Source organism: Gallalistipes aquisgranensis, from assembly GCF_014982715.1.
Classification (GTDB): Bacteria; Bacteroidota; Bacteroidia; order Bacteroidales; family Rikenellaceae; genus Gallalistipes; species Gallalistipes aquisgranensis.
Window position 1 is genome coordinate 1,383,345 of record NZ_JADCJY010000001.1, and the last position, 57,671, is coordinate 1,441,015.

Here is a 57,671-nt window from a genome sequence, read left to right on the forward strand (position 1 = left end):
ACGCAGTATTTCGTCGCACTGTTCGACACATTCGGCATATTTGCTCATGTAGAGGTACACCCGGCTGAGCAGCAGGCGGGCCGCCGTCTGATTGGGGCGGTAGATGGACTCCTGCGTCACGCCATCGAGCAGGCGCACAGCCTCTTTCAGATCGGTCACGATCGTCTCGTAAACACTCGCCACCGAATTTCTCGAATAGTTCTTGTCCTCGACCATCTCGGACAGTTTGATCGGAACGCCCGGATCGGTCGATGCCGAAGAGACACGGTAAGGTACGGCATACACGTTGACCAGATAGTAGTAATACAGTGCTCGCAGGAAAAGGGCCTCCCCTTTCAGCGCCGGATAGCGTCTCTCGCCCGCATAATTTTCATCCAGTTCGAAAATGATCACATTCATCGAATTGATGAAATCGTAGAGACGTGACCAACACCGGTCATCGTAAGGCACAAAAGGAGGAGTGGAACCTATAAACGGGTCCATCTGCCAGCCGTGAAAAGGCCCCAGTCCGGATATCCAATAATTATACGATAGCCGGGCCGACATCCAGCCGTTTTCCTTCGAATCGTCATCCATCACGTGAATCCAGCCGCCGATGGCGATTCCCTGGACATGGGTGGCACTCAAAGTCGCGCTCCGGCTGGGACGTGTGGCATCCATGTACCCTTCTCCCAGAATCAGTTCATTCACGTCCTCGATCGAGGTGACGAACACCTGGTTCGTGGCATTCTTCGAAAGGAAGTCGCCGCAGGAAGAGAAAACCAGCAACGCGACCCCCGCAATCCAATATTTCTTATGATTCGTTTTCATGTGTCTCGGTTTAGAAAGTTACGTTCAGACTGAAGGAATAGGTGGGACGGTTCGACATGTTGATCGTCTCGGAACTTCCGGACTGGGTGGTCGGGTCCTGTCCCTTCAGGTCCTTGCTGCAAATCGTAAACAGGTTCGTGGCATAGAAGGAAACGTAGGCGGATTTCATCGCCACTTTCTTCGTGATCTTCGATGGCAGGTTGTAGCGCAGCGACAGCGACTGCAGGCGGACGTAATTACCGCTCACCACCCGCAGGTCGGAGTTGTCGTACATCTGCCAGATATTGGCCGCGAAGGGATAGTCCTTCATCCACCACGTCGTCAGCGAGGAGAGCGTATTGGTGAACTCCGATCCCGAGAGGGTACCCGGGATATTGGTGTACTTCTCGTCGCCGGGATTCCTCCAGCGGTTGATGAACTCCTTGCGGGCGTTCTTATCGGGCTGGGGTGCGATCGTACCGTAACCGGAAGCCACGTTCGGATACATCTTGAGCAGGCGCACCTTCGATCCGAAACTGCAGGTCAGGTTGAGCCCGAGCGTAAACCGTTTGTAGGAGAACGTATTCATGAAACCGCCCTGGAAGACGGGAACGCGGTTACCGGAGTAGTCCATCACCGTAAAATAGATCTCTTCCATGCTCATGTTCTTGTATTTTTCGAGGAATTCGTCCTCGTCCAGCCCGTAGAAGGTCGGCCGGCCGTCTTCGTGGCTCAGTCCCGTGAACTTGTAGGAATAGAACGAGTTCAGGGCCTTGCCGGGAATCTCCACGCTGCCGTTCAGGAAATCGCTGTACGTATAGGCGTCTTTCAGCGTCTTGCTCGACGCCTTGCTCAGCAGACGGTTCAGCGTCTGCCCCAGATTCGGGGTCATCGTCCAGCGGAAACCCTCCGGATTACCCTTCGTCTGACGATTGATAATCACGAAGTTAAGACCCAGTTCAATGCCCTGATTCTCGACGGTTCCCTTGTTCACCACATAGCTGCTCACGCCATTGACCGTGGATACCTTTTTCGACAGGAAAGCGTCTTTCGTCTTCTTGTAATAATAGGAGAGCGAACCGGTGATCTTGTTGTCCAGCAGACCGAAATCCACCGTGACATTGGTCGAGGTAGTCTTCTCCCAGCGCAGATCGGGATTCGGATAGCTGTAAACGTGGGCGACATACTGGTTGTTGGCGTTCACCTCCCCGTCGCGGGTGATGATCAGTTTCGAACTCTGGTTCGAGAGCATGTTGCCCTGCAGCCCGAGCGAAGCCCTCACGGAGAGCGAGTTGACCACTTTGGAGTGGGGCATCAGGTCGCGCTTGATATTCCACCGGCCGGAAATCGACCAGATCGGCAGAATCTTCTCGTTGGCACGGGAACCGAACTGATTCGAGGCGTCGGCCCGGGCATTGACGTTGAACATGTAGCGCCCGTCATAATCGTAGGAGACCGTCGCATATCCCGAAACCAGATTGGTCAGCTCCAGCGACCGCACGCCCCGGGCCGCCGGCGTGGTGTAGTACCAGTCGTAATATCCTGTGTACCGTGCCGGATCGAGTTTGCTCATTCCCATGCCCCGGTCCGGCATATATCCGCGGTAAATCTGGTTCAGATTGTTGTACTCGGTCGAGGAAATCTCCCCTCCCAGCGCAGCGGAGATATTGTGCTTGCCGGATTTGTCGAGGTCCTTGTCGAAGGAAAACTGTCCGCGGATCACATAGCTGTGCTTGTCGGTCTTGGTCTGCGTCAGCTCCCCTCCGTAAGGCATCAGATTTTCGCTGTCTCCGTTCTTGGTGTAGCGGAGACACTGGGCGTAATAGGTATTGTCCCCGTAATATTTCTGCTGGTCGGCATTGCTCATCGAATAGGAGAGTGTCAGTCCGAATTTCAGCGGGTCGATGATCCGGTAGTCCAGACTGGCCGTAATGGTCGCCGTATAGATTTTGGATTTGTTGTAGCTGTTCTCCATCTCGTTCATGATGTTGAACGGGATATCCCACGTACTGAGGGAACTGTTGCGGCTGTAATACTTGAAATAGGAGTAAGGCTCCCCGTTCTCGTCATAGGCGGGAATGGCGCGGCTGGTCCCGTAGGCGTAGTTGAGCACGTCGATTTCGGTGGGGTTGTACTTGCGGTCCTGCACGCTGGCATTGGCCCCGAAGCGCATCGACATGCGTTTGTAGTTGGCCGTCAGGTTGATATTGGCCGTATAGGTCTTGTTGAACTCGTGCTTCACGTTGCCCTGGGCATTGTTCAGACCCAGCGAAGCGTAATAACGCATGGTGGAAGAGCCGCCCGAAAGGCTGATCGTATGCTTCTGGGTGAAGGAGTTCTGGGTAAGTATATCGAACCAGTCGGTATTCAGCCCTTCGTAATAGCTGATCCGGCGGGAGAGCTCGGCATAGTCGATGTTGCCGTCGTAGTAATCCTTCATCGCCCCTTCATACCCCACCCACGAGTTGATCAGTCCGTAGGGCTGGTGATTCTCCATGAGTTCCCGGGAGTAGTCGATCCGCTCCTTGGAGTTCATCATGTTCACGTACTTGTCGGAGTAGTGGGGACGGCGGCTGAAACTTCCGGTAAAGGAGTAGCTGACCGAAGGCGGTCCGGGATTTCCCTTTTTGGTCGTGATGACGATCACGCCGTTGGCCGCCCGGGCACCGTAGATCGCGGTGGCCGACGCATCCTTGAGGATGTCGATCTGCTCGATATCTTCGGGATTGACACCGGAAATGGCATTGCCCAGCAGATTCACGAAGTCCAGGTCGTTCAGCTGGTTGGGATCGACATTGACGGGATCGGTCTGCACGATGCCGTCCACCACCCACAGGGGCTCCTGGTTTCCCAGGATGGTGGAGGTACCCCGGATACGCAACCGGGGAGCCGCCCCGATCGTGGCCGAGTTCTGCATAAAGACCATACCGGGGACATGCCCTTCCAGCATCAGGTCGACCGTCGCCAGGCTGGGCACATTGATATCCTTCATTTTCAAGGTCGTGACGGCACTCGTGATCTTCCGCTTGTCGAGCGTCTGGTAGCCGGTCTGCACCACCACCTCGTCCATCATGCTCTCGTTCTCCTTGAGAATCACGTTGATTTTGGCCTGTCCGGTGTATTTGACAGACTTCGTCTCCATCCCCACGAACGAGAACATCAGGGTAATGTCGGTATTCTCCGGTACATCGAGCGCCAGACGGTAGGAACCGTTGGCATCGGTCGAAACGCCTTTGGTCGTTCCCCGCATCCGCACGGTCACTCCGGCCAGGGGTTCGCGGCCGATGTCGGTCACCTGGCCTTCGATCACGATCTTCTTCGTGGCGGCCGGAGCCTCCGTCACCTTTCCGTCACGGCGGCTGATGACCACATGTTTATCGGTGATTTCGTATTTCAGCGGCGTCCCTCCCAGACAGCGGTCGAGAATCGGACGCAACTCCACGTTCTGACAATTGAAATTCTTCTTTCCGAGCGCCTGAATATCGGCCACGTTGTAGATAAACGAATAGTCGCTGACCTTCTCGATCTGCAGGAACAGCTCGCTCAGATAAGCATTCCGGATGGTAAGCGTAAACCGCTGGGGACGCCGCTGTCCCGATACGGTTTCCTGGGCTGCCAGCAACAGCAGCACCAGCGACACTTTCACCAGCAGGCCGGCACACACACTCTTTCTACCTGGTGAAATGTTCAGTGTAGAATTTTTTTTCATACATTTGCTGAATTAATTAAACAAAAATTTAACATCCCGGCGGGGAGACGGGTGGAGCCGTCCCCTCGCCATTTTTATTTTTTCACTACCGTAATCGTACGTCCGTCCCGCTCGAATGCGATGCGGTCCATGCCTCCGAGCAGTTCCAGGACGGGGTCTATGCTTTCGTATTTTTTCAGACGGGCGGAGATTTCGATCCGCTCCAGTTCCGGCACACTGAAAATATAGTCGAAATCGTACCACTCGGAGAGTTCCTCCATGATCTCCCGGAGAGAATTCTCCCGGAACATGAAATAGCCATCCTTCCAGGAAGTGTAATAGAAAGTCTCCACATCCGTCACCTGGCTTCCCTGCGCCGTGATACACGCCTGTTGGCCGGGCATCAGCAACAGATCGGAGCCATGCATGTCCCGGACGGCGACCCGCCCGCTGACCAAAGTGATCCGGCTCACGGCCCCGTTCTGGTCGGACACGCAGAACTCCGTCCCCAGTACGCGGACCGAGGAACGAGAGGTGCGGACGATGAAGGGATGCCGTTCGTCCCGGGCCACCTTGAAATAGGCCAGCCCCTTCAGGGTGACTTCCCGGACGGAATCGGAAAAAATATCCGGATATTCGATTTCGGAATCGGCTCCCAGCCAGACCACGGTTCCGTCCGAGAGTTCGAGACTGTAATCGGACCCTCGCGGCACGATCAGCCGGTTGACGACGGGCTTTTTCTCGGGAAGCCCCGGTTCGCCCTCCGGTTCCTGTCTGTAAGAGAGCACGGCACTCTCCTCGTCCACCTTCAGGGCCGTGCCTTCCGGCAGATAGCCGGTCGTATCGGAAAGCGAGTAGGAACGCCCGTCGCTCAGGACCAGCATGGCAGTCGAAGAGCGGTGCAGAATCGGTTCTTCATCCCCACCGGACGGACGACCCGGCCGGGAAACGAGGGTCAGCAACAGGGCCAGCGGCAACACGACCGCCGCAGCCACTCCCACCCGCTTTCGCAGGCGAAGCAACCGGTTGGTACGGCGGATACCGGTACGCCGTGCAAAATCCTCGAAATCGGAGAGACGAGAAGCCGCCCGGAACTCATCCAGCACACGGCCGAAATCGGACTCTTCGGTAAGCTGCCGGTAAAAATCGGCGTTATGGGGATCGGCATCCAGCCACCGTTCGATCTCCGTCCGTTCGTGCAGGGAGATCGTTCCGTCCAGCTCCTTACGGATCAGATCGGCTATATGCAAATACTCGGATACCATTGTTCGGGCTTTTAGCAGTATAGATTATTGCTATTTTATAATCTATATTCACTAAAAAGAACAACTCAATCCCCCGATCGGTCTACCGGACAGATGAAATTTTTCAGGAAATTTTGCAAAAACGCGATTTAAGCAGCTTGACGGCCCGGATACGATGATTGCGCACGGTGCTGACCGCAATATCGAGAATTTCGCCGATCTCCCGGTAACTTTTCCCTTCGATCGACATTTTCAGCACGTTCCGGCATTCGCGGGGAAGCTGTTCCATCGAATCGACAAGCTGGCGCTCCACTTCGGCCGAGATGATCCGCCGGGCCTGGCCGGCCTCCATCATCTCGCGCCCCATGATCCCGAGCCGGCGGCTCTTCACATGCTCATGCTTGATGTGGTTGAGCGAAAGGTTCCGTGCCGTCACGTAGAGGAACGACCGGACAGCGGCCTCCGAAGGAAAGTTACGCCGCATCCGCCACAGGGCCACGAATGCATCCTGCGCGATGTCCGCAGAGACGGGTTCGCTCTCGACGAATCCCCGGGCATAGAGGCACAAGGCCGCGAAGTACCGTTCGTAGATACCCTTAAAACATACTTCGTCCCCTTCGTGCAGCAGTTTAACAAATCCGGTTTCTTCCATTTTCCGCCCTCCTTCATCCTTACACACAGGCCCCGGACGGGGCCTCTCTCTCAACAAAACTAAAAAATTTATCGGAAAGAAGATTCCAAAAAAACCGAAGAAATCGCAGAAAGTAACAAAAACGAAGCGCAGGAAGCCGATCCGTAAACAATAATACGAAAAAAGGAAAAATCCGCTCCGATTTGTCAACGGGCCGGAAGGCCTACCGCTCCTTCTGGCGCACCCAGATCAGTTTCGAAGTGTCGTATCCGCGCCTGCGCGCCTGTTCCAGCAGATATTCCAGCGTCACCGGATCGAGTTTCGGAGTGCGCGAAAGTATCCACAGATATTTGTCGGAGCTGCTGCCCACGAGCGCATAGGCATACTCCAGCGAATCGAGTGCCAGCACGTAATAGTCGGAATAGAACCAGAGGAAAAACGACACTTTCAGCTTGCCCGGATCGGCCGGGTCGGGCTGTTTGGCCTTCGCATGGGCCACCCGGAACTTTCCCTTTTTGTAACCGCTGTTGGTAACGGCGATCATCCCGTCGGGACGCATGGCATATTCGGCCGTCACGCACTCCATTCCCCGCTCGAAACGGTGATCGAAACGGGCGATCTCATACCAGCGGCCCAGAAAACGGTTCAGGTCGAGCGTCTCCACCGTCTTCACCCGCTCCGCTCCGGCCGGATCGGCGGGTGCACTCATCGCATGGGGAGCGGAAAGTCCGACGAGCGCTGCCGAAAGGAAATACATACTTTTCATGACGAACATCTTTTCCGGAAATTCTCCGCACAAAACGTACCGAAATCCGCCGCTACCGGCCGGAATTTCCGTACACGCGGGCGTACCACGCCGTCCCGGCATACAACGCATTCAGATCGGCATAGTCCGCATACGGCACATAAACGCTCATACCGCAGAAAGTTTCGACCGTCACGGCCGACATCACTTTCTCCGTGCTCCTTTTGTAGAGGACCACCGAATCGAGACACGTCCCGAACTCCGCCAGCAACGGGTCGGAGGCGGGCACCAGCTGAGAAACGACGTCTTCCAGATCGAACATCGTGTGCCGGGAGTAACGGTCGAAATGCTGGATAGCCCCCCGGTCGAGCAGGGGAATCTGCGAGCGGTACCGCTCCGTGATGCGGCCCATCGCCTCCGCGAGCCGCTCCATTTTCCCCAGGTCGTACAGGGCCGTGGTCGCCGTCCGGAATGGCCCCGACCGGGCATCGTAGTATTCGAAGAATTTGCGGCACACCTCGCTCAGCCGTGGCTGCGGAGCCAGCAGGTCGGAGACGATGCGGTCGTAAGGCAGGCCGTTCGCCAGCACCTCGGCCGCCGATGCGACCATATAATCCGCCTTGTTCCGCAGGGCGTAGGCCACCTCGGCCTCTCCCATGAAGCAGGCGTCGATCACGATGTAGTCGAACATGCCGTCGGGCAGTGCGGCGGCCAGGTCGGAAAGTTCCATCTCGAACGAACCGTCCTGTCCGAAAGTCCGCGTAAGGGGCATATCTTCCCCTCCCGAAGCGGCATTTTTCCGCAGGAGAGACGAACGGGTATACCCGCTTCCCTGCGGAAGCCAACCCGTGGCGTGGGACCAGAGAATCAGCCCGTAACTGACCCCGGGCGCCAGCGTGCGCACATCGCCGAGCACGACACGCATGACGGAGGGATCGAGCGAATTCTGATCCCCGTATCCCTTCAGCGTCCGCAACTCGCCCACCCCCGAGCTATTGCGCACCACCTCCAGCAGACGGGGCGCCTCCCCCGCCGGATCGCGGTATATGACGATCCGGCCCGGTGCAGGATCGCTGTCGCCGACCGCCTGCAAGAGCATGTCGATATTTTCCGTATCGTACTGACTGTATCCCAGCGAATTGTCCGCCACCATATAGACGAGCAGGGTCCGTTCGGCCGACGGTACGACCGTAGCGCCTTCCCGCTCGCAGGCAGGAAAAAGCAACAGGCATATACCCCCGAAAACCGTCAGCAACATCCGGGTCATGGCCTGCCGAATCCCTTTTTCTTATAGAGGGGAATGCCGTTGAATTCGAGCCCCTGCACCCGCTTTTCGCGCAACTTGTCGGGTTTGCGCCAGTAGACCCGGCCGAAATCGAAGTAATACCCCTTCACCTTTCCGTGGCGTTGCAACAGGGGAATATACTCCACCGTGCTGGTCACCACCATCCGCTTCATCGGCTGCAGGTCCATCATGGCCAACACGTCCGTCGAATGGGAGAAGAAAAGCACATGCCACGGAGAGTCCTGCCTCAACCCCGTGCCGGAAGATTTGATCGTGGCGACGATCTTGTCCAGCCGGTCGCGGTTGATCTCGGCCTGCCTGCGGTCGCCCAGCTTCTCGTAGGCATAGATCAGGAAGTTGACGTTCCGCGGGCTGAAGGGATCGGCCTTCATCGACTCGCCCACATACTCGATGATCCGGGCGCATTGGGCCGAATCGGGCTCGTTGTTCTGCGCGAAGACCGTCATCACCTTGTCGTCGGCAGGGTTCGCCTCCAGCGGCTTGTACTCCTCCTGATAGGGAAATCCGTAGTACAGATAGTAATAGTCGTCCTCCGTCAGGGTCGTATCCCCGGCCATGTACCGGGAAAAAAGAGGCGGATAATAGTAGGGCGACGCATGGTCGATCACCGCCCGCAGAACGGCGTCGTTGTCAGGCACCCGCTGGCCCAGCAGCCACAGAGGCATCGAAAGGAGCACGAGTGCGAATATTTTTTTCATAAGATTCCGTTTTCCTGTATAACGGCAAATATAATCAAAAAATCGGCCGGATTCAGTGAATCCGGCCGGAATATGTCTCTCTCCGGAAAGGAAGGGTTTACAGGCCGTACCGATCCATCAGCATCCGGAGACGTTCCAGCAACGCATCGGAGCCCGGCACCAGCGGAAGCCTCAACCGGTTTTCCGCCATTCCCCGCACGGCCAGAGCCGCCTTGACTCCCGTGGGATTTCCCTCCGCGAAAAGCACCTCGACCGCCTCGAACAGGCGGAGCTGAAGCGACGAAGCCGTGGTCCGGTCGCCGGCGAAAGCCGCCCTCACCATGCGGATGAACACTGCCGGAAAGACATTGGCCGCCACGGAAATCACTCCGTCGCCCCCGAGAGCGATCAGCGGCAGGGCCATGTTGTCGTCGCCCGAAAAGACCCGGAATCCCTCGGGCCGGTCGCGGAGCAGGTAGCTCATCTGCGAGAGCGAACCGCAAGCCTCCTTGACCCCCAGCAGGTTTTTCACCTCGGATGCCAGCCGAAGCGTCGTTTCCGCCTTCAGATTGACACCCGTGCGGGAGGGTACGTTATAGAGCAGGATCGGCACGGGCGATTCGCCGGCGATCGCCCTGTAATGCTCGAAAAGACCCTGCTGCGAGGGCTTGTTATAATAAGGAGTGACACTCAGCACGGCATCCACGCCCGAAAGGTCGGTCTCTCCGATCTGCCGGATCACCCCGGCCGTATCGTAACCGCCGATTCCCACGATCAGAGGCAGCCCCTTCCGGTTGCGCTCCCGGACAAAGGCGAGGATATCGCTCTTCTCCCCGGCGGAAAGCGTGGGGGTCTCCGCCGTCGTACCCAGCGCCACCAGGAAATCGGCGCCGTTCTCCGTCACATAATCCACGAGCCGGCCGAGCGAAACGTAGTCCACACCGCCCCTCTCATCGAAAGGGGTTACCAATGCCACGCCGACTCCCTGAATGTTATTTTTCATACATTTTGTGTAAATTCATGGCAAAGGTAATAAAATTTCTAAAACAACGAACCCTGAACGGGATTATTTTCTTTCTCCGGCGAAGAGGCCGCTCCGGCGCCGTCGCCCTCTCCGATCATCGCCAGGAAACGCTCCTCGTCGATGATTTCGACACCCAGTTTCTGAGCCTTGGCGAGCTTGGCCGGTCCCATGTTCGCTCCGGCCAGCAGGAAGTCGGTGTTCGAGGAGACGGCGGCCAGGTTCTTTCCCCCGTGCAGCTCGATAAGCTCCTTGAGCTGGTCGCGGCTATGCGCGGCGAAAGTGCCCGAAATGACGAAAGTCCGGCCCCCGAGCGAATCGGAAAGCCCCTCCCGTTTTCCGCCGCTGAACTGTACCCCTGCTTTCCGGAGGCGGGCGATGATCTTCAGGTTATCTTCGTCGGAGAGATACTGGATGACGCTGTCGGCGATCTTCTCCCCCACTTCGTCCGCCTCCAGCAACTGCTCGCGGGTCGCGGCGGCGATGGCATCCAGGCTGCCGAAACGGGCAGCCAGATTTTTGGCCGTCGTCTCGCCCACGAACCGGATACCCAATGCGAAAAGCACCCGGGGAAAGGGCACTTCGGCGGAACGGCGGATACTCGTTACGATATTCTCCGCCGATTTCTCCCCGAGCCGGGGCAGCGGGGCCAACTCGCCGGCCGTGAGGTCGTAGAGGTCGGCGATGTTCCGGATAAGCCCCTGTTCGTAAAGAAGCGCGACGGTCTCCTCTCCCAGCCCCTCGATGTCCATCGCACGACGGGCGATGAAGTGGATGATACGTCCCACGATCTGCGGGGGACAGTGGCTCTGGTTCGGACAATAGTGCTTGGCCTCCCCCTCGTATCGGACCAGCAGGGTACCGCACTCGGGGCAATGCGTAATGTACTCGAACGGGGTGCTGTCGGCCGGACGCCGCGAGAGTTCGACGCCGACGATCTTAGGAATGATCTCCCCTCCCTTCTCCACATAGACCATGTCGTGCAGCCGGATATCGAGCAGGGCGATCTGCTCGGCATTGTGCAGCGAAGCCCGCTTGACGGTCGTCCCCGCCAGCTGCACGGGGTCGAGATTGGCCACGGGAGTGACCGCCCCTGTACGACCCACCTGGAAATCGACCGTATTGAGCCTCGTCAGGGCCTGCTCGGCCTTGAACTTGTAGGCCACCGCCCAGCGGGGCGACTTGGCCGTATAGCCCAATTTGCGCTGCAGAGCATATTCGTTCACCTTGATGACCACGCCGTCGGTATCGTAGGGAAGCGTCTCGCGCAACCTGTCCACCCGGCGGATATAGTCGTCTATGCACTCCGTACTCCGGCAGAGCTCCATGCGGTCCGAAATCTTGAACCCCCACTCCTTCGCCTTCTGCAGGCTCTCCCAGTGCGAGGCGTAAGGCAGATCGTCACCCACCAGGTAATACATGAAATTGTCCAGCCCACGGCGGGCCACCACGGCTGAACTCTGCTGCTTGAGCGTGCCGGCCGCCGCATTGCGCGGATTGGCGAAAGGCGCCTCGCCCGCCTCCTCGCGTTCGGCGTTGAGCCGGTCGAAAGAAGCGTGGGGCATCAGGATTTCGCCCCGTATCTCGAAAAAGGAGGGATAATCGTCTCCGCGCAGCTCCAGCGGAATGCTGCGGATCGTGCGCACGTTGGCCGTCACGTCGTCCCCGGCCGTCCCGTCGCCGCGTGTGACGGCACGCACCAGCCGCCCGTTCTCGTAAGTGACGCTGATGGCTGTCCCGTCGAACTTCAGTTCGCAGACGTACTCCGTCTCCCCCACCTCGCGCGCGACCCGGTCGCAGAACTCGTGCATCTCGTCCGGAGAATAGGTGTTCGACAGGGAGAGCATCGGATAGCGGTGTGCGACGGTGGCGAACTCCCCCGTCAGGTCGCTTCCCACACGGTGCGAGGGGGAATTGGGATCGTCGTACTGCGGATAGGCGGCCTCCAGCTCCTGCAACTCGCGCATCTTACGGTCGAAATCGTAGTCGCTGATGAGAGGATCGTTCAGCACGTAATACCGGTAGTTGTGTTCGTTGAGCTCTTTGCGGAGCCTGAGTATCTGTTCGAGCATGGTTCGTCTAAATTTGCCCAAAGGTATTAATTTTGTCCGGAAGCCGTATCTTCCGCAGAGGCAAAATCATGTCGGGAACAGGAGAGAAAAGGAAAAAACGGAAAAAAATTTTTCAGACTATTCGGGATATTCAAATTTTGCTTATACTTGCAGAAAATTTTCAGAAAGCATGGCCACAGAAACAAAACCCAAGAAGCGTCTGGTGGTGAGTTACCATAACTTACCGGCGGAACTTCAGGAAGAATTGAAGAAGAAGTACCCTAACGGATATACCGACAGCATGCTCCGGATCGACAAGGGCCCGGGCGACTTTTTCTACGCTGTCGTACTGGAGACGGAAGACACCAGCTACCTGGTCAAAGTAGACGTGAAGGTGGACGGACAGCTCGACGAAGAGGAAGACAAGGAGTATTACGACGACGAAATCAAGGGCGCCGACGAAATCATCGACGACAACGCGGAGGAGTCGGACGACGAATAGGGCGGAAGAGTCACGCCGGAAAACGGAATGGTACGGATTATGCATCCGTACCATTCCGTTTTTTAACCGATCCGCTATGGCCGACCGTCAACACAGAAGTTACTCCAACGGAGAGATCACCGTCCTCTGGCAGCCGGAAAAATGCCGGCATTCGGGCATCTGCGTCTCCCGCCTGCCCGAAGTTTTCGATGCCCGTTCCAGACCCTGGATCAACATGGAGGCCGCGGAGAGCCGGAAGATCGTGGAAACGATCCTTCGCTGTCCCAGCGGCGCCCTCTCCTACACGCTCGGCGGCACACGCAAGCCGCAGGCTGCAGCCGCCCCTCAACGGGAACTCGTCACCCGGTGACCGTCCCCGAACAAAAAAGAAAGTCTGCCCTTTCGCAAGGCAGACTTTTCTTTGTCCTGTCCGGTTATGCCGGAATCAATAATTCGCAGGGTCCCAGTTCAGGATACGGAAGAAATCGTACTCTTCGGGGAACTCCACCCACTGACGGGCCGCCTCGTAATCCTCGGGCGTGAGGTAGCAGAGGATGTGATCCACCACGGCATGGAACTTGTCGCCCGTGATATCCACCAGACGGGGCGGAATCTTGCCCGTCACGTCGTCCTGCAGGTCCTTTAGGTAAAGCTGGCTCACCTGGCCGCGCTGATCCACATAGACCATGCAACCTGTCTTGCCTTCCGAGAAGAGCTTGTAAACGCCCATTCCCAGCATCGAACAATACACCAGGTCGAAGGCCACCGGAGTCTGACAGCGCACCTCGTAGCCGATCTCCACCGGACGCGACTTCACCTTCAGATTGATCTGCTTCAGTTTCTTCTCGATCATCTCATTGAAAATGTGAGCTTTCGACACTTTGCCCAACTCGGGATGACCGTGTTCGTCATAGGAAAAATGAACGCCCGACTTCTTGATCTCGTCGTTGCTCAGCTCATGGAACACGCCCTCGGAAATGATCGCCGCACCATAATCCATGTGCATGATCTTGCGCTTGATGATCGAGGAGATCACCAGGTTGACGATCTTGTCCACGGTGATCTCGGTTTTGTTGAACATCTCCGGAATCACGATCATCGGATAGTGGCAGGCGGTACCGATACCGAAAGCCAGGTGTCCGGCCGAACGTCCCATGGCCGCCAGCACGAACCAGTTGCCGCTGGTGCGGGCATCCACATAGACGGTACGGCCAATGATGGCCCCCTTGTCCTTGGCCGACTGATAGCCGAACGTGGGCGACCCTTCGGGCAGGGGCAGGTCGTTGTCGATGGTCTTCGGCACGTGGATGTTGGCGATCGGATATTTCTTCTCCTCAAGGAACTTGGCAATGCGGTTCGCGGTCGAAGCGGTATCGTCTCCGCCCACCGTCACCAGCAGTTTCACATTGTTCGACGTGAAGAAATCGAGGTTGAAATCGTTGGCGAAATTCTCGTTCGTAGGCTTGAAACGGCTCATCTGCAGGTAGGAACCGCCCCGGTTGAAGATGTCGTCGGCCAGGAAATAGTCTATATCCACCATCCGGGGATTCTTCTTGAAAAGCCCCGTGTAGCCTTCGTGCAGACCGATCACACGGTAACCTTTCTGCAAAAACGTCTTGGCCACGCTGCCGACCACGGTGTTCATACCGGGTGCAGGGCCTCCTCCCGTCAGAATTGCGATTGCATCTTTCATTGCTGGTTCGAATTTATAAGTTATTAATCGTAGCGATTCGCACTATTGTCCACGCCAAAATTACAACTTATTTTTTAAATTCTTTTAAGAATCTATGAATTCGAAGCCTTTTTCAGAAATTTTTCCACGTCGACGATAAAGCGCCGGTGAACCCCTTCGCCGATCGTGGCACCGCTTTCGTCGCGGGCCGACACTTCATAGACCAGCTCCCGGCCGTCAATGGCGGTGAGAGTCGCCGTGGCGAACACCTTGCGCCCCACGGGGGTTGCCTTCACATGGGTCACGTCGATCAGCGTACCCACCGTGCTCTGCCCCGGATCGAGCGCGGGAGCCACGGCATGGCGCGCCGCATTTTCGATCAGGGCCACCATGGCGGGCGTGGCGAAAACGGCCACGCTGCCCGACCCGTAAGCCTCGGCCGTATTTTTATCCGTCACCGTCGTCTCCGCGGTGTAAGTCAATCCGATTTCCAGTGTTTTCATAATTCTCCGATTTGGGTCTCCGGACCGGATTTTCCGGTCCGGAGACGATGATTCCGATTATCGTTCCTCTCCGAACAAACGCCCTGCCATCGCACAGGCGAGTGCGTCACAATCGGCGTATTTATCGACCGCGGGCCGCCCGGCGATCTCCGCGGGCGCACACACGGGTTCCCAGCCGATCTCCTCGGCGAATTTGAGCAGGTTGCGCACACCGCCGCCGTTCCAGCTGTACGAGCCGAAAAGTCCCAGCGATTTGTTCTTGACATTCATGTGCACCAGCGTGCGGCAGAGCAGCTCCATGAGCGGGAACATCTCCCCGTTGTAGGCGCAGCTGCCCAAAATCACACCCCGGTACTCCCAGATCGCATTGATCAGATAGGAAAGGTGGGTTTTCGACACGTCGAACACCTTGATGTCGCGCACCCCGCGCTGGGCGATGCCGTTGGCGATATAATCGGCCATGCGGGCCGTGTTGCCGTACATCGAAGCGTAGATCACCACCACGCCGGGTTCGGCCTCGTAGCGGCTCCAGCGGTCGTAGAGCGAGAGAACCCGCTCGGTATTCTGGCGCCAGATCGGGCCGTGGAGCGGGCAGATCGTCCGCAGGGGAATTCCGGAGAGTTTGGCGAAAGCCTTCTGAACCATGCCGCTGTACTTGCCCACGATGTTGGAGTAATAACGGCGCATCTCGCTTTCGTAGAATGCGAAATGGGTCTGGTCGTCGAAGATGCCGCCGTCCAGCGTGCCGAATGTGCCGAAAGCATCGGCCGAAAAGAGAATCTGTTCGGTCACGTCGTAGGTCATCATCGTCTCGGGCCAGTGCACCCACGGTGTGAAAACAAACTTCAGCTTGTGGCGGCCCAGCTCCAGTTCGTCGCCGTCCTTCACCTCGACCAGGTGATTGCAGAAGGCGCCGTAGTAGCTTTGGAGAATTTTGAAAGTCTTCGCATTGCCCACGATCCGCACCTGCGGATAGCGCCGCACGATCGACTCGATCTCGCCCGAATGGTCGGGCTCCATGTGGTTGATGACCAGGTAATCCAGATCGCGCCCCTCCAGCAGAATCTCGATCCGCTCCAGATAGGCGCCGTCGCTGCCCATCTCCACCGTGTCGATCAGGGCCGTCTTCTCATCCGTAAACAGATAGGAGTTGTACGACACCCCGTGCGGCAGCGGCCACAGGTTCTCGAACAAGTTCTTGCGCCGGTCGTTCACACCGATCCAATGAATTTTCTCACTGATGTTCACACTGTACTGCATATACATTCGTTTTTTACAGTTTCTATTTCCGTTCGCTCATACGCACCACGTCGGCAATCTGCCGCGTAGCGATCTTGGGGTTGGCGATCACGTTGCCTCCGCTGACGCATCCGCCTTCGCAGGCCATCACCTCCACCATATTGCCGGGACACGACTTGGCATACCCCCTCAACTCCCGGATACTCTGTTTGTTCAGACCGTTCACCAGCACGGGACGCACCTCGAAACGGTCGCCGACCTTCGTCTTCACGGCGGTCATCACGCCCGAGGAGACGGGATACCCGCGGCTCGTGGAGTCGATTCCCTCCTCCAGCTCCACGCAGGAACTGTTAGCAACATCGATGCCCTTTGCGATGAACATCGAGCCGATCTCCTCGAAATTGAGCATCAGGTCGGCGTTCGGGTCGCAATAGGTCTCATAGCGCTTGGCCAGGCAGGGCCCCACGAAGACCAGCACGGCATCCGGATAACGCTCGCGGGCGATCCGCGCCGTGTACTGCATCGGGGTGAGCGTATCCGACACGAAGGGTTTGATTTCGGGCATGTGCTTCTGAACCGCCGCAATGTAGGAAGGGCAGCAGGAAGTGGTCATGAAGGCCTGTCCCCCGGCCATCTTGTGCAGGAATTCGCGGGCCTCGTTCTCCGTGGTCTCGTCCGCCCCGCGCGCCACCTCGATCACATCGTCGAAGCCCAGTTCCCGGATAGCCCCCAGAATCTGAGCCAGCGGCGCCTTGAACTGCCCCGCGATGGCCGGCGCCACCATGGCCACCACCTTTTTCGGGCCGGCGAACGCCTTGAATATGTCCATGATGTGCGATTTCTCCATCACCGCGCCGAACGGGCAGGAGGAGATGCAGCGGCCGCAGTAGATACATTTCGTGTAGTCGATCTGCTCCGTTCCGTCCTCCCGTTTGGAGATCGCCCCCACGGGACACGACTCCTCGCACGGCACCGGAATATAGACGATGGCATGATAAGGGCAGTTCTTCATGCAGAGGCCGCAATTGACGCACTTCGTATGGTCGATGTGCGCCTGCCCGTTCTCGAAACTGATCGCCCCCTTGTTGCAGTTGGCCATGCAGGGACGGGCCAGACAGCCCCGGCACATGTTGGTCACCACATAGTTGGTCTTCACGCAGGCGCTGCACACCTCGTCCACCACCGTCAGGGGTTCCCGCTCCACTTCCGTCCGCTCGAAGGCCCGGCGGACGTATTCGCTCAGCGGAGTCAGCTCGTCCTCCTCGTCGCGGATATTGAAGCCCAACAGGGCCATCAGCTTGTAGCGCAGCATCGCCCGGTCCTTGTAGAGGCAGCAGCGGGAAGCCTGCGAACCTTTCGGGCGCAGCTCCAGCGGAATCCGGTCGATCTTCAGTTCCAGTTCTCCCTTGTCGTACAGTTTGGCCAGCCGGGTCAGCAGTTCCCGGCGCATCAGCACCGCATTATTCACCGCCATCGTCTATGCCTTTAATTCGTCCTTAATCGCCTCGACCACCTTTTCGATCGTCGCACCGGACACCGTCCGGTCGCCGACCTTGACGAAAGGCGCTCCCTGGGAATCCTCCCGGTTGCAACAATCCAGACAGGGCGACCCTTGAATCTCCACCTGCGCGAGCAGTTCGGCGGGCAGCTGCTCGTCGAGCAGCTGGAGTTCGGCCCCGCCCATCACGTAGCACAGCGTGCCCGTGCAAATCTTTACGATCAGTTTCTTTTCCATCCGTTCAGATATATTGTATGCGTACTTCTTTCCTGTATCTCTTTTCCAACAAATCGCCCAGCCGTTTCACAAGGTTGCGCCTCAGCTCCAGCTCCACGGGCAGGTTCGGGTCCTGGTGCAGGGGATTGATCCGCGTTCCCACCACGAACTCCACCACGTCGTGATCGAGCAGCATACGGGCCACCACTCCGTCCGTCCCCTTCTCCTTCACTTCCGCGCCGGGCGCCGTACGTTCGAGCAGGCTCTTCACCCGGTTCAGTGTCAGCACCCCCTCGGTCACCAGGTCGACCCCCTCCATCGTGGAGGTCGGCGGCAGGCCCGCCGGGTCGCGGCGCAGGACGACCGATACGGGACGTCCCAACTCGCGGGAGACGATCTGCGCCGTCGTCCCCCCGCAGATCAGCTTCGTGCCCGGATACCGGGCCACCATATCGGCCAGAATCTCGTCCTTCTGCTCCTTGAAGGGAGGCCCCGAACAGACCAGTATCCGGCGGGGCTGCCGCAGATAGAGCACGGCACAGGTCAGGTCCCGTTTCGGAGCGAACAAATCGTTCAGTTCGGCCCGCTCCACGATCTTCCGCGCCAGTTCCCGCGCCGAAATCAGGGGGTTCTGCGCAATTTCGGCCCGGCAATAGCCGGTCACCCCGTCCCGTCCCCATCCGCCGGGAAGCCGCCGGGTCAGCAGACCGGAAGAGACCACCCCGCCGGTCATCAGCACGATCCTGTCTTCGGGCTCGGCCCGGAAATCGCCGCTCCACAAACGGCACTCCCCGGCCTCTTCCCCGGCCGTCCCGCACTGAGGGAACGGCATCTCCCGCCCGCCGCGGAACAACATGCAGGGCACGGTCCCGAATCCGGTGATCCGCACCCGCCCGCTGCGGTGAATATCCAGCATGGTAAAACTCACCGTCCGTTCCGCAGCGGCCGTTCCATCCTCCTCCCGGTCCCGGGACCTCTCCGGCTCCGGCGCAAACGTGCGCACAATGGTCCGCGCCCCGCGCAGGGCATCCTCCCCGTCCAGCGCATAATGAAGCGCCATCGAACCGATCACCTCGGAAGTGACCCGTCCGCGGACGCCCTGCTCCGCACCTCCGGCCAGCACCACGATCGTGCGGTTGCCGTGCCGACGCTGGACGCAGATCTCCCCGGGGACCGTCTCCCCCTTGCGGCCGATCTGGCAGCTCTCCGCCTCGATGAAAAATCCGGTGGTCTCCATCGACTATTCGTTTTTCGCCCCGCCCCGGGCATCGAGAATCGAATTGAGGATCGCCTCCGTACGCGAGGCATTCTCCCCGAGCAGGCAGGCGATTTTCTGCACGGTTTCGAGATTCTCCCGAATCACGCGCTGCGTCCGCGAAACGATCTCCTCGTTGCGCACCTGCGAAAAGAGCATGTTGCGGCAAATCATCAGATAGACCTTGCCTCGCTGCACGACGTGAACCGACACGGTCAGGATACGTTCGCGCACCTGCACGTCCCTCACCAGGCTCTCGTCGCCGCTCTCGGCCAGTTCATTCACCAGCCTGACGAACGGAAGCACGCTCTCCCCCTCCAGCCCGCTCCAGCCGGGCGAGGCGTCGTAGAGCGATTCGGCATCGGGCCCCATCATGGAAGCCAGCCGCCGGTTCGCCTCGGCGATCCGCACCGTTCCCTCCTCCAGCGCCACCACAGCCACCCCGGCCGCCAGTTTGTTCACCAGCGTCGTGAAGCGGGACCGAAGCTCGGTCTGCACGTAATGCGTACACATCTGGCGGCAGACGACACCCCGGCTCAGCGCCTTGGCGAAACGGCGGCAGGTGCCGTAACCGCAGCCGTTGCAGTCGATCCGGTCGCTTTCGAGCGACAGCCCGAGCGAATCGAGCGCCCGGAGCGTATCGCTCTCGGCCACGAAACTGCTCACGGCCTCGTCCTCCACCGGCGTGGAGTCGAGCGATATGTAGGGCAGGTTATACGACTCGTCGATCATCCTCCGGGAAGCCGCCGCCCGGTTCAGGCGGCCGCACTGGGCCAGATAGGAATCCCGCCCGGCCGTGGCCCCGTTGGAACCGAGGCAGCCGTTGGGACACGCCATCAGGTCGAGGTAGATGCGGTCCGTCTCGCGGCCCGTCATCCCCTCCAGCAGCTCCTTCACCTGGTCGAGCGAAGAGCGCACCACGTGGACGGCTCCCGAAGCGGCCAGATCGGCCAGCCTCCGGCCCCCCACTCCGCCTCCGGCCAGCGGATAGAGCAGGCCGGCCCGGGCGGTAAAGGGCTCGAACTGATAGCTGTCGCTGCCCCGGATATGGTCGAAATCGAGCCCTTCGTCGTTCATCCAGCGTCTCAGTTCGGTAAAGGTGAGGGCCAGCTCCACCAGTTCGGGGTTGCGGGCAGCCTCCGATTTCGCGGCCACGCACGAAGATATATGGACGATCCGGGCCTCGTGGCCCCACCAGCTGCGGATCATGCGGGCATGGGCCAGCATGGGCGTCGCCACGGGCAACAGGTTGGCCGCCAGCCGGGGTTTGTACTTCCGGATATAATCGGAGATGGCCGGACAACGGGCCGAAATGCTCACCCCCTCCCGCTGCATCAGCAGCTCCTTTTCCCTCAGCAGCACGGCCTCGCCGCCCAGTGCGCTCTCGGAAACGTGCGTGAAACCGAGCAGTTTGAGCGCTTCCACCATACGGTCGGCGTCGATTCCCGGGAACTCCGTCACCCACTGGGGCGAAAGGGAGGCCACTTTGATCGTGTAGCTCTTGATGAACCGGCGGGCCAGGAACACGTCGTCCCGCAGCCGGACGGCCCCGTCGTGGCACCACGCGAGACAGGCGCCGCACTCCACGCAGCGCTCCGGGTCGATCGCGGCACCCTCCTCCGTCCTCGACACGGCCTTGACGACACATTCGCGGGCACAGCGATAACAATTTCCGCAGTCGTTCCGTTCTATATAAAGACTCGTCAGGTCGGCCATATCACATTTTTATTAACTTTGCAAAGTTAGGAATATTTACGGAATATCTATGAACGGACGGCTACTCCTGCTTACGGTTCTTCTGATCTGTACCGTCTCCGGAGCCTCGGCCCAGAGGCACGGAAAGGGGTACTACAACCAGCGGGTCGAGGTTCAGGGAAGCGACACGATCCCCGTGATCGACATGTGGCCGGTGTACGTATTCAAACGTCCGATCGACATGCGCCGTTACGCCCGCCTGGTGCGCAACGTGAAAAAAGTCTACCCCATCGCCATCGCGGCCCGCGAAAAACTGCGCGAAACGGAAGAGCACCTGCTCACCCTCAAAAGCAAACGGGCACAGCAGGCCTATATCAAACAGGTGGAAAAGGAACTCAAGGCAGAATACACGCCCGTCCTGAAACGCATGACCTTTTCCCAGGGGAAAATCCTCATCAAACTGATCGACCGGGAGACCGACCGCACCTCCTACGAACTGGTAAAACAACTCAGGGGCAGTTTCAGCGCCTTTTTCTGGCAGGGAGTCGCCCGCATTTTCGGAGCCAACCTCAAGGACCGCTACGACAAGGAAGGAGAAGACAAGGTCATCGAACAGATCATCATGCTCTACGAAGCGGGGCTTATCTAAAAACCCCGTCCTGCCCGACTCTCCCGCCCGGACATATCCATACATTCATACGGAAGAGAACCCGCCCGGCATCCGGGACAGGTCAATATCCCAGACCGCGGATAAAGTTCTGCGCATCGACGCTGATCCGGTCGTTCCGCTCGCGCCATACTCCGTCGCGGATCATCTGCTCCTTATGGCGCATGATCGCATCGGTCAGAGGGAAGGAGGGCTGGGGCATCGACTCGTACCGCTCCCGCTGCGAGGGCCGGATCGTACGGGTGAAAACGTCCTTCAGCAGGGGACGCCGCTCGGGCAGCCATTTGAAGCCGGGAAGGAACTGCTCCTGCTCCTCGGGAATCTTGTCCATCGGATAGATCGAATAGACAGGACTGCCCCGATACACGATGCTGGTGACCTGTTTCTCCTCCATGAAAAACGAAATGTCGGCACACTCGGCCACCAGGAACCCGATGATATCGTCGGGACGGTCGTCTTCCGTCATGTAATAATAAGTCTGTCCGTTACCGTTGACATCGGTACGGTAGATTTCGTTATTGCGGAACAGGGCCTCGATCACCTTGCCCTTCACCTGGTTGAAATGGGCCGAATCCACCTGTGAAATCATAATGGGCTCGCCCACGAACACGGCCTTTTCGATCTGCTGGTTGCGGGAATAGATGTCGATGATCTCCGAAATGACCTGGTTGTTCTCGCTCCACAGGACGGGGTCGATGTAGAGGTGGGCCGTCGAATCGTAAGAGAACGCCACCAGCGAGTCGCACACCGCCTGGAAGTCGGAACGGAAGATACGCACGTTGTGATAAGCCCGCACGATCCGGTCCACGGAGTCCTGCGCGGTCGTATCGGCCGGAGTCGCCGCGAGCAGCGAATCGGCTTCGATCCGGGCAGGAGTGACGAGCGTCGTCCGTTCGGCCAGCGTGTCGGCCGCCACCTCCTGCCCCGCCCGTTCGTCCCGTCTGAGGGAGAGAGAGTCGGCCGGGACGTTGCCTTTTCCCGACTCTTCCGGGTCTCCGGGCTCTTCCAACACGTTTTTCTTCCCCTGACGGGCTGCACGGGCAGCCTCTTTCGCCGCCCGTTTCAATCGTTTCTCCTCGGCTTTCAGCCGTTTCCGCTCCTCTTTAGTCAGCGGGGCGGGACCGCCCCCGCTCGTATCGATCGACTCCTCGATCTTCTCCTGTCCGGGCTGGGGAATATCCTCGGTCACGACGGTCTGCTCGGTCGCCTCGGTAAGCCCGTCACCGGAGCGCAGCGTCGTATCGGCCGGCAGGGAGTCTATCAGTTCCTCGTCGCTCGTCTCCACGAGCGAATCGATGATCCGGCCCTCCCCGTGAGGCACCGTATAGAGAAACATGGAGTCGGACCGCATGTAGAGCGTATCCTGTTTGGGATCGTAATTGACCATCGCGGGCTCTTTCGTCAGCATGGCTTCCTGCCGGCCGCCCCAGTAGAGCCCGTAATCCCCGAACGCGATCACCTTGTGCTCCTCGTCCCGGAGCTGGATATCGCTCCGCAGGACGGCATCCTCCGTCGCACTGTTGTAGTCGAGGCTGTCGGCCCACAACTCCTGGTTCCGTGTCAAGATATAGGCGTCGGAAGTGAAACGGTAATCGGCCGTCTTGCGGTCGTAGGAGCCGCGGTCCGCGCTCAGAATCTCCCCCTTCTCATTCCAGATATAGGTCTTGAGATAGAAGGTAGCGATCTCGGTATCCATGTTGTAGCCGGCCGAATCGGACTTGATCCGGTAGTCGGGGTTGCGTATCTCCACCTGCTCCACGCAGATCATGTCGCGCGTGTCGGCATAATAGTAGCCCCGCTTCGATTCCAGCAGATTGTCCTTCTGGCTCATCGTGCCGCCGCCGCTGTACTGGCCGATATTGTCGAGCGTGTTGAATGAAAAATTATAGGTGTAGAGGGTGGCGTCGCCGTCCACCATCTTGATGATCGGACCGTACACCCGGGCAATGTTCAGGTCGCCGTTGTAATCGGCACGGTCACCGTAGATATAGGTGGAATCCTTGTTGATGACCACGTTCTTGAAGCACTCCATCCGCTTGGCGTTGTAACGGATGGCGCTGTCGCAGGTAATAACGGCCCCGTTATGGTAGAAAATCACGTTGCCCAGCAGGTTGAGCACCGAGGAGTCTCCGATCTTGACCGGACGCATCACGTCCGCCTCGAAATCGACCACCCGCCGGGTACTCTGTGCGGGGGAGGTTCCCGAACGGTCCGTCCCCGCCTTTCGTGCGGCAGCATTCCGGACCGTATCGGATTCCGCCGCCGGAACGGCCGATTCCCCGGAATGTCCCTTTCCCGCCACCGTATCCTGCGCCATGCGCCCGCCGGACGGCTGCTGGGGCAAAGCCATGCTTGCCAACACCATGCAACCGAACACTCCTGCGAAAAAACCGCGTACCGACATACTCCGCCCGTTCCCTTTTAATCCGATTCCGTCCGTTCTATTTCAGCCACGCCTTGTTTTCGAATTCCCCGTTTCGGAACTCGGGTTCGATCCGGATGTACATTCCCTCGATCTTCTGGTTCAGCCACTTGTGGAACTCGGTATCTTTCTTCTTCTCCAGGGCGAGGCTCTCCAGACGCAGGTAATCCTCTTTCAGCCCGGCCGGATGCGCCGGGATGATCTTCAGCAGCTTGATCACCTTGCTCTGTACGTTTCCCCGCATATCCTGCGCCTGAAACGCATCGGACACGTCACCCGGTTTCATATCCTTCAGCACGTTGTAGTCGCTCACAGGCAGTTCGTCCTTCATGAAACGGGTCGAGGTCAGCTTGGCGTCATAGGCGTTATACATTTCCAGCATGTCGTGGTTGCTGACCAGACCGCCGTTCAGTTTGGAGTACTTGTCGTCCGAATTTTCCAGCGCAGCCTGCTCGAAAGTCAGATCACCCTTGCGGATCAGCGTCACCAGACTGTCCAGCACCCGGTCGGTCTCGTTCAACTCCTCATCCGTAAAGACGGGACGCAGCAGGATGTGGCGCACCGTGTAGAGGTTACCGTCCTTTTTGATCATCTCGATCAGGTGGAATCCGTACTCGGTCTCCACCACTTCCGATATCTGCCCCGGCTTGAGTTTCACCATAGCATCGGCGAAAGGCTTCACGAAACCCTCCTTGGGCGTAGGGTCCATCTCTCCGCCCCGGATTGCCGAACCGTCCACGGAGTACATGCGGGCCAGCATGTCGAAACGGGCCCCGTTCAGAATCCGCTCACGCATCCCCAGAAGCCGCTCCCTCACGCGCTGCTTGGCTTCCTGTGTGGAGGAGGGGAACTTCGTGATCTGCGCATAGACATACTGTTCCGGCACCAGCGGCAGACTGTCCTTGTCGATCGAGCGGTAGTAGCGTTCCACTTCGCCCGGGGTGATGGTCACCTTGCTCTCCACCTCGTTCTGCATGCCCTGCGCATAACGCATCTCCTCGTAGCGCCGTTTCAGGTCCTCCTTGATGTCGAACACGGGCTTATGGTAAAATGCCTCCAGAGCCGTCACCCCGCCCCGGTTCTTGATCATCTGCTGGACGTTCTCCTCCACGGTCTGTGCGATGTCGTCGGTCTGTATCTGCACCGAGTCGATCAACGCCTGGTTGTACAGCAACTTCTGGAGCAACAGCTGCTCCAGCGCCTCGTTCTTCGGATCGCGGTCGGACGTGTATCCCTGCTGGCGCCGCTGCTCCACCAGCTGGCGTCCCACCTCCTCCAGCTCCGAGTAGAGAATGGCCGAGTTGCCCACCACGGCCACCACCTGGTCGGCGATAAACTTCTGCTGGGCCTCCGCCCGCTGGGTGCCCGCGCCGAGCAGCGCGAGGGCCGCAAAGGCCGAAAGTGCGGTTCTTTTCAACATATTACGAATTCGTTATTGTTTTCTTCCGTTCAAATCACTTGCCTGTATTTATCACGATCCGGTCGTCCTCCACGGCCGCCCGATAGATGCTGTCCTCGTACCGGCGGATGATCTCCGACTTGCGCTGGTTGAAAAGCACCCGGCGGATCACCTCCCGCACCCGTTCCACGGGATTGGCCTGCCCCACGCCCAGATAGTCGGTCACCAGCACCAGATACCGGAAACCGTCATCCGCATACTCCGCGATCTCTCCCCGCTTCGGTTCCACAGCCCCTCCGCTGCGCCTGACAGGGAGCGGGGAGACGAACTCGGCCCATTCCGTCCACGCGGGAAACTCCTTCAATTCGAAATCGTTCTTCTGGCAGATATCGAGAAAATCCTGCCGGTCGGTCTCCTTCGCCGAGCGCATCAGTTCCTTCAGCTTGGCCTGCTGCCGGTAGGTCGCCGGAATCCGGACGATCACGCCCCGCACGATCGGCCGGTCGAGCACGAAATCCGAACGGTGGAGGTCATAATACTGCCGGATATCCCCGTCCGTAAACAGGGTATCCAGCTCCCGGTCCACGTAATACTGGTCGATCTTGAAACTCAGCAGCGAGTTGCGGTAATCCTCCACCATGCGGTCGATGTCCCGCTGTGCCCCGCCGAGCATCCTCTCGGCCTCCTGCACCTTGAGCTGCTTCTTCACCCACATGTCCACGTACGATTCCAGCAGCTTCACGCTGTCGGAAGGGGTCAGCCCCGGCGTGAAAATAGACGTCACCTCGCCCATCAGCAGCGTGCGTTCGCCCACCCGGGCCAGCACCTTGTCGCCCGCGAACGGGTTCGGGAACTCCTTGCACCCTGCCAGCAGCACACACAGACAACCGAAAGCTATTTTAACAGGCTTCACCATACCGAAAATGCAAAGATACACTTTTTCGCCGAAAACCGCGAAAACTTTCTCTTAACAACGCATCACGCATTCAGTTTATTATCCCCGGAGGCTCCTCCGGCCCGTTTCCGCCTCCGCAACGAAAAGAACATCTGCACGCAACCCGCGGCAAGCACCGCCACGGCGACCGCATAAACGATCCGGTAGACGGATTCATCCCCGATCATGGCTCTCGTCGTTTCGATCCGCCCGTCCTCCAGCACCATCGTAAACCAGGCGATGGCATTGTTGACCGCATGGATCAGAATCACCGGCACCAGCGACCGGGTGCGGGCATAGACGCAGCCGAGCACCAGCGCGACGCAGAAGGCGTTGAGCGCCTGCGGAGGCACGGTATAATGGGCCGCCGCGAAGATCACAGAGGCGGTCAGGATACCCGCGACAGGCCCGTGCCTGCCGGCGACCGACTCCTGAACGATACCCCGGAAAAAAATCTCCTCCATCACGGGAGCCACCACTACGGACGTAAGCATCATCCAGCCTCCCATGCCGACCAGCTGTTGCAGGGGAGCGAACTGCTCCTCCGGAAAGAGTTCCAGCAGAGGCTCGATCACCACCGAGGCGGCGAACGTGAGGATCACGCCCCACAGCACGATGACCGGAGAGCCACCCCGGAGCGAAAACCGGAGCAGGGGGCGTCCGCCTCCGCGCACGACTTTCAGCCAAAGGGAGAACAGGATCGCCGAAGAAAACTGCACGACATACCCCACAAACATGGCCAATCCCTGCGAAGCCGATCCCGTGTGAAGCAGAAGTCCCGCCACCACGCCTCCCGCCAGCGTTCCGAGCACCAGCATGCCCAGCATCGCCAGCACATCGCGCCAGGTGGGGAAAGCCTCCCTGCGGGGCCCTTCGGAGCCCGCCGATGTCATCGTCCTGTTTTCCGCCCCCGCTTCTCCGGAAGCCGGGACAGGCCGCACGGAAAGCCCGGCGGCAACCCCGCCGGTTCTGTTATCGCTCGTTTCCCGTTCCATCCGAATTCAGTTTTCTGATCTCCCCCATCGCATCGTAACAGGGGACCGTATCGTAAATATCCCTCTGCAGACAGAAATCAATGTCCGCGAAATAGCCGCGACGCACGATATCGTTATAATGGTAAGTGGTCGAAAGACGCCGTTTCACATCGTCGCGCCCTTCGAGCCACATGCGCTGCATCACTTCGGCAATATCGGTGGTACCGTAACCGTACCGGGCCGCCAGCACGTCGGCCATGGCGCCCGCACAGAGCCCGTCCTCCGCCGTGAAACGGTCATCGCGGCCCGAGCACACCAGCACCACGTCGCGCCCGGCAGCGGCCAGCGCCGCACACACGGCGCTCATGTTGATGAATGCGGCCACATAGATCGCGTGCGCCCCGCGCGAATTGTAGATAGCCCGCGTTCCGTTGGTGGTGGTGAACACGATCGTGGCTCCCCCGACATCGGCCCGCGTGTAGGCCAGAGGCGAGTTGTCCTTGTCGAACCCCTCGATCTTCACCGTATTCCGTTCACCGCCCAGCAGCACCCTTTCCCCCGCGAACCGTTCCCGCATGGCGAGGGCATCCCCCACGGTCACCACGGGAATCACCCGCGCGGCTCCGTTATGGATCGCCTCGACGATCACCGAAGTGGCCCGGAATACGTCGATCACCGCCACGCTGCGCTGCGACACCCGCTCCGGAGTCACCTCCCCGGCGGCGATCGCCACGTCCACGGTAGGTTTTCCGCTCACCTGCATATCACTCCTCCCCGGCCAGCGTGGCCACCATGACGGCCTTGATCGTGTGCATCCGGTTCTCCGCCTCGTCGAAAACCACCGAGGCGGGCGACCCGAACACCTCGTCGGTCACCTCCATCTCCTTCAGCCCGAACCGGGCCCCGATCTCCGCCCCGACCTTCGTTTTCAGGTCATGGAACGCCGGCAGGCAGTGCAGGAACTTCGCCTGCGGATTTCCCGTGGCCTCCATCACGGCCCGGTTGACCTGGTAAGGCGAGAGCAGGCGGATACGCTCCTCCCACACGGCGTCGGGCTCTCCCATCGACACCCACACGTCGGTGTAGACGAAATCGCATCCCTTCACTCCTTCGGCCACGTCTTCGGTCAGCGTGATCCGCCCCCCGGATTCGGCGGCCAGCTCCCGGCAGGTCGCCACCAGGCCCGCATCCGGGGCGCACGAAGCCGGCGACACGGCCCGGTAGTCCATGCCCAGCTTGGCGGCACATACCATGAGCGAATTGGCCACGTTGTTGCAGGCATCGCCCAGGAAACAGAAACTGATTCCGGAAAAGGGCTTGTCACAATGCTCCTGCATCGTCAGCAGGTCGGCCAGTATCTGCGTGGGATGAAACTCGGTGGTCAGCCCGTTCCACACGGGCACGCCCGAACAGCGGGCCAGCGTCTCGACCACCTCCTGCGCATATCCGCGGTACTCTATGCCGTCGTACATACGCCCCAGCACCCGGGCCGTGTCCTCGATGCTCTCTTTCTTGCCCATCTGCGACCCGGTAGGCCCCAGATAGGTCACCTGCGCCCCCTGGTCGTGGGCCCCCACTTCGAACGCGCAGCGCGTGCGGGTCGAATCCTTTTCGAAAAGGAGCACGATGTTCTTTCCCTCCAGCCTCCGCCGCTCGCGCCCGGCCTTCTTGTCCGCCTTGAGCCGGGCGGCAAGCGCCACCAGCCCCGTAATCTCCTCCGCCGAGAAATCGAGCAGTTTCAGAAAACTGCGTCCCTTCAAATCCGCCATCTTTTCCTGTTTTAATCGTTAAACCGCTTCAAATGTACATATTTTCCCCGGAATTGCGATACGTGCGGCGGCACTAATCGCACGCGGGAGGAGAAAATATAAAGGGGAAGGTGGGGGCGATTCGGGATTTTTCATTAATTTTGTCGGGTTAACCAAACGGATTAAAGAGAGAGATTATGGGGAAAATCATCGCCCTCGCCAATCAGAAAGGCGGCGTAGGGAAGACCACCACGGCGATCAACCTGGCCGCGAGCCTGGCCGTACTGGGGAAGAAAGTGCTGCTGGCGGACGCCGATCCGCAGGCCAACGCCACCTCGGGGCTGGGGCTGGACATCAACGGCCCGAGCATCTACGACTGCATCGTGGGAGAGTCGCCCGTGGAAGAGGTGATCGTAAAGAGTCCCGAGGTGAAACGGCTCGACATTCTCCCCTCCAACATCAATCTGGTGGGGGCTGAAACCGAGCTTCCCAATCTGGAAAACGGACATTTCAGGATGCGCAGGATGCTGGAACCGGTCCGGGAAAAATACCAGTACATACTGATCGACTGCTCTCCTTCGTTAGGGTTCACGACGGTGAACGCGCTCGTGGCGGCCGACAGCGTCCTGATCCCCGTACAGTGCGAATATTTCGCGCTCGAAGGTCTGGGCAAGCTGCTCAACACGATCAAGATGGTGAAGGGGCAGCTCAATCCGGCGCTGGAGATCGAAGGGTTCGTCCTCACGATGTACGCCCGCACGCGGCTGGCCAACCAGGTGGCCCACGAGGTGAGGGAGCACTTCGGACACCTGGCCTTCGAGACGATCGTCCAGCGTAATATCCGCCTGAGCGAGGCCCCCAGCTACGGCAAACCGGCCCTGCTGTACGACGCGGCTTCGACCGGAAGCGTGAACTACCTCAACCTGGCCAAGGAACTGATAAAGCGAAACAAACAGAATGACTATGAATGCCAAAAATAAAGGCCTGGGCCGCGGTCTGGGCGCCATTTTCGAACTGGAAGGCGCCTCGGTGCCCGGCAAGCACACCGTCAGCAGCATGGAGGAGATCGAGCTCTCGCTCATCGACCCCAATCCCAAACAGCCGCGCACCCGCTTCGACGAGGACGCCCTGGAGGAGCTGGCCGATTCGATCAAGACGCTGGGCGTGATCCAGCCCGTCACGGTGAAAAAGGAGCCGTCGGGCCGCTTCACGATCATCAGCGGCGAACGGCGATGCCGGGCCAGCCAGCTGGCCGGGCTGAAGACCGTGCCGGCCTACGTCCGGGAGGTGGACGACCAGACCCTCCACGAAATGGCGCTGGTGGAGAACATCCAGCGACAGGACCTGAACGCCATCGAGGTGGCACTGAGTTTGCAGCGGCTGGTGGACGAATGTAACCTCACGCAGGACACGCTGGCCTCGCGCGTAGGCAAGAAGCGTTCGACGGTGGCCAACTACATGCGCCTGCTGAAACTGCCTGTGGAGGTGCAGCTCGCCTTGCGGGAGGACCTCATCTCGATGGGGCACGCCAAGGCGATCGCCTCGCTGCCCACGCCGGAAGCCCAGCTCCACCTGTTGCGCCGCACGCTCAAGAAGAGCCTGTCGGTGCGTCAGACCGAAGAACTGGTGCGGAAGATGACGGACGAGGAGTCGAAGCGCAAGAAGGAGGTGCCCGAAGAGGAGTTTCCAGAAAGTTATACGAAACTGGTGGAACAGCTCGAACGCCTTTTCACGGAGGATATCAGCATCCGCCGGAACAATAACGGAGGCGGCAAGATCACCATCGGCTTCACCTCGGACGAGGAGATCGAGCGGTTCCTGCACAGGTTCGAACAGATCGGATAGCCATCATGCGTTTGCGGCACGGAAGAAGCATAGCGGTTTGGCTGACGGGAGCATGTATCCTGTTCGCCCTGGGCGGTTATGCGCAGGACAAAAAGGACAAGAAGGAGAAAAAGGACAAGAACGCGCCGCAGGAGGTTCCGGAACCCAAACGCTACAAAGTGGAGGGCGGGATTCTCCATGAAGTGAAGGTGGAAAAACTCTCGGACACGCTCACCCGCGAAGTGGTGGTGCCCGATTCGGTGCAGAATGCGGTGGATTCCACCGCGCTGCTCTCGGCCCGCGAACAGCGTCGCCTGCGCAAGGCCCTGCTGGACTCGACGGGCCAGCGCCACAGCGCCATCTTCCGCGATTCGATGCCCATTTCGCGCGTATGCGCCATTTCGATGGTCGCCCCCGGGTTTGGACAGCTCTATAACGAACAGTACTGGAAGATTCCCGTGGCATGGGCCACGCTCGGCACCTCGCTCTATTTCGGGCTCCAGCAGAACAAGAAGTACAAAAGTTACAAGGGAGAGTACGAGGCCATGCAGATGCGAAACGCCTCGCAGGAGGAGCTCAATCCCGTGCAGGCGAAGATGATCCGGCACAACACCTACCGGCAGCTGCTGTTCGCCGGAGCGCTGGCATCCTACATCTATTTCATCGGGGACGGAGCGGTCAACTACCAGGGATACGCCACCTCCGTCAAGAAGGCCACGACCCTGTCGACCATCTGTCCCGGCGCCGGCCAGTTCTACAACCGCAGCTACTGGAAAGTGCCGATCGTACTGGGCGGTTTCGCCACGATGGCCTACATGATCGACTGGAACAACCGGGGATACAAGCGGTTCAAACTCGCCTACGACCTGGTGACGGACAACAACGACCTGACGGTGGACGAATTCAACGGCCGCTACTCGGCCGATTTCCTCCGCAACCTGCGCAACAACTACCGCCGCAACCGCGACCTCTGCATCATTCTGACGGGAGCGTTCTACCTCCTCAACATCATCGACGCCCACGTGGATGCCCAGCTCAAGGATTACGACATCAGCGACGACCTGGCCGTGACGGTGGAACCGACCCTCACCAATTTCTACTCCATGCGACAGAGCCAGAGCAATCTGGTGGGATTCAGCATTAAATTCACATTCTGACGATGAAAACGACCGGAACGACGCTTCTTCTCGCCCTGCTGTGCTCCCTCTCGATCACGACGGTCCGGGGCGGCACGGAAGGAGACAAGAACGAAACGCTCGCCAAATACACGCCCGAGATTTACGATTCGCTGGTGTCTTCGTGGTACTCCCGCAACGTGGTCTCCTCGTTCGACACCTTCTTCAACGACTTCATCGACCTGAGCGACGACTCGACCGCCGTGGTGAGCGACGTGCCCGATTCGGTGTACAGCTCCCGGCTCAAGATGCTGCTCTCCCCGATCCAGCTCCCCTACAACCAGATCATCAAACGCTACCTGGTCGTCTATACCACCACGCGGAAAAGCACGATGGAGCGTATTCTCGGCCTCTCGCAATACTACTTCCCGATGATCGAGGAAGAGCTCTGCAAGGCAGGGCTGCCGCTCGAACTGCGCATGCTTCCGGTCATCGAATCGGCTCTCTGCCCCACGGCCGTGTCGCGCGCAGGAGCCACGGGTCTGTGGCAGTTCATGTACGGGACGGGACGCACCTACGGATTGGAAATCACGTCGTTCGTCGACCAGCGCCGCGACCCCGTGATCGCCACGCAGGCCGCCTGCCGTTACCTGAAGGACCTGTTCGACCTCTACAACGACTGGACGCTGGCCATCGCCGCCTACAACTGCGGACCGGGCAACATCAACAAGGCGCTGAAGAGGGCCGGAGGCGAAGCCAAAAGCTACTGGGATATCTATCCCTATCTGCCCCGCGAAACGCGCGGCTACATTCCGTCGTTCATTGCGGCGACCTATGCCTACACGTTCCACAAACAGCACCAGATGGAGCCCGTCTCCCCGCCGATCCCCCTCTCCACCGACACGATCCACATCAGCCGGGTGATGCACCTGGAACAGATCACCTCCACGCTCGAAACGCCGATCGAGGTGCTCCGGTCGCTCAATCCGCAGTACAAGCTGGACATCATCCCCGCGCTGGACAAAACCTACACGCTGACTCTCCCGCAATACGACGTAGCCCGCTACCTGGACCGGGAGGCCGAAATCCTGGCCAAGGACACCCTCTACCTGGCCCAGTACCTCAAACCGTCGAACCTGGACGCCACGAAAAAAGAGTTTTCGCTCACCTCCCAGACCTACCGTGTCAAAAGCGGGGACACGCTGGGCGCCATCGCCCGGCGTCACGGAGTGACCGTCTCGCAGCTGGTGAAGTGGAACCGCCTCAAGAGTTCCAAAGCGATTCTCCGGATCGGCCAGCGACTCGAAATCTACCGGTAACATGACCGTCGAAGGGACTATCGCTGCCGTTGCCACCGGCGCAGGAGGCGCTCTCTCCGTCATCCGCATCAGCGGCAGGGAAGCGATCGCCGTTTGCGACGCGGTGTTCCGGGCCGCCTCGGGCAGAAAATTATCGGACCAATCCGGTTATACGCTCCATTTCGGACGCATCGTCGCTCCGGAAACGGAAAAGACGATCGACGAAGTGCTCGTCTCTCTGTTCCGCGCCCCCCGCTCCTACACGGGAGAGGATATGGCGGAAATATCCTGCCACGGCTCGGCCTATATCCGGCAGGAGATCATGAAACGGCTGATCGAGGCCGGAGCCCGTCAGGCCGGTCCGGGAGAGTTCACCGTGCGGGCCTTCCTCAACGGAAAGATCGACCTGTCGCAGGCCGAAGCCGTCGCCGACATGATCGCCTCGTCCGACCGGGCGACCCATGCCATGGCACTCAATCAGATGCGGGGGGGATACTCACAGGCGTTCGACACCCTGAGGGAGGAGCTGCTGCACCTGGTCTCCCTGCTGGAACTCGAACTGGATTTCAGCGAGGAAGACGTCACGTTCGCCGACCGCGGCCAGTTGGATGCCCTGCTCGGACGGATCGCCGGAGAGGTCGGCACGTTGCTCCGGTCGTTCAGTCTCGGCAACGCCGTAAAGACGGGAATCGGCGTGGCGATCGTCGGTCCCCCGAACGTAGGGAAATCGACCCTGCTGAACGCACTGCTGAGAGAGGATCGGGCGATGGTCTCGGAAATAGCTGGCACCACACGGGACGTCATCGAGGAGACGGTCTGCATCGGCGGTGTCCATTTCCGTTTCATCGACACAGCCGGCATCCGGGCCACAGACGACACACTGGAGCAAATGGGTATCCGCCGTACTTTTTCCTCGATCGGCAAGGCACGAATCATCCTGTTGCTGGCGGACGGATCGGAAGAGCGCGGCACTCTCTGCCGCCGGATCGAAGAATCCCTGTCAGACATTGCCCTCCGTACCGGGCAGCGTCTTTACATTTTGCTCAACAAAACGGATAAAACGGCTTCCGGCGATCCGGAAAGTCTGGCCGACAGCATCGGTTCCCGCTTCGGACACCCCGCACTCGCCATATCGGCCAAAGAGAACCGGAATCTCGACCGGCTGACCGATCTGCTGTCACGGAGCATCGACACCGACCCGCTGTACGACGGCACTCCGGTCGTATCCAACACCCGCCATTACGAAGCACTGCTCCATGCGTCCGAAGCACTCGACCGGGCCCGTCAGGGTCTGCACGCGGCTCTCCCGTCAGACCTGCTCTCCCAGGACATCCGCGAAGTGCTCTACCATCTCGAAACCATCACCGGCAAAATCGCTACCGACGACATCCTGAGCGAAATATTTTCGAAGTTCTGCATCGGAAAATAAACATTCCGCGTCGAAAATACAGCCCCGTCCTCCGACCGGTTACAGGGCGGTACCGTGTTTCGGAACGAAGAAACGGGAGGTGTCGATTCCTTCGAGGGTGAGCAATGCGGTCTTTCGCGTGAGGCCGCCCGCATATCCCGTGAGGCTGCCCCCGCTACCCACGACCCGGTGGCAGGGAATGATGACGCTCACCGGATTGCGGCCCACGGCACCGCCCACGGCCCGGGCCGAGCCGCCGGCTCCCCGCTGCCGGGCGATCTCCGCAGCCAGTTCTCCGTAGGAGACGGTCTCCCCGTAGGGAATTTGTAACAGAGCCTTCCATACGGTCTGCCGGAACGGAGTGCCCGCCGGGTTCAGGGAAGGCATGAAATCGGGTTTCCCGCCTCCGAAATAGCAGTCGAGCCATTCGATGGTCTGCACGAACACGGGAAGCATCCGCTCGCAGTGCTCCGCGCAGAGCGTGTTGCCGAAGTATCGCTGTCCTTCGAACCAGAGGCCCGTAAGGTTCTCGCCGTCGGAGGCGATCGTTATGCCGCCCAGAGGCGACCGGTAAGCATAGGTGTATTGCATGGTATCAGGATTTGATTCGTTTGCCTTCGATGTCGGGCAGGAAGCCCGTGATAACGCCCAGCAGGGGCAGCAGGGTGCTGACCCGAAAGATGAACTCGATGCTGGTACGGTCGGCCAGCCAGCCGAAAAATGCCGATCCGAGGCCGCCCAGTCCGAACATCAGTCCGAAGAAGACGCCCGCGATCATACCCACCTTGCCGGGCATCAGATCGGTGGCGTAGACCAGGATCGCCGAAAAGGCCGATGAGATGACCACGCCGATCACGACGGAGAGCACGATGGTCCACGGCAGCGACGCGTAAGGTAGCAGCAGGGTGAAGGGTGCCGCCCCGAGAATGGAACCCCAGATCACGTATTTCCGTCCGAAACGATCCCCTACGGGACCTCCGATGAGCGTGCCCGCAGCCGAGGCGGCAAGGAACGCGAAGAGGCAGTATTGGGAGTGCTGTACCGACATGGAGAATTTCTCCATCAGGAAGAAGGTGAAATAATTGGTCATGCTGGCAATATAGAAGTATTTGGAGAAGACCAGCACCGTCAGAATGAGCAGGGCCGTGCGGATTTTCCGCCGGGTCAGGCCGGGGGCCGGCGCAGACGTCTCGGCCGCGGCGCGGCGGGCGGCCGTGCGCAGCCGGCGTTTGTACCAGCGGCCGATCCGGATAAGGATGAAAATGGCCAGCAGGGCGGCCAGTGCAAGCCAGCCGATCGCCCGCTGGCCGAAGGGGATCACGACCAGGGCAGCCAGCAGGGGACCCGCCGCGCTTCCGGTGTTACCGCCCACCTGGAAGATGGACTGTGCCAGCCCTTTCCGTCCGCCCGACGCGAGTTGGGCCACACGGGACGATTCGGGATGGAAGACCGAAGAGCCCCAACCGACCAGCGCCACGGCGAGCAGAATCGCGGCGAACCCCGGAGCGACCGAAAGCAGGAGCAGGCCCGCGAGCGTGAAGCACATGCCGAGAGCCAGCGAGTAAGGACGGGGATGCCGGTCCGCAAGGGTGCCCATGACAGGCTGCAGAAGGGAGGAGGTCATCTGGAAGACCAGCGTGATGATGCCGATCTGGGCGAAGGAGAAGCCGAACCGGGCCTTCAGCAGCGGATAGACGGCCGGTATCACGGACTGCATCATGTCGTTGAGCAGATGCGTCGCACTGATCATCAGCAGAATCGGATATACCGTTTTCCCGGTCTCCGGGGCGGCGGGAATGCGGACGGAGGAAGAGAGTCTGTTCATGCGGGGATCGGTTACGGTTCTTCCAGAATGAGAGCGATCGTGCGCAGCGCCTCGCGGGGCTCGCGGGCGGCGATGTGGCCGGTCAGTTTCTCGTGCGAGGGCTGGGATGCGAGCAGACAGGACGTGTCGTCGTAAATACGGCGGAATCCCCGCTGCAGGTGGACCGACACGGAACGGTACAGTTCGGCGAGGATTTCATTGTGCGTGGCTTCCGCAACGGCCGTGTGGAACGCGATGTCCGCCGCGATACACGCGTCCAGCTCTCCGGCAGCGGCCGCCGCACCCCGCTCGCGCAGGTGCTCTTCCATGCGCCCGAGGTCCTTCTCCGTGCGCCGTCCGGCCGCCTTCTCGGCAATGGCGGCCTCCAGTATCCTGCGCACTTCGTCCAGGTCGCGGATATCCGCACGCTTCAGCCTCTGCTCCATGGGCTCTCCCTGCGCCGAAAGATTCTCGACGAAAGTTCCGGTCCCCTGCTGCACTTTCAGAAGACCCGTGTTGGCCAGCATCCTGACCGCTTCGCGCACCGTCGAACGGCCGACGCCGAAAATACGCATCAGTTCCGGTTCGGGCGGCAGTTTCTCGCCGACCCCGAACTTTCCTGCGGTGATCTGTTTCCGGAGCCGCCCGGCCAGCTCTTCCGCCAGGGAAGTTTTTCTGAGCGCAGAGCCTCTTATCATCATATCATCTGATGTTTTCGCAAAGATAGCGATTTCTTCCGGAAGTGCAATCCCCCCGGAGAAAAGTTCCGGACCCCGGACTGTTTCCGCACGGGCGGACACCTCCGGCCGTATTCCCCGACGGTTCCCGACACTTCCCGGCTGTTCCCGATTGTTCCCGGACATTCTTCCCCGTTCCTTCCCGTGTCCGGACCGGAGGAAGGAGGGGACGGAGCGGGGCGACCGGAGAGCACCCGCTAATTCAATGTCCGGTAATCGCCCGGAGCAAGACCGTTGAGCTTTTTGAAGAGGGCGCAGAAGCACTGGGGGGAAGGAAAACCCAGCTCTTCGGCGATCGTTCCGATCGGTACGCGCGAACGGCGCAGCCTCCGTTTGGCGATCTCCATCCGCTTGAGGGTGACGTACGCCTCCGGCGTGCGGCCCGTCTCGAACGCCAGCAGGTCCGTGAAATAGGCGGGCGAAAGGCCGAGCTGCTCCGCACACGCTTCCGTCCGGGGCGGTCCCTGCCTCTTCATCCCTCCCCGGGCGACGTAGGCCTCCAGCAGAAGGTCGTAGCGTCGCAGCAACTCCCCGTTGGCCAGACAGCGCGTGACGAACTGCCTCTCGTAGTAACGCCTCCCGTAATCCAGCAGGCATCCGAGGTGCCTGGCCAGCAGTATGCCGCGGAAGGGGTCCGACGGACGGCGGAGTTCCTTGCGGATGTCCTCCAGGCAGCGGACGACCGTCCGGCGCTCGCGCAGCGAGGGATGTAGGGCTTCGCCGGGGGCGTAGCCGAAGAAAGTGCACTCGTCCAGGACGGCGTGCAGTGCCGGAGAGTCGATGCCGTCGGCCCGGAAGACGACCAGCCACCGGTCGGCGGCGGAATTCTTTTCGCAGACGAGGGCCCGGGACACCTCCGGCCCCCGGAACAGCAGCGTCCCCTCGTCGTAATCGTCCGGACGACGGCCGTAGAGCGGTCCGTCGTTCCCGGCACGGTCGCGCAGGAGGATCGTGTGGTAGTCTCCCAGGGCGAGGAGGGGAAGCAGGCGTCCGATCTCTTCGTCCCGGCCCGCCTCGACGGCCGGGAAAGCCGTACGGTCGTCCGTCCGCTCCATGCCGGGGAGGACATGTCGGTTCGATTGTGGTTTCATGTTCATGGCTGGAAAGTGCGGCGACGGGCCGCATCGCCCTGCGGGAAGGTCAGTCGCGCGCCGTGCGGAATTCGCCCGGGGTGAGACCCGTCACGCGTTTGAACATCCGGCTCAGGTGCTGCGGATACTGGAATCCCAGCCCGTAGGCGATCTCGCTCATCGTGCTGTCCGTCGAGAGCAGGGCCTCCTTGGTCCGTTCGATCAGTTTGTTCTGGATATAGTCCGACGCGGTCTGCCCGGTCTGTTTGCGGATCATGTCGCCGAAATAGTTCGGCGAAAGACACACCTTGTCGGCGAAATACCGGACGGTCGGCAGCCCTTCTCGCTGCGGGGCATCGCTGTCGAAATAGTCGTCCAGCAGCCGTTCGAAACGCACGATGATATCGCGGTTCACCTCTTCGCGGGTGGTGAACTGACGTTCGTAGAAACGCATGCAGTAGTCGAGCAGCAGACCTATGTTGGCCGTGATCAGCCGGCGGCTGTGCTTGTCGATCGCGTGTTCCAGTTCGGCCTCTATTTTATGCAGGCAGTCCATGACGGTCTGCCGCTCCTCCTCCGAGAGGTGCAGCGCCTCGCGGGTCTCGTAGGAGAAAAACGAGTAGCTTTTGATCTCCTGGCCGAGCGCGGTGCCGCGGATCAGGTCGGGATGGAACAGGATGCCGTAGGCCCGGGGCTGCACGTCCTCCAGCAGCTCCGTCACGGTCACCTGCCCCGGAGCGAACGCGACGATCGTGCCGTCCTGATAGTCGTAGCTCTGGCGCCCGTAGATGATGTTGCCGCACTTGACGTCCTTCAGGTAAAGGGCGTACACCCCGTAGTTGATTTTGAGTCGGGTCGGCCAGCGGGTCGCCTTCGACAGATCGACGACGCTCACCAGCGGATGAAGGGTTTCGAGTCCGAACAACTTGTTGTATTTGTCCACCTCGTCGAGTTTGATGAATTCTTCCATGGCTCGGTCCGTTTTCTTTTCTGCAAAAGTAATTCATTTATTCCGAAACAGGTACACCCGCAGAACGGAATCGGGAATTCGGGTAGGAACATCCGTAAATCGTATACAACCCCGCCCGTCCGATAACGGTAATTTTGCCATCGGAACCCCAAAACCGAAGAAATTATGGATCGCAGGGAATTCTTGAAAAAGGCATCGGGCGCCGCCCTGGTTGCCGTAGGAGCGGCGGCGGGCGCCTCCCGCATATTTGCCGGGACCTCCCTTTCCTTTCCGGGAGGAAGCACGGCCGGCGCTTCCTCCCGGAAAAGGAAGGACCTCCCGATGGAGCATCGTCAACTCGGTCGCCTGGACGTGTCGGCCATCGGTCTGGGCTGCCTGCCGATGGTGGGCTACTACGGCGGCAGGTACGAAAAGAAGGATATGATCGCCCTTATCCGCCGTGCCTATGACAGGGGAGTGACCTTTTTCGACACGGCGGAAGTGTACGGGCCTTATACGAGCGAGGAGTGGGTCGGCGAGGCGCTCGCCCCGTTCCGGGACAAGGTGAAAATCGGCACGAAATTCGGTTTCGGAGTCGAGGAAAAGCAACCGACCGCCCTGAACAGCCGTCCCGACCATATCCGCCGTGCCGTGGAAGGGTCGCTCCGGCGGCTGCGTACAGACCATATCGACCTTCTGTACCAGCACCGTGTCGATCCGGACGTGCCGATGGAAGAAGTTGCCGGAACGGTAAAAGAGTTGATGCAGGAGGGGAAGGTCCTGCACTGGGGACTGTCGGAAGCGAGCGCACGCTCCATCCGCCGCGCCCATGCCGTATGCCCCGTGTCGGCCGTGCAGAGCGAGTATGCCATCTGGTGGCGCGAACCCGAAACGAAGATATTCCCGACGCTCGAAGAGCTGGGCATCGGCTTCGTTCCCTACTGTCCGCTGGGGCGCGCCTTCCTGACAGGCGTCATCAACGAAGACAGCCGTTTCAAACAGGGCGACCGCCGCTGGAACCTGCCGCAATTCACGCCCGAAGCACTGAAACACAACATGCCGCTCGTGGCGCTCGTCCGCAGATGGGCGGAGCGCAAAGGCATGACCCCCGCGCAGTTCGCCCTCGTGTGGATACTCTCCCGCAAGGCGTGGATCGCCCCGATACCCGGCACGACCGACCCCGCCCATCTGGATGATTTTCTCGGTGCAGGAACCGTCCGTCTGTCGGCTTGGGAAACGGAAGAGTTCGACAAGGAATACGCGCAGATAGACCTCGCGGGACACCGCGCCGACCCGTTCACCGAAAGCCAGATCGACAAATAGGAAAAGCCATGGATATAAAAAAGTCATTATGGATCGTCTGTACGCTGTCCGCAGCTCTATGCTCGTGCGGACGACCGGCGGCGGAAAAAGATGCGAACCGGCAAAATACGACGGAAATGGAGAAGAAAAATATCGGAAACCTGCTTGCACTCTATCCGAAACCGATGACGGTCGTCGGTGCCGAGGTAGGAGGCAAGGTGAACTGGCTCGTCGTCGGGCATACGGGCATTATCGGCCACGACCGGATACTCGTGAGCATGAGCAAAAGCCATTATACCAATCAAGGGATAAGAAAGTCCAGGAAACTATCAATCAACCTCGTGAGCCGGGAGATGCTGCCGAAAGCCGACTACGTGGGCAGCGTGAGCGGCGCGTCGGTCGACAAATCGGGGGTATTCGACTACCATTGGGGAGAGAACGGTTCGCCCGTGATCGACGCCTCGCCGCTGACGATGGAGTGCGAAGTGGTGGACATCTTCGAAACGGAGGGTTTCGACAACTTCGTCTGCTCCGTCGCCAACACCTACGCCGCCCCCGATGTACTCGACGACAGCGGCCGCCTCGACTACACCCGCCTGAAACCCGTGCTGTTCACCTTCCCCGGCTATTCGTATCTCGCCACGGGCGAGGTGATCGGCAAATGCCTGAACCTGGACAAGCAGCCGGGAATGTGCGCCAAGGAGCCGATGGCCGCCGACGGCATCGTGCGCCTGTCGGAAATAGAGGTCCATCCGCAGTATCTCGACGAGTATATGAAACACGCGGCCGAAGTCGGCGAAATCTCCCTGCGCACCGAACCGGGAGTGCTCACCATGTACGCAGTCCGCAAAAAGGAAAATCCCTGTATGGTGACCATTCTGGAGACCTATGCCAGCAGGGATGCCTACGAATCGCATATCGCGTCGGAGCATTTCCGGAAGTACAAGCGGGAGACGCTGCACATGGTCAGATCGCTGACGATCTCCGACCAGACACCGCTCAATCCCACGAACAAACTCAACAATTTCATTCAATAAAAACGGAACGGTTATGAAAAAAATTCTGTTATTTTCGGTATTCGGCATTTTAACGTTCAATATTATGGCACAGGAAAAAATCAAACAGACGGCGGGGCGCGACCAGCTCGGGGAGTTCGCCCCCAAATTCGCGGAACTCAACGACGACGTTCTTTTCGGCGAAGTATGGAGCCGCACCGACAAACTCGGACTGCGCGACCGCAGCCTGGTCACGATCACGTCGCTCATCAGCCAGGGCATCACGGACAGTTCGCTCACGTTTCATCTCCAGTCGGCGAAGAACAACGGCATCACCCGCACGGAGATCGCCGAGATCATCACTCACATCGGTTTCTACGCGGGATGGCCGAAGGCATGGGCCGCTTTCCGGCTTGCGAAAGAGGTGTGGGCCGGGGATACGGCGGGAGACGATGCGAAGGCCGCTTTCCAGCGGGAGATGATCTTCCCGATCGGCGAACCGAACACGGCCTATGCGCAGTATTTCATCGGGAACAGCTATCTCGCTCCGATTTCGCGCGAGCAGGTGTACATATCGAACGTGACGTTCGAGCCCCGCTGCCGCAACAACTGGCACATCCACCGGGCGACATCCGGCGGCGGACAGATGCTCGTCGGCGTGGCCGGCCGCGGCTGGTATCAGGAAGAGGGGAAACCGGCGGTGGAGATTCTTCCCGGCACGGTCATCCACATTCCGGCGAACGTGAAGCACTGGCACGGTGCCGCGGCCGACAGCTGGTTCGCCCATCTGGCGTTCGAGGTTCCCGGCGAGAACACCTCCAACGAATGGCTCGAACCCGTCACGGACAGGGAATACGACCGCCTCGGACAGCGGTGAAGCGTATCGGCCGGCACCGCACCGGACCGATCGGGTGAAAACCGGAAAACAACGACGACATGACCATCGAAAATTTCAAAAAGTACGTACAGGAACGCCGGCCCCTCGACACGGAGGAGATACACCGGTTCATGGACGAGATGAGCGACGGGGCGAGGCGCATCACCTTCCGGCTGAACGCGGCGTATCACACGCCCGACGAGGTGCGCGAACTGCTTTCCGAGCTGTTCGGCTACCGGGTGCCGCGGTCGCTCCGCGTCTTTCCCCCGTTCTACACGGATTTCGGCAGGAACATCTCCGTGGGCGAAGGGGTGTTCATCAATGCCTGCTGCCAGTTCCAGGACCACGGCGGAGTGACCATCGGCGACGGCTGCCAGATCGGACACAATGTAGTGTTCGCCACGCTCAACCACGGGCTGGCTCCCGAGAAGCGCAGGTCCACCGTTCCGGCTCCGATCGTGCTCGGCAGAAACGTGTGGATAGGCTCCAATGCGACCGTCCTCCAGGGAGTGACCATCGGCGACAACGCCGTGGTGGGTGCGGGAGCGGTGGTGACGAAAGACGTGCCGGCGGACACGGTCGTCGGCGGGGTCCCGGCGCGGGCGATAAAGTCCGTCAGAGAGTGACCGTCCGGTACGGACGGTCACCGGAGGCGGTCCGGCGCATCCGCCGCACGTCGCGGCCGGATGAAAATCATGCAACGATCCGAATGTAAAAAAACATGAAAATGAAATCTCTTTTAATCGCTTTTATGATCCTTCCCTGGATCAGTCCGCGGGCGACGGCGCAGGAGGGCGCGGCCCGCGATACCGGAAACCGGCGCATACTGGTGGCTTACTTCTCGGCGACCGGAACGACGGCAGCCGCTGCGGAAAAACTGGCCCGTGCGACGGGAGGCGAACTCTTTGCGATCGCTCCCGCACAGCCCTATACGGATGCCGATCTCGACTGGAACGACAAAGGTTCGCGCAGTTCGGCGGAGATGAACGACCCGAAGGCACGGCCGGCACTCAAAGCCGTGAAGGGGAGTATGGCCGGATACGACGCGGTGTTCGTCGGGTATCCGATCTGGTGGAACCTCGCTCCGCGGATCGTCAACACATTCATCGAAAGCCACGACCTGAAAGGCAGGAGCGTGATTCCGTTCGCCACATCGGGCGGGAGCGGTATCGGCAACAGCGAGGCCGCACTGAGAAAGACCTACCCCGATCTGAAATGGAAAAACGGGAAACTGCTCAACCGGACCGACGAGAAAGCCATCCGGGCATGGGTGAAGGAGCTGGGATACTGACGGCCCGGCCCGGAAAGAGCCCGGCGCCCCCGTCCCGGAAGGCGGAACGGACGGCAAACCGGAACAGACACAGGGACATCCGCAAACAGGGCGATCCGTCCGGACGAAAAAACGGTTACCTTTGCAGCAGTACGGAACCGACACATCAAAACCGAATAACCATGATACGAACAGTCTGTATGATTTCATTGTTGAGTTTCGTCTCTCCCGAGCTGCCCGCGGCAGAGCGCACCGCCGGCGGCGGGGAGCGGCAGGATGCCGCACGCGAAGAGACGAAAGGGGGTAAGAGCGCCGCGGCGAAACCCGTGGTCTACTTCACCCGGGAGATCACGCCCGGGGCATTGGTGAAAATTTACGAGGCGCTCGGACGCCCGGCCACCGGCAAGGTGGCCGTCAAGCTCTCCACAGGCGAACCGGGCAACAACAACTACCTGAACCCGAACCTCATCAAGGACCTGGTGCAGAAGATCGACGGCACGATCGTCGAGTGCAACACGGCCTACGGCGGCGGCCGGGCCTCCACGGAAGCCCACCTCAAAGCCGCGGAGGAACACGGTTTCACGAAGATCGCCCCGGTGGACATCATGGATGCCGACGGCGAGGTGGCCCTGCCCGTCCGCGGAGGCAGGCACCTGAAGGAGGACTTCGTCGGCTCGCACTATCCCGACTACGATTTCACGGTGGTCCTCTCCCACTTCAAGGGGCATCCGATGGGCGGTTTCGGCGGCGCCATCAAGAACATCTCCATCGGCATCGCCTCCTCGGGTGGCAAGGCGTGGATTCACTCGGCCGGCAGGACGAAGGACGCAGGCAAGGTGTGGGGCGACCTGCCCCCGCAGGACGATTTCCTGGAGTCGATGGCCGAGGCCGCAAAGGCGATCGCCGACCATTGCGGCGACCGGATTCTCTACATCAGCGTGGCCAACAATCTCTCGGTGGACTGCGACTGCGTGGCCAAACCGGAAGACCCTAAAATGGGCGACATCGGCATTCTCGCCTCGCTCGACCCCGTCGCCCTCGACCGTGCCTGCGTCGACATGGTGCGCTCCTCGGACGACCACGGGAAAATCCACCTGATCGAACGCATCGACTCGCGCCACGGCATGCACACGCTGGCCCACGCCGAAGCCCTCGGCATGGGCAGCCAGCAGTACGAACTGGTGACGCTGGAGCGGTAGACGGCCCGCTCCCCGCACTCGGAAAACGGGCCTCCGTCCGCTTCCCCCTCCAGGAAAACCTCCCCGGTCCCGGCACGTCCCGGTGGCCGGGGAGGTTTTTTTCCGTCCCCGGCCGCAGGCATCACGCGGCGTGTCCTCCCCCCCGCCCTCCGAAAAACGCCCCGGACGGCACCCCGCCCCCGCCGGCGCCGGAACGAGGCCCGGAAACGGACAGACACCGTCCTCCGCGGAGAAAATTTCCCGACAGGTGTTGCAAGATTCACAAATACCCCTATTTTTGTAATATATTCAAAAAACCACCGACACCTCCCGCAGACCGACGGTATGACGACATTTTCAGAGAATCTTGCCCACTTCGTCCACGGAGCCGCCTTCATGTTTTTCGTGAGCACCGGCCTCCGGCTCCGTTCGCTCCGCGGACGCAGTTCCATGATGAAAATTCTCTACCGGAGCATGGTCTTCCTCGCGTTCCTGGAGCTGAAGGACATCTGCTTCCTCATACCCGGCGTATGGGCAATTCCCTACGTGTCGAATCTGGTCACCAGTCTGGACATGCTCTACGTACCGGTCATGGCCCTCTTCATGTTCGAGGTCATCTCGCCCGGCTGGGTCAATCCGCTCCGCTCGGCGGCCATGATCCTGCCCTCGGCCCTGCTGCTGGCCGCCTACGCCCTCTTTCCCCGCCCGTGGCTCTATACGGCGACGTTCGTCTACGCCGCCCTGTTCGGCTTCACGGTCATGGTCATCGTCTTTCTGGCCGGCTCGCGGTACGACAACTACATCAAGAACAACTTCTCCCAGATCGACGACCTGAGCGTCGCCTGGATTCGCAAGGTGATCGTGGCGCTGTTCGTCTGCCTGACGCTCTGGACGCTTCTGGTCTGGCGGGCGAGCTGGCTCGGCGACGCGGCCTACTACGCGGTCTCCGTAGTGGTCTGGATGCTGATCTACCGCTTCTCCTGCAAACACGCCGTGGTCGTACAGCCCGGCACGCTGAAGATATTCCCCTCCGCGGAAAGCGGCCGCCCCGACCCGCCGGCGGGAGAGGTCTGTCCCTTCGCCGGACGGCTCCGCTCCTGCATGGAGGACGACCGCCTGTTCCTCAATCCCCGCCTCACGCTGGCCGAAGCGGCTGCCGCGGTCGGCACCAACCGCACCTACCTCTCCGACTACCTCAACCGTCACCTGCACACCACTTTCTACGAATACGTCAACGCCTTCCGCGTGGAGGAGGCCCGCACCCTGCTCTCTTCGGGTGACCGCCGCCCGCTGGCCGAAGTGGCCGAGATGAGCGGCTTCAACTCGCTCTCCACCTTCAACCGGGCCTTCGTAAAGGCCACCGGCTGCACGCCCGCCCGCTACATCAGGAAACACCCGGGCGGCACCCCCTGAACCGCCCCGACCGCCCCCGCGGGGAGACTTTTTGAAGGAATGACGCTTATTTTGTTCGCATGACACCGTTTTTTTGACCGTCTGCCCGCAAATTTGTCCGAGTGACTTGTCCCGGCCGGACGCCCCGTTTTACCTTTGGGAAACGAACCGGGAAGCGTCCTCCCGCCCCGTACGCACGACCGTTTTTCCACTTCATAAAATTCATTTCGCATGAAAAAACTCTACTATTATCTGTTTCTGCTCCTCGTCATGGTCACCGGAACGGCCTGCGACGACAAGGAGACGGACGACGGCACCCTCCCGGAGGCCGCCCTCACCGTCACGCCGGAGAGTCTGACATTCGACGAATCGGATGCCTCGAAGAACCGGATCACGGTCGTCTCCAACGTGATCTGGGAAACCTCCCTGAGCGACCGGTCGCTCAGGATCGACAAACGGAACGGCTTCGAGGGCGAACGGGTCATCACCGTCACCGACATGCCCCGCAACAAGACCTGCACGCTCACCGTCTTCACCCAGAAGCGCCACGAGAACGACACGCAGGTCTCCCGCACCGTCACGATCACCCGCGGGGACGGACTGCCCCCGTTCACTCCCGAGACGCTCTATGCCGACAACCTGGACAAGGCCGAATGGAGCGGCACCGGATTCCCGTTCCTCGACGCCTGGGACGGCTACATCAACGCCACCGGCAGCGGCGTCACGGCCGGAGGTTTCTCCTACACGGGCCGCACGGTCTCCGTCCGCAGCAACTTCGCCTCGTCGGGCTATCCCGGCGCATCGGGCAGAAACGCCTTCTACTTCGGCGGAGCGGACGCCTACGTGACCACGGGCGAGATCGCACTCGGTGGCACCTCCTCGCCGCTGGTGCTCACTTTCGGCTGCTGCAAATCCCCGGACAGCGACTTCGACGCCGCCTCCGACCTGAAAGTGTACCTCAGCGGCGACGGCAGCGCCATGACCCCGCTGGCCTACACGCGCAGCACCTCTTCGGGCTGGTCGCAGGCCACGGCCGTGTTCGATTTCGAAGAGGTGCCGCAGAAACTCCGGATACGGTTCGTCGCCGACGAATACAACGTCCGTCTCGACGACATCTCCCTCGCCACCACGGACCGGACCCCGACCCAGACCGTCGTGTTCGCCCCCGCGAAGGACTATCCGCTGGCCGAACTGCCCTCGAAGGTGGAGAAGACCGACTACAAATACATCACGCACTACGCCCAAACCGTCACCACCGGGCAGCGCGTGCGCAACTACACGGCCTGCTACGACACCCGCCGGCACAATCCGGTGTGGGTGGCCTATCCCTACCATCCCTGCTACAAGGAGGGGGGCTACGGACGTACCGATCCCGACCCGTGGCGTCCCGACCCGGAAATGACCGAGAGCGAACAGTCGGTCATCTACGCCAGCGACTGGAACGCCTGGCCGTGGAGCTCCGGCGGAGGCGCAGCCGCCGACCGGTACCAGTACTGGTCGTACAGCTCCAACGTGGGACGCGGTCACCTGCTGGCCTCCTCCCACCGGGGCGGCGCCAACAGCGAACTGAACATACAGACCTTCTACCCCACCAACATCGCCCCCGAGAGTTACCTCTACTACGACCACTGGAGCACCGTCGAGCAGCTGATGCCCGACTACTGGAACTGCACCGACACGATCTACACCGTGGTGGGATGCTACTACGAAAACGACGACAACATCTGCTACGACGCCTCGAGCGGTTCCACCCAGTCCGCCAAATCGAAGCCGTGCGTCATCCCCACGGCCCGGTACAAGGTCTTCCTCCGCACCAGGAGCGGCTCCACAGGCAAACCGGTCCAGGAGTGTTCGGCCGACGAACTGATGGCCATCGGCTTCTGGTTCCCGCAGAACCTCGGAGGACAGACGCCCGGCGCGGTCCCGCCCCTGAAGGAGTACATCTTCCCGGTGAGCGAGATCGAGAAGAAGCTCGGAGGCGAATTCACCTTCTTCCCCTCGGTCCCCGCGGGCGTGAAGGAGACCTGCAACATCGCCGACTGGCCCCAGCTGCAAAGCAAGGCCGACTGACGACGCCCACCCGATCCATCCACATAGCGTCCGGATACGGGAAATCCCTCGGGGATTTCCCGTATCTGTCTTTCCGGCGGGCGGAACGGAAGAAATAAATCGCTATTTTCGCAGCAGTATATCCAACCGTAACACGCCATGAGAAAAGAGAACCTCTCCGTCACGATCCGAACGCTTCCGCCGGACGAACCCGCCCCGGAAGAGTTGCTGCACCTGGCCGACGAATCGCCCGAATCGGTCGGCGAATGTCTCGCGCGCGGCGTCTGCCGCATCGCCCGGTTCGGGGAACGGACGGTCGGGGTGAGCGTCCTGCTGCGCACCCGCCCCTTCACGATGGAACTGGCCGCCCTGGCCGTGACGCCCGGTCTTCAGGGCCGGGGCATCGGCCGGCAGCTGATCGCCGACGCCGTACGGTGTGCCCGGGAAGCGGGCTGCCGCATCCTCGAAGTGGGCACGGGCAATTCCGGTATCGGCCAGCTGGCCCTCTACCAGAAATGCGGCTTTTCGATCGTCTCGGTGGACACCGACTACTTCCGGCGCCACTACCCCCGGCCGATCGTGGAGAACGGCATCGAATGCCGCCACATGATCCGGATGAGAATGGAGCTCGAAGAGCGGTGACCCGCGGCCCGGCCGGCAAGGGAGGGCCGTTCGCGCCGCATCCCGCACCGCCCGGACCCGAAAAGCGGGTCCGGATTGCAAATAAGTCGGATTAAAACCGTACCTTTGGGCGGTAATTGAAAAATATTCGGTATCTTTCGTAAGATAAAAGACCCACCCATGCAGAAAACAGCACTCATCACCGGCGTAACGGGCCAGGACGGAGCCTACCTGACCGAGTTCCTGCTCAAGAAGGGATATGTCGTCCACGGCATCAAACGGCGCAGTTCGCTTTTCAATACCGACCGCATCGACCACCTCTACCAGGACCCCCACATCGAGAACCGCAACTTCATCCTCCATTACGGGGATCTGACCGACTCGATGAACCTGACGCGGATCATCCAGGAGGTGCAGCCCGACGAAATCTACAACCTGGCGGCCATGAGCCACGTGAAGGTGTCGTTCGACACGCCCGAATACACGGCCAACGCCGACGGCGTCGGCATGCTGCGCATACTGGAAGCCGTGCGCCTGCTGGGTCTCACGGAGAAGTGCCGCATCTATCAGGCCTCCACCTCGGAGCTCTTTGGACAGGTGCAGGAGATTCCCCAGAGCGAACGGACCCCGTTCTACCCCCGCAGCCCCTATGCGGCGGCCAAGCTCTACGCCTACTGGATCACAGTCAACTACCGCGAGGGCTACGGCATGCACGCCTCCAACGGCATCCTCTTCAACCACGAGAGCCCGCTGCGGGGCGAGACCTTCGTCACGCGCAAGATCACCCGGGCCGCCTCGCGCATCGCCATGGGCATGCAGGAGGTGTGCTACCTGGGCAACCTCTCCTCGCAGCGCGACTGGGGCCACGCCAAAGACTACGTGCGGGCCATGTGGATGATCCTCCAGCAGGAGAGGCCCGACGACTACGTGATCGCCACGGGCGTCACCACCACCATCCGCCGTTTCGCCGAAATGGCCTATGCCGAGGCGGGCATCACGCTCGAATTCAGCGGCGAAGGCACCGGAGAGAAGGGCCGCATGGTGGCCGTGGACGAAGCCCGTTTCGCCGAACGGGTCGGCGAGGAGTTCCTGCCGGGCATCCGGGAGCGGATCGCCTCGCCGGAACGGAACGTGGTGATCGCCGTCGATCCCCAGTATTTCCGCCCGACGGAGGTGGAGCTGCTCATCGGCGACTCGACCAAGGCCCGCACCGTGCTGGGCTGGAAGCCTGAATACGACCTGCCCGCGCTGGTGGCCGACATGATGCGCAGCGACATCCGCCTCTTCAAGCGCGACAGCTACCTTCGTGCCGGCGGCTACAAGACCCTGGAATATTTCGAATGACACCTATGGACAGACAAGGCAAGATATACGTGGCCGGCCACCGGGGACTGGTGGGTTCGGCCATCGAAAAGAACCTGCGCGAAAAGGGTTACACGAACATCGTGACCCGCACCCACGCCGAACTCGACCTCACGGACCAGGCGGCCGTGGCCCGCTTCTTCGCCGAGGAGCGGCCCGACTACGTCTTCGTGGCCGCCGCCAGGGTGGGCGGCATCATGGCCAACAGCATCTACCGGGGGCAGTTCATCTACGAAAACATCGTGCTGGCGGCCAACATCATCCACCACGCGTGGCTCAACGGCGCGAAGAAACTGCTCTTTCTGGGCAGCACCTGCATCTATCCGCGCGAAGCGCCGCAGCCCATGCCGGAGGATTGCCTGCTCACCTCGCCGCTGGAGTACACCAACGAGCCCTACGCCGTCAGCAAGATCGCGGGCATGAAGATGTGCGAAGCCTACAACATGCAGTACGGCACCGACTTCATCGCCGTGATGCCCACCAACCTCTACGGACCGAACGACAATTTCGATCTGGAGCGTTCGCACGTCCTGCCGGCCCTGATCCGCAAGATGCACCTGGGACATGCGCTGGAGAGGGGCGACGAAGCCGCCCTGCGGGCCGATTTCGACCGGATGCCGGTCGGCAGGACGGACGGCGGCGACCTGCAGGCCGTCCTGGCCGAAATGGAGCGCTACGGCATCCGCCGCAACCCCTCCACGGGACGGGTGGAGGTGGAGATCTGGGGAACGGGCACCCCGCTGCGCGAATTCCTCTGGAGCGAGGACATGGCCGACGCCTGCGTCTGGATCATGGAGCACGTGGGCTGGGCCGACCTCTCGCGCGGCATGAAGGAGCCCCGCAACTGCCACATCAACATCGGCACCGGCAAGGAGGTGAGCATCCGCACGCTGGCCGAGACGATCGCCCGCAAGGTGGGGTTCGGCGGCGACATCGTGTTCGATCCCTCGAAACCCGACGGCACGATGCGCAAGCTGACCGACCCCTCGAAGCTGCACGCCCTGGGATGGACGCACCGCATGGAGCTCGACCGGGGCATCGAGACCCTCTACGACTGGTACCTGAAAAAGTAGCTCCGGTCCCGTCGCTTTGGTACGGTTTTTATACCTGTATGGACGGAGTATCCGAAACCGCAAAACGAAACCGACATGGAATATAAAGTGACACACCGCCCCGGGCGCAACCGCTTCGAAACCGAAGAGAACGGCCTGACCGCCTTTCTGGAATACCTCCCCTACGACGGGGGGCTCGATCTGATCCACACCATCGTTCCGGGCCCGATGCAGGGCCGGGGCGCAGGCGCAGCACTCGTCAGGGCGGCCCTGGAGTATGCCCGCACCCACCGGCTGAAGGTCATCCCCAGCTGCCCCTACGTGGCCGCCTACCTCAAACGCCACCCCGAAGAGGCGGAACTGGCCGACATGACGGCCGACGAAATCCGTTGACGCGGCCGGCGGTATCCGGAGCATGCGGTCGGACGCAGTGCGACCGCCCTCTCCTCCCCGGCTCATCGACCTTCCCTTCCGTTACGCCCCCTACCGTCCGCTCGGAACGTTTCGCCGGTTCATGCAAATTCCGTATCTTTGGAGGAGGAAAACGTCACGACAGTATGAAAAACGAACCCGCCCCGCGCCGCACGCTCCGCGTCACCCGGCGCCAGTACAACGCCCGCCGCTGTTTCGTCTGCGGGCTGGACAACCCCTTCGGGCTCCGCGCCCGGTTCTACGAGACCGCAAGCGGCGAACTGGTGGCCCTCTGCACCCCCGACGAACGCCACCAGAGCTATCCCCACCACCTGCACGGGGGCATCGCCTCGGCCCTGCTGGACGAAACCATCGGCCGGGCCATCTCCGTCGGGTCGGCCGAAACCGTCTGGGGCGTCACGATGGAGCTCACGCTGAAATACCGCCGTCCCGTCCCCTACGGAGAGGAGATCAAAGTCGTCGGCCGCATCGACCGCGACCGGGGCCGCCTGTTCGAAGGATCGGGCGAAATCGTCCTTCCGGACGGCACCGTGGCCGTCACCGCCCGGGGCCTCTTCATGAAACAGCGGGCCGACCAGATCGCCGGCGACGCCTTCGTGGAGGACGAATGGGGCTTCACCCCCGACGAACCGCTGCCCGAAACGATCGAATTGTAGGCGGCTCCGGAACGGGCCCGCCCGGAAAACCGCAACCGGCCCCCGGAAGCCCGCCCGCCGCAGGGAAACGCCACCCCCCTCCGCACAAAAAAACCGGCTTCGTGCCGGTTTTTTCATACGTTCCCCGAAAGGGCATCCCCTCTATTTGATTCCGAGCTTGCGGCGCAGCTCCTTCGGCACCGCATTCTTGTTGACCACCAGATTCATCGTCTTGTAGGCCACATAGGGAGCCGAAGCGTAGAAATACCCCCCATAGAGCTGCGTGGTGCCCCAGGAATTCTTCACCTTGTAATATTTATTACCGAGCGTATCGACCGCCGTACCGACGATCTGCATCCCGTGGTCGTCCGTGGTCTCCCAGCTGTCGTAAGCCTCCTGACGCATCTGCTGGGTGATCTTCTTCTCCTTGCGGATATGGTCGAAATTGAGCACCGCGGCCTCGCGCTGTGCCGGGGTCATCTTCACCCAGCGGGCCTGTTCCGTTCCTTCGAGACTCTCCACCGTCGCATCGGGCACCACGGCGAAGCCCTGGTTCCACTTGAACCCCGGTTCGCTCACGTCAGCCGCCCAGAAGATCGAATAACCGTTGTCGATGGCCGCATCGAAAAGCGCCTCGAACTCCTCCAGCGGCACATTGTAGGACATGCCCCACGCCCAGTTGTCGGGCACCTCGACGGCGAACTGCGTGTAGAAGGGATGGTGCGTGAAGGAGGTGAAGGAGACGTAGTCGTCCATGTTCAGCCCCAGCGAGGCGGCGAAACTCTCGGGCGTGTACTCCACTCCCTTGTAGGTGAACTTCTCGGGCACGGGTCCCAGATAGGTGTCCAGCAAGGCATTGAAACCTTTCTGCCAGGTGGAGGTCATCGGGTCGTTGTGGCTCCGGAGCACCGCCGACATATAGGCCTCCAGCACGGCGTCCAGCTCCTTGTGCTGGTGCTTGGCGGTGCCGTACTGCAGCCCGGTGTACACCTCCTCGGGCACGATGCCGTGTTCGCGGATCACGTTCATCACGTCGTGCGTGGCGCCCCCGCCCCCGAAATTGGCCTTACCGTGCATCCTCACGTACTTGACCGCCTTGTCGAGATAGGTGTGGCGCACCACCCACATCTCCGACAGGTCCACCGTGTCCTTCCCGGCGCGGAGCAGCTCGCTCTCCAGGAAAGCCAGCCCCGAGAAGCTCCAGCAGGTGCCGCTGCGGCTCTGGTCCTTCACGGAGGTCACGCCCACCGTCTTCACGTCCTCGAATTTGTAAACCTTACCCTTCTTCTCCTGCGCCGATACGGCCGTAACCGCCAGCGCACACAGCAGGATCAGTGTTCTTTTCATCGTTTTTTGCGTTTTTTTGAGTTTTTTATGGTTGTTTTCACATCGTATCCGTCTCGCGTATCCACGCCTCGGCCGAGGCGTCGCTCGGCATGCGCCAGTCTCCCCTCGGGGAGAGCCCCACCGAACCCACCTTCGGTCCGTCGGGCATGGCCGAACGCTTGAACTGCTGGGCGAAGAAGCGCCGGAAAAAGGTGCGCATCCATCCCCGGATCGTCTCCGCGTCGTAACGCCCCGCGAAAGCCTTCCGGGCCAGAAAGAATATCTTGGCCGGCCGGAACCCGAACCGCAGGAAGTGATACAGGAAAAAGTCGTGCAGCTCGTAGGGTCCCACGAGCTCCTCCGTGCGCTGGACGACGGTGCCGTCGTCCGACGGCGGAATCAGCTCCGGCGACACGGGCGTATCGACGACGTCGAGCAGCAGCGCCCGCACCCGTTCGTCCTCCCGTCCGGCCGCCCACTCCACCAGATGACGCACCAGCGTCTTGGGCACCCCGGCGTTGACCCCGTACATCGACATCTGGTCGCCGTTGTAGGTGGCCCACCCCAGCGCCAGCTCCGACAGGTCGCCCGTGCCGACCACCAGCCCGCCCGTCAGATTGGCCACGTCCATCAGTATCTGCGTCCGCTCCCGGGCCTGCGCATTCTCGTAGGTCACTCCCCGGTCCGAGGGGTCGAGCCCGATATCCCGGAAATGGAGCGTGCAGGCCTCCCCGATCGGAATCTCCCGCACCGTCACCCCGAGCGCCTCCATCAGCCCCAGGGCGTTGCGGTAGGTCCGTCCGGTAGTCCCGAACCCGGGCATCGTGACGCCCACCACGCCCTTGCGGTCCCACCCCAGCCGGTCGAAGGCGGCCACCGTCACCAGCAGGGCCAGCGTCGAATCGAGCCCGCCCGAAATCCCCACCACGGCGCTCCGGGCCTTCGTGTGGACCAGCCGGCGGGCCAGCCCCAGCACCTGAATCGAGAAGACCTCCGTGCAGCGCTCCTCCCGTTCCGGACCCGAGGGCACGAACGGCAGGGGATCGACCCTCCGGCCGAAATCCTCTCCCTCCGCCCCGGTGTAATCCGGCCTGCGCAGCGCCACCTCCACCTCGCGGAACGTCCGCTCCGCACCGCCGAACGTATTGGTCCTCCGCCGCAGCTCCAAGAGCCGTCCGGCATCGACCTCCGTCACCAGAAGCTGTTCGTGCAGGGAGAAACGCTCCGACTCGCAGAGCATCGTCCCGTTCTCGGCCGCCAGCACATTCCCGGCGAAGACCAGATCGGTGGTCGATTCGCCCCACCCGGCCGAAACGTACAGGTAGGCGGACAGGGTGCGGGCCGACTGCTGACGCACCAGCCCGCGCAGATAGGCGTGCTTGCCGGCCAGCTCGTCCGAAGCGGAGATATTGACCAGGAGGACGGCCCCTCCCAGCGCTTCGTGCGAAGAGGGCGGCACGGGCACCCAGAGGTCTTCGCACACCTCCACCCCGAACCGGAGGTCGCCCTCCCCGAACAGCAGATCGGTGCCGAAAGGCACCCGCTGTCCGCAGAGGACCACCTCCCGTTCGGCCATCTCCCGGCCGGAGACGAACCAGCGTCCCTCGTAGAACTCGCCGTAACCGGGCACCCAGCTCTTGGGCACCACACCCAGCACCCGGCCTCCGCCGAACACCACGGCCGCATTGCAGAGCGAATGGCCCACCGCCAGCGGCATGCCCACCACACCCGCCGCGCCGCACTCCCGCGTGCGCTCCACCACGAGCGCCAGGGCCCGTCGGGCCTCCTCCGCGAGGGTCTGCTGTCCGAACAGGTCGCCACAGGTGTACCCCGTGAGCGAAAGCTCCGGAAAAGCCACGAGGGCCGCCCCCCGCTCCGCCGCACGCAGCATGAGCGAGACGATCCGCCCCGCATTGAACACACAGTCGGCCACCCTCACCTCGGGCACGGCCGCCGCCACTTTCACGAATCCGAAATCCATACTCTCTCCCCGCATTTACTGTAAGGCAAAGTACAAATTTAGTCAAAAAAGCCGGAATCCGTAAAAAAAAGAGCCGGCACGGCAGAACCGTCCGGCCCGGGGACCCGTCCCGCCCCCCGTACAGCGCAGCGGGAGCCGGACCGGCTCCCGCTGCGTCACAAAACCGCTCCCGGTCAGACAAGCAGCGCCTCCAGCCGGTTGATCTCGGCCCGCAGCGCCTCCCGCTCCCCGTGCAGGGGCTCCGCCGGATAGGGCAGCGGCAGCCCCAGCATCATGCACTCCTGACACTTCACCACCCGGTAGTCCCCGGCAGCCAGTTCGCCCTTGAGCCGTGCGATCTCGGCCTTCACCCGGGCGGGATGATTCTCCACCACCCGCCAGTGTATCCGTATCTCGTCCGGCGTCTCCTCGTACCGGGGCTCCACCCCCTGCAATCCGGTCGTTTCCGGCTTTTCGTCCGCCGCCGCGAGCGGCTTCAGCCCGAGAGCCCCCGCTCCCGCCGCCTCTTCTTCCCCCAGCGCCGTGGAGCACAAACCTCCGTCCGGCATAATCTTCGCGTAAATCATCCCTTTGAAATTTAAATTATTATTCCTACTTTTGAATTGCACCGACCTATCCCTTTTTCCAAAAAAAACGATCGACTGCCATGAAACATATCGTCCTCCTGTTCCTCCTCTCCGCTTCGCTCCTTTCCTGCAAGAAAGAGGAGGCAACCACCTTCCCGAACCGCCTCGCCATCAACGGAGTGGCTTCGCTGTCCCGCTCCGCACGCGACCCCCAGAACCTCAAGGATACCCTCAACCGGATCGTAAAATACACGATACAAATGCTGGGAAGAGACTTCGGTGCTTACACTTTCGAATTCGGAGCTCCCGGGACAAAGAGTTGGCACAGAGACACCGTCAACGGCCGTTTCTTCTTCTGGGACATCTTCGTCCTTTCCCTCGACAAAAAGGAGGTGGGAGAGTTTCTCAAAAATGCAAAGGACGTCGTTTATCGGATACATATTAATTCGGAAGGAAACCTTGCAGGCCCTTGGTCGGAAACCAATGACCAATACTATGCAAACCTGAAAAATCCTAACGTCATTTATTATACCGACACCGTCGCCTATACCCCCAACTCCGTTATCCGCAAAGCCCGTGAAGGCGTGGAAGCTGCCCTCGCTAAGGGAGACTACAACCTCTGCCGGAAAATCTTCGACGAAGAGATCGTTTTCATCCCTATCACCGGAGCCGAATACCGGGAGTTACAAGCCCGGGGCGAGAACTAACCGCCTATACCCCAGTGGCTGACGTCCAACACGAGAAACGTGAAGTTTGCATCGTTGGCCGTCTCGTCGTCGCCCGTCCACACCACGAAGCTGTCTGTGCTTTTCCACTCGGTACGGGCATACCCGTATTCCGTGGTGAACAGCACGGCATAGTCGTCGGCCGAAGCGAACGGACGGCCCGTCACGGCCGCCCGTCCGAACAGACCATAAGTACACCTTTTCAGAACATTCCGAACCTTGCCTTTCAGCAAAATTCCCCGTACTTTTGGATTACACCGATTTTACCCCTAACGATCGACTGCCATGAAACATATCGTCCTCCTGCTTCTCCTCTCCGCTTCGCTCCTTTCCTGCAAGAAAGAGGAGGCAACCACCTTCCCGAACCGCCTCGCCATCAACGGAGTGGCTTCGCTGTCCCGCTCCGCCCGCGACCCCCAGAACCTCAAGGATACCCTCAACCGGATCGTGAAGTACACGTTGCAGATGCTGGGAAGAGACTTCGGTGCTTACACTTTCGAATTCGGAGCTCCCGGGACAAAGAGTTGGCACCGAGACACCGTCAACGGCCGCTTCTTCTTTTGGGACCTTTTCGTCCTTTCCAAAGACAAAAAGGAAGTGGGCCAATTTCTCAAAGATGCAAAGGACGTCGTTTACCGGATACATAGGGATTCCGAAGGCTGTATTTGGGGCCCTTGGTCGGAAACCAACGACCAATATTACGCCAATAAAAAGAATCCGAATATCATCACTGGCATTATCGACACCGTCGCCTACACTCCCAACTCCGTTATCCGCAAAGCCCGTGAAGGCGTGGAAGCTGCCCTCGCTAAGGGAGACTATAACCTCTGCCGGAAAATCTTCGATGA

The 57,671-nt window shown here is 60.5% G+C and carries 53 protein-coding genes and 1 pseudogene (2 of these 54 cut by a window edge); 23 read left to right on the forward strand and 31 right to left on the reverse strand.

Features of this window, described 5'->3' with window-relative positions; genetic code table 11:
* The 9 genes and pseudogenes from INF32_RS05545 to ligA all read right to left on the reverse strand — a co-directional run.
* Positions 1–810 carry the 5' end (the start) of a RagB/SusD family nutrient uptake outer membrane protein gene (locus INF32_RS05545; RefSeq protein WP_226387367.1) on the reverse strand. The gene continues 831 nt to the left of window position 1, outside the view, so 810 of the gene's 1,641 nt are visible here — the first part of the coding sequence; the start codon lies at positions 808–810; the stop codon falls past the left edge of the window.
* A gap of 10 nt (positions 811–820) precedes the next feature.
* Positions 821–4,498, reverse strand: a complete 3,678-nt coding sequence (locus tag INF32_RS05550; RefSeq protein WP_226387368.1) for a SusC/RagA family TonB-linked outer membrane protein — start codon at positions 4,496–4,498, stop codon at positions 821–823.
* 74 nt (positions 4,499–4,572) lie between these two features.
* The gene (locus INF32_RS05555; RefSeq protein ID WP_226387369.1) at positions 4,573–5,742 is read right to left on the reverse strand and encodes a FecR family protein; all 1,170 of its coding nucleotides are present in this window, start codon (positions 5,740–5,742) and stop codon (positions 4,573–4,575) included.
* A 103-nt stretch (positions 5,743–5,845) separates the two neighbouring features.
* A complete protein-coding gene (locus INF32_RS05560; protein ID WP_226387370.1) occupies positions 5,846–6,373 on the reverse strand; it encodes a sigma-70 family RNA polymerase sigma factor in 528 nt (175 codons plus the stop codon).
* Positions 6,374–6,575: 202 nt separating this feature from the next.
* Positions 6,576–7,016 (reverse strand): annotated as a pseudogene (locus INF32_RS05565) (lipocalin family protein); the annotation flags it as partial.
* Between the two features lie 154 nt (positions 7,017–7,170).
* Entirely contained in the window at positions 7,171–8,364 is a 1,194-nt protein-coding gene (locus tag INF32_RS05570) for a clostripain-related cysteine peptidase (protein WP_226387372.1), read from the reverse strand.
* A complete protein-coding gene (locus INF32_RS05575) occupies positions 8,361–9,101 on the reverse strand; it encodes a DUF4919 domain-containing protein (RefSeq protein WP_226387373.1) in 741 nt (246 codons plus the stop codon). Before INF32_RS05575 ends, INF32_RS05570 begins: the two co-directional genes overlap by 4 nt.
* A gap of 97 nt (positions 9,102–9,198) precedes the next feature.
* Positions 9,199–10,083, reverse strand: a complete 885-nt coding sequence (dapA, locus tag INF32_RS05580; RefSeq protein WP_226387374.1) for a 4-hydroxy-tetrahydrodipicolinate synthase — start codon at positions 10,081–10,083, stop codon at positions 9,199–9,201.
* A gap of 38 nt (positions 10,084–10,121) precedes the next feature.
* Entirely contained in the window at positions 10,122–12,173 is a 2,052-nt protein-coding gene (gene ligA, locus INF32_RS05585) for an NAD-dependent DNA ligase LigA (RefSeq protein WP_226387375.1), read from the reverse strand.
* Between the two features lie 169 nt (positions 12,174–12,342).
* On the opposite strand from ligA, the gene INF32_RS05590 reads away from it, so the two are divergent.
* Positions 12,343–12,654: a hypothetical protein gene (locus INF32_RS05590; protein ID WP_226387376.1), complete on the forward strand. Its 312-nt coding sequence runs from the start codon at positions 12,343–12,345 to the stop codon at positions 12,652–12,654.
* A 76-nt stretch (positions 12,655–12,730) separates the two neighbouring features.
* A complete protein-coding gene (locus INF32_RS05595) occupies positions 12,731–13,003 on the forward strand; it encodes a (4Fe-4S)-binding protein (RefSeq protein WP_226387377.1) in 273 nt (90 codons plus the stop codon).
* A 75-nt stretch (positions 13,004–13,078) separates the two neighbouring features.
* Here the strand turns inward: INF32_RS05595 and INF32_RS05600 are convergent, their stop codons facing one another.
* The 7 genes from INF32_RS05600 to INF32_RS05630 all read right to left on the reverse strand — a co-directional run bounded on the left by INF32_RS05600 (position 13,079) and on the right by INF32_RS05630 (position 20,732).
* Positions 13,079–14,326 carry a 6-phosphofructokinase gene (locus tag INF32_RS05600; protein ID WP_226387378.1) on the reverse strand — a complete coding sequence of 416 codons (1,248 nt, stop codon included), beginning with the start codon at positions 14,324–14,326 and terminating at the stop codon, positions 13,079–13,081.
* A 92-nt stretch (positions 14,327–14,418) separates the two neighbouring features.
* Positions 14,419–14,799 (reverse strand): thioesterase family protein, encoded by a 381-nt coding sequence (locus INF32_RS05605; RefSeq protein WP_226388113.1) that lies wholly within the window; start codon positions 14,797–14,799, stop codon positions 14,419–14,421.
* A gap of 66 nt (positions 14,800–14,865) precedes the next feature.
* Positions 14,866–16,068, reverse strand: a complete 1,203-nt coding sequence (locus INF32_RS05610; protein WP_226387379.1) for an FprA family A-type flavoprotein — start codon at positions 16,066–16,068, stop codon at positions 14,866–14,868.
* Between the two features lie 22 nt (positions 16,069–16,090).
* The gene (locus INF32_RS05615; RefSeq protein WP_226387380.1) at positions 16,091–17,521 is read right to left on the reverse strand and encodes a monomeric [FeFe] hydrogenase; all 1,431 of its coding nucleotides are present in this window, start codon (positions 17,519–17,521) and stop codon (positions 16,091–16,093) included.
* Between the two features lie 3 nt (positions 17,522–17,524).
* Positions 17,525–17,782, reverse strand: coding sequence for a thioredoxin domain-containing protein (locus INF32_RS05620; RefSeq protein ID WP_226387381.1), 258 nt, complete (start codon positions 17,780–17,782; stop codon positions 17,525–17,527).
* Between the two features lie 4 nt (positions 17,783–17,786).
* On the reverse strand, positions 17,787–18,998 hold the full coding sequence (locus INF32_RS05625; protein ID WP_226387382.1) for a hypothetical protein: 1,212 nt from the start codon (positions 18,996–18,998) through the stop codon (positions 17,787–17,789).
* A 3-nt stretch (positions 18,999–19,001) separates the two neighbouring features.
* Entirely contained in the window at positions 19,002–20,732 is a 1,731-nt protein-coding gene (locus INF32_RS05630) for a [Fe-Fe] hydrogenase large subunit C-terminal domain-containing protein (RefSeq protein WP_226387383.1), read from the reverse strand.
* Positions 20,733–20,781: 49 nt separating this feature from the next.
* Between INF32_RS05630 and INF32_RS05635 the strand changes: the two genes are divergently transcribed.
* Positions 20,782–21,360 (forward strand): DUF4294 domain-containing protein, encoded by a 579-nt coding sequence (locus INF32_RS05635; protein ID WP_226387384.1) that lies wholly within the window; start codon positions 20,782–20,784, stop codon positions 21,358–21,360.
* 82 nt (positions 21,361–21,442) lie between these two features.
* Here INF32_RS05635 and INF32_RS05640 read toward each other — a convergent pair whose 3' ends face one another.
* The 6 genes from INF32_RS05640 to argF all read right to left on the reverse strand — a co-directional run bounded on the left by INF32_RS05640 (position 21,443) and on the right by argF (position 28,876).
* On the reverse strand, positions 21,443–23,782 hold the full coding sequence (locus INF32_RS05640; RefSeq protein WP_226387385.1) for an OstA-like protein: 2,340 nt from the start codon (positions 23,780–23,782) through the stop codon (positions 21,443–21,445).
* A gap of 37 nt (positions 23,783–23,819) precedes the next feature.
* Positions 23,820–25,220, reverse strand: coding sequence for a peptidylprolyl isomerase (locus tag INF32_RS05645; RefSeq protein ID WP_226387386.1), 1,401 nt, complete (start codon positions 25,218–25,220; stop codon positions 23,820–23,822).
* Positions 25,221–25,254: 34 nt separating this feature from the next.
* Positions 25,255–26,115, reverse strand: coding sequence for a peptidylprolyl isomerase (locus INF32_RS05650; protein WP_226387387.1), 861 nt, complete (start codon positions 26,113–26,115; stop codon positions 25,255–25,257).
* Positions 26,116–26,177: 62 nt separating this feature from the next.
* A complete protein-coding gene (locus INF32_RS05655; protein ID WP_226387388.1) occupies positions 26,178–27,026 on the reverse strand; it encodes a CPBP family intramembrane glutamic endopeptidase in 849 nt (282 codons plus the stop codon).
* Positions 27,027–27,105: 79 nt separating this feature from the next.
* On the reverse strand, positions 27,106–27,864 hold the full coding sequence (locus INF32_RS05660) for a 2-phosphosulfolactate phosphatase (protein ID WP_226387389.1): 759 nt from the start codon (positions 27,862–27,864) through the stop codon (positions 27,106–27,108).
* Between the two features lie 7 nt (positions 27,865–27,871).
* Positions 27,872–28,876, reverse strand: a complete 1,005-nt coding sequence (argF, locus tag INF32_RS05665; RefSeq protein WP_226387390.1) for an ornithine carbamoyltransferase — start codon at positions 28,874–28,876, stop codon at positions 27,872–27,874.
* A gap of 176 nt (positions 28,877–29,052) precedes the next feature.
* On the opposite strand from argF, the gene INF32_RS05670 reads away from it, so the two are divergent.
* Genes INF32_RS05670 through mnmE form a run of 5 tightly spaced genes read left to right on the forward strand, consistent with a single transcriptional unit; the run spans position 29,053 to position 34,521 of the window.
* Positions 29,053–29,835 carry a ParA family protein gene (locus INF32_RS05670; protein WP_226387391.1) on the forward strand — a complete coding sequence of 261 codons (783 nt, stop codon included), beginning with the start codon at positions 29,053–29,055 and terminating at the stop codon, positions 29,833–29,835.
* On the forward strand, positions 29,819–30,700 hold the full coding sequence (locus tag INF32_RS05675) for a ParB/RepB/Spo0J family partition protein (protein WP_226387392.1): 882 nt from the start codon (positions 29,819–29,821) through the stop codon (positions 30,698–30,700). Before INF32_RS05670 ends, INF32_RS05675 begins: the two co-directional genes overlap by 17 nt.
* Positions 30,701–30,705: 5 nt before the next feature.
* The gene (locus INF32_RS05680) at positions 30,706–31,836 is read left to right on the forward strand and encodes a DUF5683 domain-containing protein (protein ID WP_226387393.1); all 1,131 of its coding nucleotides are present in this window, start codon (positions 30,706–30,708) and stop codon (positions 31,834–31,836) included.
* 2 nt (positions 31,837–31,838) lie between these two features.
* Positions 31,839–33,113, forward strand: coding sequence for a lytic transglycosylase domain-containing protein (locus tag INF32_RS05685; RefSeq protein WP_226387394.1), 1,275 nt, complete (start codon positions 31,839–31,841; stop codon positions 33,111–33,113).
* Position 33,114: 1 nt separating this feature from the next.
* Positions 33,115–34,521, forward strand: a complete 1,407-nt coding sequence (gene mnmE / locus INF32_RS05690; RefSeq protein ID WP_226387395.1) for a tRNA uridine-5-carboxymethylaminomethyl(34) synthesis GTPase MnmE — start codon at positions 33,115–33,117, stop codon at positions 34,519–34,521.
* Between the two features lie 39 nt (positions 34,522–34,560).
* Here the strand turns inward: mnmE and INF32_RS05695 are convergent, their stop codons facing one another.
* The 5 genes from INF32_RS05695 to INF32_RS05715 form a co-directional block, all read right to left on the reverse strand.
* Positions 34,561–35,091, reverse strand: coding sequence for a methylated-DNA--[protein]-cysteine S-methyltransferase (locus tag INF32_RS05695; RefSeq protein WP_226387396.1), 531 nt, complete (start codon positions 35,089–35,091; stop codon positions 34,561–34,563).
* Between the two features lie 4 nt (positions 35,092–35,095).
* Positions 35,096–36,325 carry an MFS transporter gene (locus INF32_RS05700; protein WP_226387397.1) on the reverse strand — a complete coding sequence of 410 codons (1,230 nt, stop codon included), beginning with the start codon at positions 36,323–36,325 and terminating at the stop codon, positions 35,096–35,098.
* A gap of 11 nt (positions 36,326–36,336) precedes the next feature.
* Positions 36,337–37,005 (reverse strand): FadR/GntR family transcriptional regulator, encoded by a 669-nt coding sequence (locus INF32_RS05705; protein ID WP_226387398.1) that lies wholly within the window; start codon positions 37,003–37,005, stop codon positions 36,337–36,339.
* Positions 37,006–37,238: 233 nt separating this feature from the next.
* Complete coding sequence (locus tag INF32_RS05710) at positions 37,239–38,132, reverse strand: helix-turn-helix transcriptional regulator (protein WP_226387399.1); 894 nt, start codon at positions 38,130–38,132, stop codon at positions 37,239–37,241.
* Positions 38,133–38,181: 49 nt separating this feature from the next.
* A complete protein-coding gene (locus tag INF32_RS05715; RefSeq protein ID WP_226387400.1) occupies positions 38,182–39,081 on the reverse strand; it encodes a helix-turn-helix domain-containing protein in 900 nt (299 codons plus the stop codon).
* A 165-nt stretch (positions 39,082–39,246) separates the two neighbouring features.
* Between INF32_RS05715 and INF32_RS05720 the strand changes: the two genes are divergently transcribed.
* The 13 genes from INF32_RS05720 (at position 39,247) to INF32_RS05780 (ending at position 52,246) form a co-directional block, all read left to right on the forward strand.
* Positions 39,247–40,383, forward strand: a complete 1,137-nt coding sequence (locus tag INF32_RS05720) for an aldo/keto reductase (RefSeq protein ID WP_226387401.1) — start codon at positions 39,247–39,249, stop codon at positions 40,381–40,383.
* Positions 40,384–40,499: 116 nt separating this feature from the next.
* Positions 40,500–41,399, forward strand: coding sequence for a flavin reductase (locus INF32_RS05725; RefSeq protein WP_226387402.1), 900 nt, complete (start codon positions 40,500–40,502; stop codon positions 41,397–41,399).
* A 13-nt stretch (positions 41,400–41,412) separates the two neighbouring features.
* Positions 41,413–42,234, forward strand: coding sequence for a carboxymuconolactone decarboxylase family protein (locus INF32_RS05730; protein ID WP_226387403.1), 822 nt, complete (start codon positions 41,413–41,415; stop codon positions 42,232–42,234).
* Between the two features lie 59 nt (positions 42,235–42,293).
* Complete coding sequence (locus INF32_RS05735; RefSeq protein ID WP_226387404.1) at positions 42,294–42,860, forward strand: sugar O-acetyltransferase; 567 nt, start codon at positions 42,294–42,296, stop codon at positions 42,858–42,860.
* 101 nt (positions 42,861–42,961) lie between these two features.
* Positions 42,962–43,525 (forward strand): flavodoxin, encoded by a 564-nt coding sequence (locus INF32_RS05740; RefSeq protein WP_226387405.1) that lies wholly within the window; start codon positions 42,962–42,964, stop codon positions 43,523–43,525.
* A 161-nt stretch (positions 43,526–43,686) separates the two neighbouring features.
* Positions 43,687–44,703 (forward strand): DUF362 domain-containing protein, encoded by a 1,017-nt coding sequence (locus INF32_RS05745; protein ID WP_226387406.1) that lies wholly within the window; start codon positions 43,687–43,689, stop codon positions 44,701–44,703.
* Between the two features lie 324 nt (positions 44,704–45,027).
* The gene (locus tag INF32_RS05750) at positions 45,028–46,095 is read left to right on the forward strand and encodes a helix-turn-helix domain-containing protein (RefSeq protein ID WP_226387407.1); all 1,068 of its coding nucleotides are present in this window, start codon (positions 45,028–45,030) and stop codon (positions 46,093–46,095) included.
* A gap of 210 nt (positions 46,096–46,305) precedes the next feature.
* Positions 46,306–48,144 carry a DNA/RNA non-specific endonuclease gene (locus tag INF32_RS05755; RefSeq protein WP_226387408.1) on the forward strand — a complete coding sequence of 613 codons (1,839 nt, stop codon included), beginning with the start codon at positions 46,306–46,308 and terminating at the stop codon, positions 48,142–48,144.
* Between the two features lie 138 nt (positions 48,145–48,282).
* Complete coding sequence (locus INF32_RS05760) at positions 48,283–48,765, forward strand: GNAT family N-acetyltransferase (protein ID WP_226387409.1); 483 nt, start codon at positions 48,283–48,285, stop codon at positions 48,763–48,765.
* 159 nt (positions 48,766–48,924) lie between these two features.
* Positions 48,925–50,088 carry a GDP-mannose 4,6-dehydratase gene (gene gmd, locus INF32_RS05765; protein WP_226387410.1) on the forward strand — a complete coding sequence of 388 codons (1,164 nt, stop codon included), beginning with the start codon at positions 48,925–48,927 and terminating at the stop codon, positions 50,086–50,088.
* Positions 50,089–50,093: 5 nt separating this feature from the next.
* Positions 50,094–51,179 (forward strand): GDP-L-fucose synthase family protein, encoded by a 1,086-nt coding sequence (locus tag INF32_RS05770; protein WP_226387411.1) that lies wholly within the window; start codon positions 50,094–50,096, stop codon positions 51,177–51,179.
* A 30-nt stretch (positions 51,180–51,209) separates the two neighbouring features.
* Entirely contained in the window at positions 51,210–51,551 is a 342-nt protein-coding gene (locus INF32_RS05775; protein WP_394368330.1) for a GNAT family N-acetyltransferase, read from the forward strand.
* A 164-nt stretch (positions 51,552–51,715) separates the two neighbouring features.
* The gene (locus tag INF32_RS05780) at positions 51,716–52,246 is read left to right on the forward strand and encodes a PaaI family thioesterase (RefSeq protein WP_226387413.1); all 531 of its coding nucleotides are present in this window, start codon (positions 51,716–51,718) and stop codon (positions 52,244–52,246) included.
* A 141-nt stretch (positions 52,247–52,387) separates the two neighbouring features.
* On the opposite strand, the gene INF32_RS05785 is transcribed toward INF32_RS05780, so the two are convergent.
* The 3 genes from INF32_RS05785 to INF32_RS05795 form a co-directional block, all read right to left on the reverse strand.
* Positions 52,388–53,572 (reverse strand): C1 family peptidase, encoded by a 1,185-nt coding sequence (locus INF32_RS05785; RefSeq protein WP_226387414.1) that lies wholly within the window; start codon positions 53,570–53,572, stop codon positions 52,388–52,390.
* 37 nt (positions 53,573–53,609) lie between these two features.
* Positions 53,610–55,532: an NAD(+) synthase gene (locus tag INF32_RS05790; protein ID WP_226387415.1), complete on the reverse strand. Its 1,923-nt coding sequence runs from the start codon at positions 55,530–55,532 to the stop codon at positions 53,610–53,612.
* A 173-nt stretch (positions 55,533–55,705) separates the two neighbouring features.
* Positions 55,706–56,098, reverse strand: a complete 393-nt coding sequence (locus tag INF32_RS05795; RefSeq protein WP_226387416.1) for a hypothetical protein — start codon at positions 56,096–56,098, stop codon at positions 55,706–55,708.
* A gap of 80 nt (positions 56,099–56,178) precedes the next feature.
* On the opposite strand from INF32_RS05795, the gene INF32_RS05800 reads away from it, so the two are divergent.
* Entirely contained in the window at positions 56,179–56,805 is a 627-nt protein-coding gene (locus tag INF32_RS05800) for a hypothetical protein (protein ID WP_226387417.1), read from the forward strand.
* Here INF32_RS05800 and INF32_RS05805 read toward each other — a convergent pair.
* Positions 56,802–57,056, reverse strand: a complete 255-nt coding sequence (locus INF32_RS05805; protein ID WP_226387418.1) for a hypothetical protein — start codon at positions 57,054–57,056, stop codon at positions 56,802–56,804. The genes INF32_RS05800 and INF32_RS05805 overlap by 4 nt on opposite strands.
* Positions 57,057–57,108: 52 nt before the next feature.
* Here INF32_RS05805 and INF32_RS05810 point away from each other — a divergent pair, with 52 nt between their 5' ends.
* Positions 57,109–57,671: the 5' portion of a hypothetical protein gene (locus INF32_RS05810; RefSeq protein ID WP_226387419.1), read on the forward strand. The gene runs 67 nt beyond the window's last position; the window shows 563 of its 630 coding nt (coding positions 1–563); it begins with the start codon at positions 57,109–57,111; its stop codon lies off the right edge, out of view.

What these genes read in the sequence shown, in the direction of transcription:
- INF32_RS05550 (WP_226387368.1), bottom strand. Translation starts at nt 4,498, where the DNA reads ATGAAAAAAAATTCTACACTGAACATTTCACCAGGTAGAAAGAGTGTG.
- INF32_RS05555 (WP_226387369.1), bottom strand. Translation starts at nt 5,742, where the DNA reads ATGGTATCCGAGTATTTGCATATAGCCGATCTGATCCGTAAGGAGCTG.
- INF32_RS05560 (WP_226387370.1), bottom strand. Translation starts at nt 6,373, where the DNA reads ATGGAAGAAACCGGATTTGTTAAACTGCTGCACGAAGGGGACGAAGTA.
- INF32_RS05570 (WP_226387372.1), bottom strand. Translation starts at nt 8,364, where the DNA reads ATGACCCGGATGTTGCTGACGGTTTTCGGGGGTATATGCCTGTTGCTT.
- INF32_RS05575 (WP_226387373.1), bottom strand. Translation starts at nt 9,101, where the DNA reads ATGAAAAAAATATTCGCACTCGTGCTCCTTTCGATGCCTCTGTGGCTG.
- dapA (WP_226387374.1), bottom strand. Translation starts at nt 10,083, where the DNA reads ATGAAAAATAACATTCAGGGAGTCGGCGTGGCATTGGTAACCCCTTTC.
- ligA (WP_226387375.1), bottom strand. Translation starts at nt 12,173, where the DNA reads ATGCTCGAACAGATACTCAGGCTCCGCAAAGAGCTCAACGAACACAAC.
- INF32_RS05590 (WP_226387376.1), top strand. Translation starts at nt 12,343, where the DNA reads ATGGCCACAGAAACAAAACCCAAGAAGCGTCTGGTGGTGAGTTACCAT.
- INF32_RS05595 (WP_226387377.1), top strand. Translation starts at nt 12,731, where the DNA reads ATGGCCGACCGTCAACACAGAAGTTACTCCAACGGAGAGATCACCGTC.
- INF32_RS05600 (WP_226387378.1), bottom strand. Translation starts at nt 14,326, where the DNA reads ATGAAAGATGCAATCGCAATTCTGACGGGAGGAGGCCCTGCACCCGGT.
- INF32_RS05610 (WP_226387379.1), bottom strand. Translation starts at nt 16,068, where the DNA reads ATGCAGTACAGTGTGAACATCAGTGAGAAAATTCATTGGATCGGTGTG.
- INF32_RS05615 (WP_226387380.1), bottom strand. Translation starts at nt 17,521, where the DNA reads ATGGCGGTGAATAATGCGGTGCTGATGCGCCGGGAACTGCTGACCCGG.
- INF32_RS05620 (WP_226387381.1), bottom strand. Translation starts at nt 17,782, where the DNA reads ATGGAAAAGAAACTGATCGTAAAGATTTGCACGGGCACGCTGTGCTAC.
- INF32_RS05625 (WP_226387382.1), bottom strand. Translation starts at nt 18,998, where the DNA reads ATGGAGACCACCGGATTTTTCATCGAGGCGGAGAGCTGCCAGATCGGC.
- INF32_RS05630 (WP_226387383.1), bottom strand. Translation starts at nt 20,732, where the DNA reads ATGGCCGACCTGACGAGTCTTTATATAGAACGGAACGACTGCGGAAAT.
- INF32_RS05635 (WP_226387384.1), top strand. Translation starts at nt 20,782, where the DNA reads ATGAACGGACGGCTACTCCTGCTTACGGTTCTTCTGATCTGTACCGTC.
- INF32_RS05640 (WP_226387385.1), bottom strand. Translation starts at nt 23,782, where the DNA reads ATGTCGGTACGCGGTTTTTTCGCAGGAGTGTTCGGTTGCATGGTGTTG.
- INF32_RS05645 (WP_226387386.1), bottom strand. Translation starts at nt 25,220, where the DNA reads ATGTTGAAAAGAACCGCACTTTCGGCCTTTGCGGCCCTCGCGCTGCTC.
- INF32_RS05650 (WP_226387387.1), bottom strand. Translation starts at nt 26,115, where the DNA reads ATGGTGAAGCCTGTTAAAATAGCTTTCGGTTGTCTGTGTGTGCTGCTG.
- INF32_RS05655 (WP_226387388.1), bottom strand. Translation starts at nt 27,026, where the DNA reads ATGACATCGGCGGGCTCCGAAGGGCCCCGCAGGGAGGCTTTCCCCACC.
- argF (WP_226387390.1), bottom strand. Translation starts at nt 28,876, where the DNA reads ATGGCGGATTTGAAGGGACGCAGTTTTCTGAAACTGCTCGATTTCTCG.
- INF32_RS05670 (WP_226387391.1), top strand. Translation starts at nt 29,053, where the DNA reads ATGGGGAAAATCATCGCCCTCGCCAATCAGAAAGGCGGCGTAGGGAAG.
- INF32_RS05675 (WP_226387392.1), top strand. Translation starts at nt 29,819, where the DNA reads ATGAATGCCAAAAATAAAGGCCTGGGCCGCGGTCTGGGCGCCATTTTC.
- INF32_RS05680 (WP_226387393.1), top strand. Translation starts at nt 30,706, where the DNA reads ATGCGTTTGCGGCACGGAAGAAGCATAGCGGTTTGGCTGACGGGAGCA.
- INF32_RS05685 (WP_226387394.1), top strand. Translation starts at nt 31,839, where the DNA reads ATGAAAACGACCGGAACGACGCTTCTTCTCGCCCTGCTGTGCTCCCTC.
- mnmE (WP_226387395.1), top strand. Translation starts at nt 33,115, where the DNA reads ATGACCGTCGAAGGGACTATCGCTGCCGTTGCCACCGGCGCAGGAGGC.
- INF32_RS05695 (WP_226387396.1), bottom strand. Translation starts at nt 35,091, where the DNA reads ATGCAATACACCTATGCTTACCGGTCGCCTCTGGGCGGCATAACGATC.
- INF32_RS05700 (WP_226387397.1), bottom strand. Translation starts at nt 36,325, where the DNA reads ATGAACAGACTCTCTTCCTCCGTCCGCATTCCCGCCGCCCCGGAGACC.
- INF32_RS05705 (WP_226387398.1), bottom strand. Translation starts at nt 37,005, where the DNA reads ATGATGATAAGAGGCTCTGCGCTCAGAAAAACTTCCCTGGCGGAAGAG.
- INF32_RS05710 (WP_226387399.1), bottom strand. Translation starts at nt 38,132, where the DNA reads ATGAAACCACAATCGAACCGACATGTCCTCCCCGGCATGGAGCGGACG.
- INF32_RS05715 (WP_226387400.1), bottom strand. Translation starts at nt 39,081, where the DNA reads ATGGAAGAATTCATCAAACTCGACGAGGTGGACAAATACAACAAGTTG.
- INF32_RS05720 (WP_226387401.1), top strand. Translation starts at nt 39,247, where the DNA reads ATGGATCGCAGGGAATTCTTGAAAAAGGCATCGGGCGCCGCCCTGGTT.
- INF32_RS05725 (WP_226387402.1), top strand. Translation starts at nt 40,500, where the DNA reads ATGGAGAAGAAAAATATCGGAAACCTGCTTGCACTCTATCCGAAACCG.
- INF32_RS05730 (WP_226387403.1), top strand. Translation starts at nt 41,413, where the DNA reads ATGAAAAAAATTCTGTTATTTTCGGTATTCGGCATTTTAACGTTCAAT.
- INF32_RS05735 (WP_226387404.1), top strand. Translation starts at nt 42,294, where the DNA reads ATGACCATCGAAAATTTCAAAAAGTACGTACAGGAACGCCGGCCCCTC.
- INF32_RS05740 (WP_226387405.1), top strand. Translation starts at nt 42,962, where the DNA reads ATGAAATCTCTTTTAATCGCTTTTATGATCCTTCCCTGGATCAGTCCG.
- INF32_RS05745 (WP_226387406.1), top strand. Translation starts at nt 43,687, where the DNA reads ATGATACGAACAGTCTGTATGATTTCATTGTTGAGTTTCGTCTCTCCC.
- INF32_RS05750 (WP_226387407.1), top strand. Translation starts at nt 45,028, where the DNA reads ATGACGACATTTTCAGAGAATCTTGCCCACTTCGTCCACGGAGCCGCC.
- INF32_RS05755 (WP_226387408.1), top strand. Translation starts at nt 46,306, where the DNA reads ATGAAAAAACTCTACTATTATCTGTTTCTGCTCCTCGTCATGGTCACC.
- INF32_RS05760 (WP_226387409.1), top strand. Translation starts at nt 48,283, where the DNA reads ATGAGAAAAGAGAACCTCTCCGTCACGATCCGAACGCTTCCGCCGGAC.
- gmd (WP_226387410.1), top strand. Translation starts at nt 48,925, where the DNA reads ATGCAGAAAACAGCACTCATCACCGGCGTAACGGGCCAGGACGGAGCC.
- INF32_RS05770 (WP_226387411.1), top strand. Translation starts at nt 50,094, where the DNA reads ATGGACAGACAAGGCAAGATATACGTGGCCGGCCACCGGGGACTGGTG.
- INF32_RS05780 (WP_226387413.1), top strand. Translation starts at nt 51,716, where the DNA reads ATGAAAAACGAACCCGCCCCGCGCCGCACGCTCCGCGTCACCCGGCGC.
- INF32_RS05785 (WP_226387414.1), bottom strand. Translation starts at nt 53,572, where the DNA reads ATGAAAAGAACACTGATCCTGCTGTGTGCGCTGGCGGTTACGGCCGTA.
- INF32_RS05790 (WP_226387415.1), bottom strand. Translation starts at nt 55,532, where the DNA reads ATGGATTTCGGATTCGTGAAAGTGGCGGCGGCCGTGCCCGAGGTGAGG.
- INF32_RS05795 (WP_226387416.1), bottom strand. Translation starts at nt 56,098, where the DNA reads ATGATTTACGCGAAGATTATGCCGGACGGAGGTTTGTGCTCCACGGCG.
- INF32_RS05800 (WP_226387417.1), top strand. Translation starts at nt 56,179, where the DNA reads ATGAAACATATCGTCCTCCTGTTCCTCCTCTCCGCTTCGCTCCTTTCC.